At 72.9% G+C, this 55,567-nt stretch carries 49 protein-coding genes and 1 pseudogene (2 of these 50 only partly in view); 19 read left to right on the top strand and 31 right to left on the bottom strand.

Translation table 11 applies throughout. The features are described from left to right. Nucleotides 1-416, bottom strand: partial view of a sensor histidine kinase gene (locus QBL25_RS08065; RefSeq protein ID WP_409056332.1) — the start only. The gene continues 802 nt to the left of window position 1, outside the view; only the first 416 of its 1,218 coding nucleotides appear in the window; its start codon is at nt 414-416; the stop codon falls past the left edge of the window. Between the two features lie 107 nt (nt 417-523). Here QBL25_RS08065 and QBL25_RS08060 point away from each other — a divergent pair, with 107 nt between their 5' ends. The 3 genes from QBL25_RS08060 (at nt 524) to QBL25_RS08050 (ending at nt 2,752) form a co-directional block, all read left to right on the top strand. Then, the gene (locus tag QBL25_RS08060) at nt 524-1,456 is read left to right on the top strand and encodes an ATP-binding cassette domain-containing protein (protein WP_409056331.1); all 933 of its coding nucleotides are present in this window, start codon (nt 524-526) and stop codon (nt 1,454-1,456) included. A gap of 2 nt (nt 1,457-1,458) precedes the next feature. Next, on the top strand, nt 1,459-2,196 hold the full coding sequence (locus QBL25_RS08055; RefSeq protein ID WP_409056330.1) for an ABC transporter permease: 738 nt from the start codon (nt 1,459-1,461) through the stop codon (nt 2,194-2,196). A 76-nt stretch (nt 2,197-2,272) separates the two neighbouring features. Further along, nucleotides 2,273-2,752 carry a hypothetical protein gene (locus tag QBL25_RS08050; protein ID WP_409056329.1) on the top strand — a complete coding sequence of 160 codons (480 nt, stop codon included), beginning with the start codon at nt 2,273-2,275 and terminating at the stop codon, nt 2,750-2,752. Here the strand turns inward: QBL25_RS08050 and QBL25_RS08045 are convergent. The 7 genes from QBL25_RS08045 to QBL25_RS08015 form a co-directional block, all read right to left on the bottom strand. Continuing rightward, complete coding sequence (locus QBL25_RS08045) at nt 2,730-3,290, bottom strand: GNAT family N-acetyltransferase (RefSeq protein ID WP_409056328.1); 561 nt, start codon at nt 3,288-3,290, stop codon at nt 2,730-2,732. The genes QBL25_RS08050 and QBL25_RS08045 overlap by 23 nt on opposite strands. Further along, entirely contained in the window at nt 3,287-4,360 is a 1,074-nt protein-coding gene (locus tag QBL25_RS08040) for an enoyl-CoA hydratase/isomerase family protein (RefSeq protein ID WP_409056327.1), read from the bottom strand. Before QBL25_RS08040 ends, QBL25_RS08045 begins: the two co-directional genes overlap by 4 nt. A 119-nt stretch (nt 4,361-4,479) precedes the next feature. Further along, nucleotides 4,480-5,763: an alpha/beta hydrolase family protein gene (locus QBL25_RS08035; protein WP_409056326.1), complete on the bottom strand. Its 1,284-nt coding sequence runs from the start codon at nt 5,761-5,763 to the stop codon at nt 4,480-4,482. A gap of 192 nt (nt 5,764-5,955) precedes the next feature. After that, nucleotides 5,956-6,957, bottom strand: coding sequence for a methylmalonyl Co-A mutase-associated GTPase MeaB (gene meaB / locus QBL25_RS08030; RefSeq protein ID WP_409056325.1), 1,002 nt, complete (start codon nt 6,955-6,957; stop codon nt 5,956-5,958). 2 nt (nt 6,958-6,959) lie between these two features. Next, nucleotides 6,960-9,170 carry a methylmalonyl-CoA mutase gene (gene scpA / locus QBL25_RS08025; RefSeq protein ID WP_409056324.1) on the bottom strand — a complete coding sequence of 737 codons (2,211 nt, stop codon included), beginning with the start codon at nt 9,168-9,170 and terminating at the stop codon, nt 6,960-6,962. Continuing rightward, on the bottom strand, nt 9,170-11,020 hold the full coding sequence (mutA, locus tag QBL25_RS08020) for a methylmalonyl-CoA mutase small subunit (RefSeq protein WP_409056323.1): 1,851 nt from the start codon (nt 11,018-11,020) through the stop codon (nt 9,170-9,172). Before mutA ends, scpA begins: the two co-directional genes overlap by 1 nt. A 141-nt stretch (nt 11,021-11,161) precedes the next feature. Further along, nucleotides 11,162-11,734, bottom strand: a complete 573-nt coding sequence (locus tag QBL25_RS08015) for a hypothetical protein (protein ID WP_409056322.1) — start codon at nt 11,732-11,734, stop codon at nt 11,162-11,164. A 243-nt stretch (nt 11,735-11,977) separates the two neighbouring features. Here QBL25_RS08015 and QBL25_RS08010 point away from each other — a divergent pair, with 243 nt between their 5' ends. Further along, a complete protein-coding gene (locus QBL25_RS08010) occupies nt 11,978-12,382 on the top strand; it encodes an SAV_915 family protein (protein WP_409056321.1) in 405 nt (134 codons plus the stop codon). 66 nt (nt 12,383-12,448) lie between these two features. After that, nucleotides 12,449-13,786 (top strand): diaminopimelate decarboxylase, encoded by a 1,338-nt coding sequence (gene lysA / locus QBL25_RS08005; protein ID WP_409056320.1) that lies wholly within the window; start codon nt 12,449-12,451, stop codon nt 13,784-13,786. Between the two features lie 23 nt (nt 13,787-13,809). Here lysA and QBL25_RS08000 read toward each other — a convergent pair whose 3' ends face one another. After that, a complete protein-coding gene (locus QBL25_RS08000) occupies nt 13,810-14,445 on the bottom strand; it encodes a response regulator (protein WP_409062577.1) in 636 nt (211 codons plus the stop codon). Further along, nucleotides 14,445-15,581 (bottom strand): sensor histidine kinase, encoded by a 1,137-nt coding sequence (locus QBL25_RS07995; protein WP_409056319.1) that lies wholly within the window; start codon nt 15,579-15,581, stop codon nt 14,445-14,447. The genes QBL25_RS08000 and QBL25_RS07995 overlap by 1 nt, the downstream gene beginning before the upstream one ends. 135 nt (nt 15,582-15,716) lie before the next feature. Between QBL25_RS07995 and QBL25_RS07990 the strand changes: the two genes are divergently transcribed. Beyond that, a complete protein-coding gene (locus QBL25_RS07990; protein ID WP_409056318.1) occupies nt 15,717-16,394 on the top strand; it encodes a DedA family protein in 678 nt (225 codons plus the stop codon). Between the two features lie 34 nt (nt 16,395-16,428). On the opposite strand, the gene purB is transcribed toward QBL25_RS07990, so the two are convergent. Beyond that, on the bottom strand, nt 16,429-17,871 hold the full coding sequence (gene purB / locus QBL25_RS07985) for an adenylosuccinate lyase (protein ID WP_409056317.1): 1,443 nt from the start codon (nt 17,869-17,871) through the stop codon (nt 16,429-16,431). Nucleotides 17,872-18,077: 206 nt separating this feature from the next. Here purB and QBL25_RS07980 point away from each other — a divergent pair, with 206 nt between their 5' ends. Both QBL25_RS07980 and QBL25_RS07975 read left to right on the top strand, forming a co-directional pair. Further along, nucleotides 18,078-20,381 carry an ATP-binding protein gene (locus QBL25_RS07980; RefSeq protein ID WP_409056316.1) on the top strand — a complete coding sequence of 768 codons (2,304 nt, stop codon included), beginning with the start codon at nt 18,078-18,080 and terminating at the stop codon, nt 20,379-20,381. Nucleotides 20,382-20,670: 289 nt separating this feature from the next. Continuing rightward, nucleotides 20,671-21,645 carry a helix-turn-helix domain-containing protein gene (locus QBL25_RS07975; protein WP_409056315.1) on the top strand — a complete coding sequence of 325 codons (975 nt, stop codon included), beginning with the start codon at nt 20,671-20,673 and terminating at the stop codon, nt 21,643-21,645. Between the two features lie 58 nt (nt 21,646-21,703). Here the strand turns inward: QBL25_RS07975 and QBL25_RS07970 are convergent, their stop codons facing one another. The 3 genes from QBL25_RS07970 to QBL25_RS07960 all read right to left on the bottom strand — a co-directional run bounded on the left by QBL25_RS07970 (nt 21,704) and on the right by QBL25_RS07960 (nt 24,221). Continuing rightward, nucleotides 21,704-22,426, bottom strand: coding sequence for an alpha/beta fold hydrolase (locus tag QBL25_RS07970; protein ID WP_409056314.1), 723 nt, complete (start codon nt 22,424-22,426; stop codon nt 21,704-21,706). A 73-nt stretch (nt 22,427-22,499) separates the two neighbouring features. Beyond that, nucleotides 22,500-23,471, bottom strand: a complete 972-nt coding sequence (locus QBL25_RS07965; RefSeq protein ID WP_409056313.1) for an alpha/beta hydrolase — start codon at nt 23,469-23,471, stop codon at nt 22,500-22,502. Nucleotides 23,472-23,795: 324 nt separating this feature from the next. Further along, the gene (locus QBL25_RS07960; protein ID WP_409056312.1) at nt 23,796-24,221 is read right to left on the bottom strand and encodes an SsgA family sporulation/cell division regulator; all 426 of its coding nucleotides are present in this window, start codon (nt 24,219-24,221) and stop codon (nt 23,796-23,798) included. Between the two features lie 194 nt (nt 24,222-24,415). On the opposite strand from QBL25_RS07960, the gene QBL25_RS07955 reads away from it, so the two are divergent. From QBL25_RS07955 to QBL25_RS07940, 4 genes are all read left to right on the top strand, one after another. Next, nucleotides 24,416-25,420 carry a pirin family protein gene (locus QBL25_RS07955; RefSeq protein ID WP_409056311.1) on the top strand — a complete coding sequence of 335 codons (1,005 nt, stop codon included), beginning with the start codon at nt 24,416-24,418 and terminating at the stop codon, nt 25,418-25,420. Further along, a complete protein-coding gene (locus QBL25_RS07950; RefSeq protein WP_409056310.1) occupies nt 25,417-25,797 on the top strand; it encodes a GNAT family N-acetyltransferase in 381 nt (126 codons plus the stop codon). The genes QBL25_RS07955 and QBL25_RS07950 overlap by 4 nt, the downstream gene beginning before the upstream one ends. A 91-nt stretch (nt 25,798-25,888) precedes the next feature. Further along, nucleotides 25,889-26,242, top strand: a complete 354-nt coding sequence (locus tag QBL25_RS07945; protein WP_409056309.1) for a hypothetical protein — start codon at nt 25,889-25,891, stop codon at nt 26,240-26,242. Between the two features lie 139 nt (nt 26,243-26,381). Continuing rightward, nucleotides 26,382-26,882 carry a hypothetical protein gene (locus QBL25_RS07940; protein ID WP_409056308.1) on the top strand — a complete coding sequence of 167 codons (501 nt, stop codon included), beginning with the start codon at nt 26,382-26,384 and terminating at the stop codon, nt 26,880-26,882. A 34-nt stretch (nt 26,883-26,916) separates the two neighbouring features. On the opposite strand, the gene QBL25_RS07935 is transcribed toward QBL25_RS07940, so the two are convergent. Beyond that, entirely contained in the window at nt 26,917-27,696 is a 780-nt protein-coding gene (locus QBL25_RS07935; RefSeq protein ID WP_409056307.1) for an SGNH/GDSL hydrolase family protein, read from the bottom strand. Between the two features lie 17 nt (nt 27,697-27,713). Between QBL25_RS07935 and QBL25_RS07930 the strand changes: the two genes are divergently transcribed. Next, the gene (locus QBL25_RS07930) at nt 27,714-27,869 is read left to right on the top strand and encodes a hypothetical protein (RefSeq protein ID WP_409056306.1); all 156 of its coding nucleotides are present in this window, start codon (nt 27,714-27,716) and stop codon (nt 27,867-27,869) included. Between the two features lie 33 nt (nt 27,870-27,902). On the opposite strand, the gene QBL25_RS07925 is transcribed toward QBL25_RS07930, so the two are convergent. Next, nucleotides 27,903-28,349 (bottom strand): DNA-binding protein, encoded by a 447-nt coding sequence (locus QBL25_RS07925; protein ID WP_409056305.1) that lies wholly within the window; start codon nt 28,347-28,349, stop codon nt 27,903-27,905. A 339-nt stretch (nt 28,350-28,688) separates the two neighbouring features. Here QBL25_RS07925 and QBL25_RS07920 point away from each other — a divergent pair, with 339 nt between their 5' ends. Continuing rightward, nucleotides 28,689-29,297, top strand: coding sequence for a hypothetical protein (locus QBL25_RS07920; RefSeq protein WP_409056304.1), 609 nt, complete (start codon nt 28,689-28,691; stop codon nt 29,295-29,297). On the opposite strand, the gene QBL25_RS07915 is transcribed toward QBL25_RS07920, so the two are convergent. Beyond that, the gene (locus QBL25_RS07915) at nt 29,287-32,460 is read right to left on the bottom strand and encodes a carboxyl transferase domain-containing protein (protein WP_409056303.1); all 3,174 of its coding nucleotides are present in this window, start codon (nt 32,458-32,460) and stop codon (nt 29,287-29,289) included. The two genes, QBL25_RS07920 and QBL25_RS07915, sit on opposite strands and share 11 nt — an antisense overlap. Nucleotides 32,461-32,530: 70 nt before the next feature. Between QBL25_RS07915 and QBL25_RS07910 the strand changes: the two genes are divergently transcribed. After that, nucleotides 32,531-33,235: a TetR/AcrR family transcriptional regulator gene (locus QBL25_RS07910; protein ID WP_409056302.1), complete on the top strand. Its 705-nt coding sequence runs from the start codon at nt 32,531-32,533 to the stop codon at nt 33,233-33,235. Here QBL25_RS07910 and QBL25_RS07905 read toward each other — a convergent pair. From QBL25_RS07905 to malX, 5 genes are all read right to left on the bottom strand, one after another. Beyond that, nucleotides 33,186-33,875 (bottom strand): HAD family hydrolase, encoded by a 690-nt coding sequence (locus QBL25_RS07905; protein WP_409056301.1) that lies wholly within the window; start codon nt 33,873-33,875, stop codon nt 33,186-33,188. The genes QBL25_RS07910 and QBL25_RS07905 overlap by 50 nt on opposite strands. Nucleotides 33,876-33,901: 26 nt before the next feature. Next, nucleotides 33,902-34,390 (bottom strand): Lrp/AsnC family transcriptional regulator, encoded by a 489-nt coding sequence (locus QBL25_RS07900; protein WP_409056300.1) that lies wholly within the window; start codon nt 34,388-34,390, stop codon nt 33,902-33,904. Between the two features lie 145 nt (nt 34,391-34,535). Next, nucleotides 34,536-34,904, bottom strand: a complete 369-nt coding sequence (locus tag QBL25_RS07895; RefSeq protein WP_409056299.1) for a hypothetical protein — start codon at nt 34,902-34,904, stop codon at nt 34,536-34,538. Between the two features lie 129 nt (nt 34,905-35,033). After that, a complete protein-coding gene (locus QBL25_RS07890; RefSeq protein ID WP_409056298.1) occupies nt 35,034-36,266 on the bottom strand; it encodes a MalY/PatB family protein in 1,233 nt (410 codons plus the stop codon). A gap of 3 nt (nt 36,267-36,269) precedes the next feature. Next, entirely contained in the window at nt 36,270-37,892 is a 1,623-nt protein-coding gene (gene malX, locus QBL25_RS07885; RefSeq protein ID WP_409056297.1) for a maltose/glucose-specific PTS transporter subunit IIBC, read from the bottom strand. Nucleotides 37,893-38,428: 536 nt separating this feature from the next. Between malX and QBL25_RS07880 the strand changes: the two genes are divergently transcribed. The 3 genes and pseudogenes from QBL25_RS07880 to QBL25_RS07870 all read left to right on the top strand — a co-directional run bounded on the left by QBL25_RS07880 (nt 38,429) and on the right by QBL25_RS07870 (nt 40,695). Then, nucleotides 38,429-38,653, top strand: a complete 225-nt coding sequence (locus QBL25_RS07880) for a hypothetical protein (RefSeq protein WP_409056296.1) — start codon at nt 38,429-38,431, stop codon at nt 38,651-38,653. Continuing rightward, a pseudogene (locus QBL25_RS07875) lies at nt 38,620-38,748 on the top strand (DNA-binding response regulator); the annotation flags it as partial. The gene QBL25_RS07880 and the pseudogene QBL25_RS07875, both read left to right, overlap by 34 nt. Nucleotides 38,749-38,817: 69 nt before the next feature. Beyond that, nucleotides 38,818-40,695, top strand: a complete 1,878-nt coding sequence (locus QBL25_RS07870; protein ID WP_409056295.1) for a glycoside hydrolase family 15 protein — start codon at nt 38,818-38,820, stop codon at nt 40,693-40,695. Here the strand turns inward: QBL25_RS07870 and QBL25_RS07865 are convergent. From QBL25_RS07865 to QBL25_RS07835, 7 genes are all read right to left on the bottom strand, one after another. Beyond that, nucleotides 40,670-41,407, bottom strand: a complete 738-nt coding sequence (locus tag QBL25_RS07865) for a class I SAM-dependent methyltransferase (RefSeq protein ID WP_409056294.1) — start codon at nt 41,405-41,407, stop codon at nt 40,670-40,672. The two genes, QBL25_RS07870 and QBL25_RS07865, sit on opposite strands and share 26 nt — an antisense overlap. A 7-nt stretch (nt 41,408-41,414) precedes the next feature. Continuing rightward, a complete protein-coding gene (locus tag QBL25_RS07860; RefSeq protein ID WP_409056293.1) occupies nt 41,415-45,839 on the bottom strand; it encodes an aminotransferase class I/II-fold pyridoxal phosphate-dependent enzyme in 4,425 nt (1,474 codons plus the stop codon). Nucleotides 45,840-46,022: 183 nt separating this feature from the next. Then, on the bottom strand, nt 46,023-47,690 hold the full coding sequence (locus tag QBL25_RS07855; protein ID WP_409056292.1) for a right-handed parallel beta-helix repeat-containing protein: 1,668 nt from the start codon (nt 47,688-47,690) through the stop codon (nt 46,023-46,025). A gap of 5 nt (nt 47,691-47,695) precedes the next feature. Next, complete coding sequence (locus QBL25_RS07850) at nt 47,696-48,658, bottom strand: UDP-glucuronic acid decarboxylase family protein (RefSeq protein WP_409056291.1); 963 nt, start codon at nt 48,656-48,658, stop codon at nt 47,696-47,698. Then, entirely contained in the window at nt 48,655-50,031 is a 1,377-nt protein-coding gene (locus QBL25_RS07845) for a UDP-glucose dehydrogenase family protein (protein ID WP_409056290.1), read from the bottom strand. Before QBL25_RS07845 ends, QBL25_RS07850 begins: the two co-directional genes overlap by 4 nt. A 32-nt stretch (nt 50,032-50,063) precedes the next feature. Then, nucleotides 50,064-51,128 (bottom strand): UDP-glucose 4-epimerase GalE, encoded by a 1,065-nt coding sequence (gene galE, locus QBL25_RS07840; protein ID WP_409056289.1) that lies wholly within the window; start codon nt 51,126-51,128, stop codon nt 50,064-50,066. Between the two features lie 6 nt (nt 51,129-51,134). After that, nucleotides 51,135-52,964: a glycosyltransferase family 2 protein gene (locus QBL25_RS07835; RefSeq protein ID WP_409056288.1), complete on the bottom strand. Its 1,830-nt coding sequence runs from the start codon at nt 52,962-52,964 to the stop codon at nt 51,135-51,137. 122 nt (nt 52,965-53,086) lie between these two features. Between QBL25_RS07835 and QBL25_RS07830 the strand changes: the two genes are divergently transcribed. After that, a complete protein-coding gene (locus QBL25_RS07830; protein ID WP_409056287.1) occupies nt 53,087-53,842 on the top strand; it encodes a TetR/AcrR family transcriptional regulator in 756 nt (251 codons plus the stop codon). A gap of 26 nt (nt 53,843-53,868) precedes the next feature. Here the strand turns inward: QBL25_RS07830 and QBL25_RS07825 are convergent, their stop codons facing one another. Both QBL25_RS07825 and QBL25_RS07820 read right to left on the bottom strand, forming a co-directional pair. Then, nucleotides 53,869-55,212 (bottom strand): aldehyde dehydrogenase family protein, encoded by a 1,344-nt coding sequence (locus QBL25_RS07825; RefSeq protein ID WP_409056286.1) that lies wholly within the window; start codon nt 55,210-55,212, stop codon nt 53,869-53,871. Nucleotides 55,213-55,297: 85 nt separating this feature from the next. Continuing rightward, nucleotides 55,298-55,567: the end of a TetR/AcrR family transcriptional regulator gene (locus tag QBL25_RS07820; RefSeq protein ID WP_409056285.1), read on the bottom strand. It continues 303 nt past the right edge of the window; 270 of the gene's 573 nt are visible here — the last part of the coding sequence; its start codon lies off the right edge, out of view — the gene reads right to left on this strand; it ends in the stop codon at nt 55,298-55,300.

Below are 55,567 nucleotides of genomic sequence, written 5' to 3'. Positions count from 1 at the left end.
GCCCCCACCAGGGCCAGCGCGGTGCCCAGACACTGGACCGTCACGAAGGCCGCAGCGCAGCCGGCCTCCAGACGCAGCACCAGCCACACCGCCGTCCTGCCCCGGTCGTTCCAGGAGGCGGAAGGCGCGACGGAGACGCCGGGGTCCTCGTCGCCGCCCGGCACGCGCGCGTGCTGCCCCGGAAACAGCATCAGCCGGGCCTGGAGCCCTTCCGCCCGGCGCGCGGACGGCAGCAGCGCGGCCGCCGCCACCAGCGGGACCGGCTGGACGGCGATCCATACCCACTCGGCGAACCCCGGGTCACTGAGCCCGGGGGAGATGAACGCGAGCATCAGGGGAACGGCCGCTCCCATGAGCAGATGCAGCCAGCGCGTGTAGGTCACCGCGCGGGCGAGCGGCCTGAGGAAGCGGGACATCACGCCATCGTGCCAGCAGGCCCGGCCGCGCGGCTCCCCCGCGAGGGGGAGAGGCGGCCCCCGGGCGGGGGAAGACCCACCGCCCCGGTGCCCGCGAGGCTGTGCCCATGACCAGCATCGACGTCCAAGACCTCACCAAGGAGTTCGGCACCACCCGCGCGGTGGACGGCCTGACGTTCACCGTCCGCCCGGGGAAGGTCACCGGGTTCCTCGGGCCCAACGGCGCCGGGAAGTCCACCACCATGCGGCTCGTCCTCGGCCTCGACCGGCCCACGTCGGGAACGGCCACCGTGGACGGCCGCCCCTATGCGGACATCGACGAACCCCTGCACCACGTGGGAGCCCTCCTCGACGCCCAGGCGGCGCACGGATCGCGTACGGCCCGCAACCACCTCCTCGCCCTCGCCGCCGCCAACCGCATCCCCGCGCGGCGCGTCGGGGAAGTCCTCGAAGAGGCCGGGCTCGCCTCCGTGGCGGGGCGCAGGATCAAGACGTTCTCCCTCGGCATGCGCCAGCGCCTGGGCATCGCGGCGGCGCTCCTCGGCGACCCGCGCGTCGTCATGCTGGACGAACCGTCCAACGGCCTCGACCCCGAGGGCATCATCTGGATCCGTGAACTCCTGCGGCGCCTCGCCCGGGAGGGCCGCACGGTGCTCGTCTCCAGCCACCTCATGAACGAGACGGCCACCTTCGCCGACCACCTGGTGGTCCTCGGCCGGGGCAAGCTCCTCGCGGACACCTCGATGCCGGACTTCATCGCCGCGCACAGCAGCCCGCGGGTGCGCCTGCGCACACCGGAGGGCGACCGGCTGCGCGGCCTCCTGACGGACAAGGGGTACGCCATGACGGCCGGGGACGACGGCCGCTGGACGGTGGAGGGCGCCAAGGCCGAGGAGATCGGGTCCCTCGCCGCCGGTCACGGCATTCCCCTGCTGGAACTCTCCGACGAGCGGGCCTCCTTGGAGCAGGCCTACCTCGCCCTCACGGCCGGCGCCACCGAGTTCGCCGCCGCCCCCTCGACGCCCCGCCAGGAGGCCTGACCATGTCGACGACCGCCGTGCTCCACTCGGAGTGGATCAAGATCAAGTCGGTGCGCGCCAGCTTCGGTTCGCTCGTCGCCGTGTTCGCGGCCACCGTCGCCGTCACCGTGCTCGCGTTCGCCACGGTCGGCACCGCGGAGGCGGACAACCCCGGCCACGAGCCGCTCTTCGGCGCCTTCTACGCGCTCAACTTCGGCCAGATCGCCGCCATCAGCTTCGGCACGACGGCGATGTCCTGCGAGCATCTGAACGGCGCGCTGCGGATCTCGCTCTCCGCCGTGCCGCGCAGAGGGCTCTTCTACGGGGCCAAGGTCGCCGTGGTGGGGGCCCTGGCCCTCGGCGTGGGCGTCCTCACCAGCTTCGCCGGCTTCCTGACCGGCCAGGCCTTCCTGGGGGATCACGCCATCGGCCTCGGCCATGACGGCGCCCTGCGGGCCTGCTTCGGCGGGGGCGTCTACCTCGCGCTGATGGCCTTGCTCGCCGCGGGGCTGACCATGCTGCTGCGCAGCGGGGTGGCCGTCCTGAGCATCCTGATCCCGTTCACGCTGATCGTGTCCTTCGTGGTCGGCGACATGGCGAGCGGTGTCGCCCAGTTCCTGCCGGACCAGGCAGGACAGCAGGTGCTCCACGAGAACCCGGCGGGAACCCTGGGCCCCTGGACGGGACTTGCCGTCACGGCGGCCTGGGCGGCCGCCGCGCTGCTCGCGGGCTGGTGGGCGGTGCGGCGCAGGGACGCGTGAGGCGGGTTGTCCGGATGGTGACGCCGGGGGCACGGCCGCGGGCCGGTTGTCAGTGGCGGCCGCTTTACTGGGTGTCATGAGTACCGCAGAGCATCTCGCCGCGATCGACCTGCTGCGCTCACGGGAGTTCCCCGCGGAGCACGGCAGGTCGCCGTACGGCGTCGGTGGTCCCGGCTATCACATCGCGGAGTTACTGACGAGCGGTGACTTCTGGGAGGACGACGGCACGGAGTGGGAGACGACCTCCGATCAGTACGACGCCGAGCGCGACGGCCTGACGGTCCTCCTCGCCGAGCGCTGGGGAGAGCCCCAGAAGTTCAGCCTGGCGAGCGTGTTCGAGCGGGCGCAGGGCGATGACTTCGCGGATGAGCGCGAGGACGGGGACGAGCACGGGGGCGAGGACATACCGGAGCCGTGGAGCTCGCTGAGCTCCTCGGTGCCGGACCTTCACCTGTGGCGGGTCGAGGGGCGGTGGATCGCGCTCGGCGTCTCCCAGTGGGACACGGAGCTGCCGTTCCAACTGCTGGCCGTCGTCACGGAGATAGACCCGCCCTAGCGGACGCCTCCACGGCATGGCCGTCGACGGCATGGATGCGCAGAGGACGGCCGCAGTGCGGATCGACGGAGCCGCGTTCCACGCGCAGGCCGAGCTTGTTCATGACCCGCTCCGACGCGTGATTGCCCACCTGGACGACGCTGATGATCCGCTCCAGGCCGCGGTCGCTGAGACCGAAGTCCAGGGCGGCCCGCGCCGCCTCGGTGGCCAGGCCCTGCCCCCAGAAGGAGCGTCCGAGCCGCCAGCCGATCTCCACCGCGGGCAGCACCTCGGGAAGATAGTGCGGCACCGACAGACCGGTGAAACCGGCGAGTTCACCGGTGGCGCGCACCTCCACGGCGAAGAGCCCGAACCCCTCGGTCCGCCATTCGTGCTCCCACATCGCCATGACGGACCGCGTCCACTCCTCTTCCGCGTGGACGGAACCGTCGCCGATCCAGCGCATCACCTCGGGGTCGGCGTGGATGGCGGTCATGGGGGCGACGTCCGCCTCGCGCCAGCGGCGCAGCACCAGGCGGGGCGTCCGGACCACCGTCATCGCGGGCCCGTCCCGGGGGCGAGGCCGAGCTCGTCGCCGGCGCGGGGCGCGAAGTGGCGGGCCACCTCCGCTTCGGTCACCTGCGCGAGTTCGGCGGGGGACCAGTGCGGGGTGCGGTCCTTGTCGACGACCTGGGCGCGGATGCCCTCGACCATGTCCGATGCAAAGATCGCGGTGGCCGAGACGCGGTACTCCTGGTCCAGGACCTGCTCCAGGGAGGCCAGCTCACGGGCGCGGCGCAGGGCGGCGAGGGTGACCTTCAGGGAGGTCGGGGACTTGGCGAGCAGGGTCTCGGCCGCCTCCTTCGCCGCGCGGTCGCCGTAGGCGTACAGCCGGTCGACGATCTCCTCCACGGAGTCGGCGGAGTAGCAGGCGTCGATCCACTCGCGCCGGTCGGCGAGTACGCCCTCGGGCGCGGCGGTGGCGTACTCGGCGACGACCTCGCTCACTTCGCGGTCGGCCAGGGCGGCCGTGAACTCCGCCAGCCGCTCCGACGGGACGTGGTGGTCGGCGAGACCGCACAGGAGGGCGTCGCCCGCGCCCACCGCCGATCCGGTCAGCGCGAGGTGGGTGCCGAGTTCACCGGGCGTCCGCGTCAGCAGGTATGTGCCGCCGACGTCCGGCACGAAGCCGATCCCGGTCTCCGGCATGGCGATCCGGGAGCGCTCGGTGACGACCCGCACGCTGCCGTGCGCCGACACGCCGACCCCGCCGCCCATCACGATGCCGTCCATGACGGCGACGTACGGCTTCGGGAAGCGGGCGATGCGGGCGTTGAGCCGGTACTCGTCCCGCCAGAAGGCCACGGACGCGGCGCCGCCGCCGGCGCGGATGTCGTCGTGGATGGACCGGATGTCGCCCCCGGCGCACAGCCCCCGCTCACCGGCCCCGGTGAGCACGACCGTGGCGACGGCGTCGTCCCGCTCCCAGGCGCCGAGCGCGTCGTCCATCAGCCGGACCATGGCGTGGTTGAGGGCGTTGATGGCACGGGGCCGGTTGAGCACGATGTGCCCCGCGCGGCCGTCGGTGCGCAGGAGAACGGGAGCGTCGGCGGAGTCGGCTGTGGACATGGGGCGGGTGGCTCCTTCGAAGACGGTGATGCGCTCGTCGGGCACGTGGCGCCCGAGCCCGCACGGATCGAATCTACGGCGTGGGACCGGTGGGCGGCGGCGGGGGCCCCGCGGACGGGTCAGGGGGCGTGGAAGGCGACCTCCGGGTTGGCCTCCGAGGGACCGTCCAGCAACGGCCGGTGCCGGCCCTCGAGGTGCCGGTCGAAGAAGGCGGTGACATACGACGTGGTGATCTGCCCCGAGCGCTCTCCGGAGAGCGGGGCCGTCGGATCGGTCCGGCCGAGCTGCCCGCCGAGGACCGGCAGGTCGGTGAAGGTGAGGTGCCCGGAGTCCGCGACGGTGAGCCAGCGCTTCCAGCCGTCGAGACGGTGCCACTGACGCGGCCACGAGGCGTCCTCGGCCCGGGGGTTGTGCCCCTTGCGGGTGCCGAGCATGAACACGGGGCGGCCGGTGCCGGCGGCCGGGACCGGGGCGAAGAAGGTGCCGTCCAGATTGCCGGCGGCCCGGATCCGGGGGTCGGTGCCGGCGGCCACCGCCGCCGCGTTCCCGCCGAGCGAGTGGCCCGCGGCGCCGATCCGCCGGGTGTCGACGAGCGCCGCGTAGTCGGGGCGGCGCCCCTCACCGGACCGGGAACGCCCGGTCAGCTCGTCCACCACGAACGAGATGTCCGCCGCCCGGTTCCGCGCGGCCTTGGCGAGCATCCGCCTTTCCCCGGCGTCACCGCCGGGCGCCTGCTCGACCTTCTCGCACGCGACGCAGGTGCGGATCGATGAGGCGTCCTCCGCACTCGCCTCACCCTTCGCGCTCGGCTTGCCCGGATCGCTCGGGAAGCGTGTGCCGAAGGACTCGTAGGCGTGGTCCACCAGGGCGACGACGTAACCATGGGAGGCCAGGGACTCCGCGAGGGTGCTGAGGGTGGCGCGGTGCAGGGTGAAGCCAGGGGAGAGGACGACGAGCGGGTGCTTGCCCGCCGCGGGGTCGGCGGCGGTACGGGCGTTCGTACGGACGGAGGTCAGCTGCTCGGCGTCGTACAGCGTGTCCAGCTTCAGCCCCTTCAGGAGCGCTTTCGCCTCCTCCGCCCCGAGGTACGGGGCACGGTCGCCGGTGTTGTCGCCGTCGCCGTGCCGGGTGGGGTAGAAGACGGACACCATCAGCTCCCGGGCCCCGGCCGAGGGCACCCACGGGTCACGGCGGGCGTCGTCCACCAGGTGAAGGGTGTCCCGCCCGACGCCGTAGGACCCGGTGGGGCGCGGAAGGGAGAGCGCGGTCTCCGTCGCCGAAGGGGAGGCGCGGCGCGCCGGTGCCGGGCCGTCGTTCTCGGCGCAGGCCGCGACGGTCGGGGTGAGGAGGGAGAGGGCCAGCAGGGCGGTGACGGCGTTGCGCCGGGTGCGGATTGTGTTCATGCCCAGGAGACTAGGAAGCGCGCGAGCCGCCCGGCACCGACGAAGGTGCGGAGCAACCCTCTACTTTCGTCAGGGGTTTCGGGCCTCGGCCCGGGCCAGAGGCACCCGCCGTGCCCCGTGCCCCGTGACCCGTGCCCCATGCCCTGTGCCCCGAGCCCGAACCGCACCTGGCGCCGCCCGCCGGTCCCGGCCTCAGGCCCCCGGCTCCTCCCCCTGAAACGCCCCCAGAATCCGCTCGGCCGCCATCGTCGCCGTCAACGTGCCCTCCCGCACCCGCTGTTCGAGGTCGGGTGCCAGGTCCCGGACCGCGGCGTGCCCCCGCAGCCGGTCGAGGAGTTCGTCGCGCACCATCGTCCACGTCCAGTCGACCTGCTGGTCGCGCCGCTTGGCGGCGAGGCGGCCCGTGGAGTCCAGAAGCGTGCGGTGCTGTTCCAGGCGGTCCCAGACCTCGTCGAGGCCGCTGGACTCCCGCGCGCTGCAACTGAGCACCGGCGGCGTCCACGCGGCGTCCGCGGGGTGCATGAGCCTCAGGGCGCCCGCCAGTTCACGCGCCGCCGAGCGCGCGTCCCGTTCGTGCGGGCCGTCCGCCTTGTTGATGGCCAGGACGTCCGCCAGTTCGAGGACGCCCTTCTTGATGCCCTGGAGCTGGTCGCCGGTGCGGGCGAGGCTGAGCAGCAGGAACGAGTCGACCATGTTCGCGACCGCCGTCTCCGACTGGCCCACGCCCACCGTCTCCACGAGGACCACGTCGTGGCCCGCCGCCTCCATCACCACGATCGACTCGCGCGTCGCCTTCGCGACCCCGCCGAGCGTCCCGGCGGTGGGCGAGGGACGTACGAACGCGGCCGGATCCACCGCGAGGCGCTCCATCCGCGTCTTGTCGCCGAGGATCGAACCGCCCGTCCGGGTCGACGACGGGTCGACGGCGAGCACCGCGACCCGGTGGCCCAGACCGGTCAGCATCGTGCCGAGCGCGTCGATGAACGTCGACTTGCCGACACCGGGCACCCCGCTGATGCCGATCCGCCGCGCCCGGCCGCTGTGCGGGAGCAGCTGGGTCAGCAACTCCTGCGCCAGGGCCCGGTGCTGCGGCCGGGTCGACTCGACGAGCGTGATGGCGCGCGCGATCTGCGCCCGCTTCCCGTCGAGCACGCCCTTGACGTACGCGTCGATGTCGATCCGCGGCGCCGCCATGCTCACAGCTCGTGGCCGAGGTCGGCCGCCAGCCGCTTCACCAGGTCGTACGCGGCGTCCGGGATCACGGTGCCGGGCGGGAAGACGGCCGCGGCGCCCATCTCCAGGAGCGTGGGCACGTCCTGCGGCGGGATCACGCCCCCCACGACGATCATGATGTCCTCGCGGCCCTCGGCGGCGAGCTCCGCACGCAGCGCCGGTACGAGCGTGAGGTGCCCGGCGGCCAGCGACGAGACGCCGACGATGTGCACGTCAGCCTCGACGGCCTGGCGCGCGACCTCCGCCGGGGTCTGGAAGAGCGGGCCGACGTCCACGTCGAAGCCCAGGTCGGCGAAGGCGGTCGCGATGACCTTCTGGCCGCGGTCGTGGCCGTCCTGGCCCATCTTGGCGACCAGGATGCGCGGCCTGCGCCCCTCGGCCTCCTCGAAGGAGGACACGAGCGTGCGGGTGCGTTCCACGGACGGGGACGAGCCTGCTTCGGTGCGGTACACACCCGAGATCGTACGGATCTGCCCCGCGTGCCGCCCGTACGAGGTCTCCAGGGCGTCGGAGATCTCGCCGACCGTCGCCTTCGCGCGGGCCGCGTCGACCGCCAGGGCCAGCAGATTGCCTTCGAGCCCGGGACCGGGATCCCGCTCGGCCGCCGCGGTCAGCGCCCGCAGCGCGTCCTGGCAGGCCGCCTCGTCGCGCTCCTCGCGCAACCGCTTCAGCTTGGCGATCTGCTGGCTGCGGACGGACGAGTTGTCGACCTTCAGGACGTCGATCTGCTCGTCGGTCTCCACGCGGTACTTGTTGACGCCGATGACCGGCTGGCGGCCCGAGTCGATGCGTGCCTGCGTCCGCGCCGCGGCCTCCTCGACGCGCAGCTTCGGGATGCCCGCGTCGATGGCCTGCGCCATGCCGCCCGCCGCCTCGACCTCCTCGATGTGCTGCCAGGCGCGCCGCGCCAGGTCGTGCGTCAGCTTCTCGACGTACGCGCTGCCGCCCCACGGGTCGATCGTGCGCGTCGTGCCCGACTCCTGCTGGATGAGCAGCTGGGTGTTGCGGGCGATGCGCGCGGAGAAGTCGGTGGGCAGGGCGAGCGCCTCGTCGAGGGCGTTCGTGTGCAGCGACTGGGTGTGGCCCTGCGTCGCCGCCATCGCCTCGACGCACGTGCGCGTGACGTTGTTGAACACGTCCTGCGCGGTCAGCGACCAGCCCGAGGTCTGCGAATGGGTGCGCAGCGAGAGCGACTTGGGGTTCTTCGGGTCGAACTGCTTGACCAGCTTCGCCCACAGCAGGCGCGCCGCGCGGAGCTTGGCTACCTCCATGAAGAAGTTCATGCCGATCGCCCAGAAGAAGGAGAGCCGCGGGGCGAACGCGTCGACGTCCAGGCCCGCCTCCTGGCCGGCGCGCAGGTACTCCACGCCGTCCGCCAGGGTGTAGGCCAGCTCCAGGTCGGCCGTCGCGCCCGCCTCCTGGATGTGGTACCCGGAGATCGAGATGGAGTTGTAGCGCGGCATCTTCTGCGAGGTGTACGCGAAGATGTCGGAGATGATCCGCATCGAGGGCTTGGGCGGATAGATGTAGGTGTTGCGGACCATGAACTCTTTGAGGATGTCGTTCTGGATGGTCCCGGCCAGCTTCTCGGGCGGTACGCCCTGCTCCTCGGCGGCCACGATGTACAGCGCGAGCACGGGCAGCACGGCGCCGTTCATCGTCATCGACACGGTCATCTTGTCCAGCGGAATGCCGTCGAAGAGCTGACGCATGTCATAGATCGAGTCGATCGCCACACCGGCCATGCCGACGTCGCCCGTCACGCGCGGGTGGTCGCTGTCGTACCCGCGGTGCGTGGGCAGGTCGAAGGCGACCGAGAGGCCCTTCTGGCCGGCCGCGAGGTTGCGGCGGTAGAAGGCGTTGGACTCCTCGGCGGTGGAGAATCCCGCGTACTGCCGGATCGTCCAGGGCTGGTTGACGTACATCGTCGGGTAGGGGCCGCGCAGATAGGGCGCGACACCGGGGTACGTCTCCAGGAAGTCGAGGCCTTCGAGGTCGGCGCCCGTGTACAGCGGTTTGACCGCGATGCCTTCGGGCGTCTCCCACAGGAGGTCGTCGTCGGCCTTGCCGGTGGACTCCTCGACGGCGCCGCGCCACTGGTCGTGGGAGACCTTCGAGGACTCGGCGGAGGCGTCCGGGGTCAGGCCGACACCGGAGAAGTCGGGGATCGCCATTACGCCACTCCCATGTGGTCGAGGGTGGAGGAGAGCACGGACACGGCGTCGCAGCCCGCGAAGACGTAGCTGTCGACGCCGGTGAACTCCGCGGGGCGGCCCGCGAGGAACACGCGCCGCGCGCCCGCCGACGTGAGGGCCGCGGCGACCGCCTCGGCCTGCTCCGCGTAGAGCGGGTCGCTGGAGCAGAGGCACGCCACCGTGGCACCGCTGGCCGCGAACGCCTCGGCAGCCGTCGTCGCGTCCACCGTCACCGGGTCGTGGACGGCCTCGATGCCGCCCGCCTGGAAGAGGTTGGAGGCGAACGAGGCCCGCGCGGTGTGCGCGGCGGCCGGGCCGAGCGCGGCGAGGAACACCCGGGGGCGGGCGCCCGTGGCGGCGAGGTGCGCGTCCGAGCGGGAGCGCAGGGCCTCGTACGCCTCGTCGCGGCGCACGCGCGGCAGGCCGCCCGTCGGTCCGGCTGGCGGGGCCTCGCGCTCGACCGGACGCTCCGTCAGGTTCGGGAACTCGCTGACTCCGGTGATCGGTTCCCGGCGCCTGGCCAGCTTCTTGCCGCGCTCGGCCCAGGTGGCGGCGAGCCGCTCGCCGATCAGGCCGGCGCGCAGGGCCGCGGCCTGGCCGCCCGCGCGCTCGATCTCCTGGAAGAACTCCCAGCCCGCGTGGGCCAGTTCGTCGGTGAGCCGCTCCACGTACCAGGAGCCGCCCGCCGGGTCGATCACCCGGGCGAGGTGCGACTCCTCCAGGAGGATCGTCGAGGTGTTGCGGGCGATGCGGCGCGCGAACGCGTCCGGCAGGCCCAGCGAGTGGTCGAAGGGCAGGACGGTCACGGAGTCGGCGCCGCCGACCCCCGCGCCCAGGCAGGCCACCGTCGTCCGCAGCATGTTCACCCACGGGTCGCGGCGCGACATCATCACCGGCGAGGTCACGGCGTGCTGGCGCTGCGCCCCCGCCTCCGGCGCGCCGCAGACCTCGGCCACGCGGGCCCAGAGCCGCCGGGCCGCCCGCAGCTTGGCGATGGTCAGGAACTGGTCGGCGGTGGCCGCGTAGCGGAACTCCAGCTGGGCGCAGGCCGCATCGACCGGGATGCCGGCGTCGGTCAGCTCGCGCAGGTAGGCGACCGCCGTGGCGAGCGAGGCGCCGAGCTCCTGCCCGGCCGAGCCGCCCGCCTCGTGGTAGGGCAGGGCGTCGACGGTCAGCGCGCGGAGGTGGGGGTACTCCTGCCCGCACAGCCGGGCCAGTTCGACCGCGGCGGCGGGGTCGAGCCGCTCGCCGGTGCGGGCCTCGTGGCCCAGGGGGTCCGCGCCGAGGGTGCCGCGCGCGGCGTCCTTCGGGATGCCCCGCTCCTCGTACAGGCGGAACAACTCGCGGGCCGCGGGCTCGAATTCGGCGCCCGCGTCCATCGCCACCGGTGCCAGGTCGAGGAAGACGCCCTCCAGGGCGCGCTCGATGCCGGAGACCGGGAGCGCGCCGGGGCCGACGCCGAGCCACAGCGAGGTGACGCCGTTCTCCAGGTCCGCGAGCACGGTCGCGTTCGACCCCGCGGGATCCGTGGCCGCGTGCCGCTGTCGCACGTCCCAGCCGGCCGCGGCACTGCCCGCGGCGGTGCCGCCCCTGACAAAGGGGGCGAAACCCGGGTAACCGGCGTCGGGCGCGGCGTCGCGGGCGGTGTACAGGGGGCGGGTGCTGAGCCCGTCCTCGAGTGCGGTGGACAGCGCTTCCTCTGCGGCCGGTCCCGATACGTCCTTACCCGCTTTGCGCAGCACGCCTTCCACCAGGCGCTGCCACTGCTCATGGGTCGCATCAGGGAACTCGGCGGCCAGGGAGAGCCCGTCGTCAGGCAGGACCGTCATGGGCATGATGCTAGGGCGGAACCCCTGGCACTCGGTGCCGTGGAGGGCTGTGACCTTGGCCTCTCCCGGACGCTCTTGATCTCAAACGAGCGGGCGGCTACGGCGGGGCGGGGTCCGGGCCCCTCCGCGCCCGCTCCGGTGTCATTCCAGGCCAGAGGCCCGGAAGACCCCTTCGGCGGTCTCGCGGTCGATGCGGTCGGCGAGCCGGCGCAGCGCGGTCGCGCCGCAGAGAAGCGAGCCGGTGGCGACAGATGTGCGGGCGCCTTCGGCCACGAGACGCCAGATCGCCGGATTGACGACGAGCACCTCGGGGTCGAGCAGGACCTCGCCGCCGTCCGCGTCCCGCAGGACGAGCCGCGGCGCGATGCCGTCGCGACGGCGCACCGCCACGAGCCGGTCGAGGCGCACCGACCGGACGCGGACCGGGCCGCGCGAGACCAGGGTCGTGCCGTGCGCCGCCACGCGCGGCGGCGTCAGCGCGGCGAACAGCGCGACGCCGAGGGCGAGCCAGAGCAGCGCCCGCCAGCCGCCGAGCCTGCCGGTCGCCGCGTCCAGCGCCAGCAGCAGCCCGCAGAGCAGCGCGGCGCAGCAGGCGGCGGAGCGGGCGTCCCCGGTCCAGGTGCGGTCATGTGTCCACGGATCGCGCTCCGTGGACCCGGACGGCGCGGGGACGCCGGGAGTGCGCCGTGCGGGGCGCGTCGTACGTCGGGCCATGGGGTGACGTTAGGCGCGCGCTCCGGGGGGACGTGCCGCTGCCGCGCCACCCTTGACGCACCGCTGACGCGCCCGGCCACGGCCCGTCAAGCGCGCGTCAACGCGGGCCTCCGGCCCGTCAACGTCCCGTCATGGAGGGTCGGACGGCACCTGGTGCCGGGCATAGCGTCCTTCCAGGCCCCGGGTTCCTGCCCGGCCCCCGGGGCCCTCGTTCACCGAACAGGATCCTCAAGGAGGAACCCCATGGCAGAGCTCCAGTGCGGCGAGGACCCCGAGCCCTCCGAACCCGGCCCGGCCGGACCGCTCTTCGTCCCCGTCCGGCCGGGACCCGCGGGCTGCGTGGCCCGCCTGTTCCGCACGCCCGTCGGCGGCCGTACCGCCGTCGCCTTCACCACTCCCCGGCGGCTGAGCGCCGCCCTCGGCGAGCGCCAGGCCTGGATCAGGCTCTCGGAGCCTGCGCTGCGGGCCCTCACCGAGCCGCTGGGCGTCCGCGAGGTCACCGTCGACCCCCGGCTCGCCGCGCACCCGGTCGGCGTGCCCGAGCGGCCCGCGCCCGTCTGGCGCGAGTGGGACCCGCGATCCGTCGGCGCGCTGCGCGTCACCGGGGCCGCCGCGCTGGTCGGCGCCCTGACCGCGTGGATCGGCTGAGGACGCGCGAGCGCAGCGGACGCGCAAGAACACGAGGACGAGGACGAGGCGAAGAGAGAACCTGCCATGACCACCCTGTACGAACCCCTGACCCCGGACGCCACCGCCGACGACCTGTCCGTCTGGCCCGCGTCCACCGCACGGCTGCCGCACGGCGACCTCGCCGTCGGCGGCGTACCGCTCACCGAGATCGCCGGGCGCTTCGGCACCCCGGCCTACCTCATCGACGAAGCCGACGTACGCACCCGCTGCCGCACCTATCTGCACGCCTTCCCCGGCGCCGAAGTGCACTACGCCGCCAAGGCGTTCCTGTGCCGGGCCATGGCCCACTGGGTGGCGGAGGAGGGGCTCGGGCTCGACGTCTGCTCCGCCGGGGAGCTGGAACTCGCCGTGACCACGGGCTTCCCCGCCGAGCGCATCGTGCTGCACGGCAACGCCAAGAGCCCGCACGACCTGGAGGCCGCGCTGCGGCTCGGCGTGGGGCGCATCGTCATCGACAGCGCCTCGGAGATCGCGCGCCTCGCCGCCGCCGTGCCGCCGGGCAGCCGCCAGAAGGTGATGGTCCGGGTGGTGCCGGGCATCGCCGCGGGCGGCCACGCCAAGATCCGTACCGGGACCGACGACCAGAAGTTCGGCCTGTCGATCACGGACGGGTCCGCGCAGCACGCCATCGCCCGCATCATCGGCCAGCCCGGACTCGAACTGACCGGCCTGCACTGCCACTTGGGCTCACAGATCACCACCGACAAGCCGTTCCTCGCCGCCGTGCGCCGCCTGGTCGGCTTGATGGCCCGCGTCAAGGACCAGCACGGCGTCACCCTGCCCGAACTGGACCTCGGCGGCGGCCACGGCATCGCCTACCGCCCGGGAGAAGCGGCCCTCGACATCACCGCCCTCGCCCGCAAGGTGCGCGCCGCGCTGCACGAGAGCTGCGCGGCGGCCGGCCTCGCCGTGCCCAAGCTGCTCATCGAACCGGGGCGCGCCATCGCGGGGCCCGCCGGAGCGGTCCTCTACCGCGTGCTCGCCGTCAAACGGACCGGCGCGAGCACCTTCGTCGCCGTGGACGGCGGGATGAGCGACAACCCGCGGCCCGCGCTGTACGGCGTGCGGTACGCGCCGCGGCTCATCGGCAGGCACTCCACGGCCGCGCCCGCGCCGGTGACCGTCGTCGGGCGGCACTGCGAGGCCGGGGACGTGCTCGCCTCCGGCATCGAACTGCCCGGTGACGTCAGGCCGGGAGACATCCTGGGCGTGCCGGTGGCCGGGGCCTACCACCTGTCCATGGCCTCGGGCTACAACCTCGTCGGGCGCCCGCCGGTGGTGGCCGTCGCCGACGGGCACGCGCGGCTCCTGGTGCGGCGCGAGTCCCTGGACGACTTCCGCAGCAGGGACGTGGGCCTGTAGCGCGGCCGGTTCCGAAGCCGGGTTCAGGAGCCGAGATAGCGCAGGACGGCGAGCACACGGCGGCTGTACCCGGTCGTGCCGGTCAGCTCCAGCTTGTCGAAGATCGCGTTGATGTACTTCTCGACGGCGCTCTGCGACACGTGCAACCGCGCGGCGATCGCCGCGTTCGTGTGGCCCTGCGCCATCGCGGCGAGCACCTCGCGCTCCCGCGGCGTCAGACGCTGGAGCGGGTCGGTGTGGCTGCTGAGGGTCAGCAGCTGCCGTACGACCTCCGGGTCGAAGGCGGTCTGGCCCGACGCGACCCGCTCCAGGGCGTCCAGGAACTCGTCGACCTGGACTACCCGGTCCTTCAGGAGGTAGCCGACGCCTTCGGTGGCGGTGGTCAACAGCTCGGTGGCGTAGCGCCGTTCGACGTACTGCGACAGGACGAGGACGCTGGTGGCGGGCCACTTCGCGCGGATCTCCAGCGCGGCCCGCAGCCCCTCGTCGGTGTGCGTGGGCGGCATCCGGACGTCGATCACCGCCGCGTCGGGCGGATCCTGCGCCACGGCGGCGAGCAGCGCCCGCGCGTCACCGACCGAGGCCGTGACGGTGTGCCCCTCGTCCGCGAGGAGCCGGGCCAGGCCCTCCCGCAGCAGCGTCGAGTCGTCGGCGAGCATTACGCGCATGGGAGCTCCGCGGTGATGAGGGTGGGCCCTCCGGCGGGGCTGTCCACGGTGAGGGTTCCGTCCAGTGCGGCCACGCGCCGGGCGAGCCCGAGCAGACCGCTGCCCGACGGGTCGGCGCCGCCGCGTCCGTCGTCCTGGACGCGCAGGTGCAGCACGGCGTTCCGCTGTTCGGCGCGGACGGTGACGAGGGTGGCGCCCGAGTGCTTGACGGCGTTCGTGACGGCTTCGGCGGCGACGAAGTAGGCCACGGCCTGCGCGGTCGGCGGCGGGGTCTCGTGCAGGGCGCAGTCCAGGCGTACGGGGATGGCGGCCCGCTCGGCGACCGACTCCAGGGCCGCGGCGAGCCCGCCCTCGTCCAGGGACGCGGGGTAGACGCGCCAGGCGACCTCGCGCAGCTCGACCAGGGCCTGCTGGGTCTCCTCGTGCGCCTGGGCGAGGAGCCGGGCCGACTTCTCCGGCTCGGCGGCGCGGCGGGCTCGGCCCAGCAGCATGCCGAGGGCGACGATGCGCTGCTGCACGCCGTCGTGCAGATCGCGTTCGATGCGGCGCCGCTCGTCGTGCACGGCCTCCACGACCCCGGCCCGGCTCGCGACGAGTTCGCCGATCCGGCGCTCCATGAGCTGCCCGTCGTTCGGGCCGAGGTAGCGGCGCGCGTGCCGCTCGTCCGCGAGCGCGACGCCGTACGTCCCCTGCACGCACAGGTAGAGCAAAAAGAGACCGCCGACGGAGGAGAGCACCAGGGTGCCGGGGGAGTCGATGTCGGCGACGAACCAGCCCCACACCGCCAGTGAGGCGTAGCCCGCCCCGAGCAGCCCGCAGGCCAGCACGACCCCGCCGAGCAGCCCGAAGGCCCAGCGCGAGGCGATGTAGTTCACGGCGGGCAGGCCGGTCGGCGGGGTGGCGAGGTCGCTGCGGAAGAAGACCGTCATGCGCCGTCGCTCCACCTCGGCCAGCCGTCGGGCGCCGTCCACGATCCGGGCCTCGGCGCCGCGTCCGGTGCGCCGGCCGAGCGTGGCCAGCAGCCACAGCCCCGCGGCCAGCGCGAAGGCCAGCTCGACGAGCCCGGTGAGGGCGCCGACGAGGACGCCGGCCGTCACCCTGAGCCAGCGCTGGAGATGCGTACGCATGATCGGTCACGCTAGCCCAGCGGCGTAGGCGCGGGGACTGCGGAAAACCACAAACCTGCCCTGCGGTCCACCCCACCCGATCTGTGCGGCCGCCCTCATACCGCCGCGCGCGGCAGGGTCCCTACCGTCGGACGCATGATCCCGAATGCCGCGCACGAAGTCTCCGCCGCCGCGAACGAAGCCCCCGCGGGCGGGGTCGCGGGCTGGGCCGCCGACCTCATGGACTCGTTCGGTGCCGTCGGCGCCGGAGCGGCCATCGCCCTGGAGAACCTGTTCCCGCCGCTGCCCAGCGAGGTGATCCTGCCGCTGGCCGGGTTCGCCGCGAGCCAGGGCAAGTTCGGCCTCCCGGCGGTCCTGTTCTGGACCACGGCGGGCTCCGTCATCGGGGCGCTCGCGCTCTACGCGATCGGCGCGCTGCTCGGCCGGGACAGGACCGTGGCGCTCGCGGCGCGCCTTCCGCTGGTGAAGGCGTCCGACATCCACCGCACGGAGGAGTGGTTCGCCCGGCACGGGACCAAGGCGGTCTTCTTCGGCCGGATGATCCCGGTCTTCCGCAGCATGGTCTCGGTCCCCGCGGGCGTCGAGCGGATGCGCCTGCCCGTCTTCCTGGCCCTGACGACCGCGGGCAGCCTCATCTGGAACGCGGTCTTCGTCCTGATCGGCCACGCGCTGGGCAGCCGCTGGCACCAGGTCACCGATCTGGTCGGCCTGTACTCCAAGGGCGTCCTCGCCGTGGCCGCCCTCGCGGTGCTCGCCTTCGTCGCCCTGCGGATGGGCAGGGCGGGCAAGGGCGAGCACCGATCGACCCGTTAGGCGAGGCATCCCGCCGGGGCCCAGGGCCAGAGGCTCAGAGAATGGCGCCCGGGGTGTAGGCGGCGGCCTCGGGGTGCTCCTTGAGCACGGCCTCGATCTGCGCGACGACGACGGCGACCTGGTCGCTCGCCGCGCCCGTGAACGACAGCTTGTCGGCCATCAGGGCGTCCAGCTCGGCGCGGTCCAGCGGAATGCGGGAGTCGGCGGCGAGCTTGTCGAGGAGTTCGTTGCGCTCGGCGCCCTGCTCGCGCATGGCGAGCGCGGAGGCGACGGCGTTCTCCTTGATGGCCTCGTGGGCCTCCTCGCGGCCGACGCCCGCACGCACCGAGGCCATCAGGACCTTGGTCGTGGCGAGGAAGGGGAGGTAGCGGTCCAGCTCGCGCGCGACCACGGCCGGGAAGGCGCCGAACTCGTCGAGCACGGTCAGGAAGGTCTCCAGGAGCCCGTCGAGCGCGAAGAACGCGTCCGGCAGGGCGACGCGGCGCACGACCGAGCAGGAGACGTCGCCCTCGTTCCACTGGTCGCCCGCCAGCTCGCCGGTCATCGACGCGTAGCCGCGCAGGATGACCGTGAGGCCGTTGACGCGCTCGCAGGAGCGGGTGTTCATCTTGTGCGGCATCGCCGACGAGCCGACCTGGCCCGGCTTGAAGCCCTCGGTGACGAGCTCGTGCCCGGCCATCAGGCGGATCGTCTTGGCCAGCGAGGAGGGACCGGAGGCGAGCTGCACCAGGGCGGTGACGACCTCGTAGTCCAAGGAGCGCGGGTAGACCTGGCCGACCGAGGTGAAGGCGCGGTCGAAGCCGAGGTGCCCGGCGATCCGCTGCTCCAGCTCGGTGAGCTTGTCGGCGTCGCCGCCCAGCAGGTCGAGCATGTCCTGGGCCGTGCCGACGGGGCCCTTGATGCCACGCAGCGGGTAGCGACGCAGCAGGTCGTCGACGCGGCGGTAGGCCACGAGCAGCTCGTCGGCGGTGGTCGCGAAGCGCTTGCCCAGCGTCGTCGCCTGCGCGGCCACGTTGTGCGAGCGGCCCGCCATGACCAGCTCCGCGTACTCGCCCGACAGCTTGCCGAGGCGCGCGAGCACCGCGACGGTGCGGTCGCGCACCAGCTCCAGGGAGAGGCGGACCTGCAACTGCTCCACGTTCTCGGTCAGGTCGCGGGACGTCATGCCCTTGTGGACCTGCTCGTGCCCGGCGAGGGCGTTGAACTCCTCGATGCGGGCCTTCACGTCGTGGCGCGTGACCTTCTCGCGCTCGGCGATCGAGGCGAGGTCGACGTCGTCGACGACCCGCTCGTAGTCGGCGAGGGCGGCGTCCGGCACCTCGATCCCCAGGTCCTTCTGCGCCCGCAGAACGGCGAGCCAGAGCTGACGCTCCAGCTTGACCTTCTGCTCGGGCGACCAGAGGGTGGCGAGTTCGGCGGAGGCGTAACGCCCGGCGAGGACGTTCGGGATACGGGGCTTTGCAGGCGCGACAGTCACGTGGACGGAGTTTACCGGGCGTCCCTACAGGCTCCGAACCATCAGGGTGCTGGAGGAACCTCCAGGTCAGAGCCGATCCGTGGGGTGCGCGACGCCCGGCCGGCACCGCCCCGCCGTGGACGGCGGGGCCACGAAGCTCTCATATGATCACAAGGGTCACGTCGGGGGACATGGGGCGTGACGCGATCGAGGGGATCAGGTGAGCGGTGAGTGGTGAGCGCGGGGCGTTCGGGGCCGCGCTGCGGGAACTGCGGCTGGCGGCGTCGCTGACCCTGGAGGGTCTCGCGGAGGCGTCGGGGGTCAGCGTCCGGGGCATCGGGGATCTGGAACGGGGCCGACGGGCCGCTCCGCAGCGGCGCACGGTGGCCGCCCTCGCGGACGGCCTCGGACTGAGCGACGCGGACCGGGAGCGGCTCCTCGCCGTCGCCCGCAGCGGCCGCAGCAGGGGGTACAGCCCCGCCGGGGTCAGGACCTTCCCGCGCGGCATCGACGACTTCGTCGGGCGGGAGCAGGAGATCGCGGAGCTCCTGGAACTCGCGGACCGGGCCGAGGCCCGGGGCGCCGCCGGGACGGACGGCGGGACACCGGGCCCTGACGCCCGACCGGTGACGGTCGCGGTCTCCGGACCGCCCGGCACCGGCAAGACCACGCTGGCGCTGCACGCCGCCCGGATGCTCGCGGACCGCTTCCCCGACGGGCAGCTGGTCCTCGACCTGCGGGGCATGGACGACGAGCCGCCCGGCCCCGCCGAACTCATGCTCGGCGTGCTCAAGGCGTTCGAGGTGGCCGACCGCGACCTCGCGAAGGCAGGACCGCAGGGGCACCCGGCGCTGTACCGGCGGACACTGGCCGACCGCAGGTTCCTGCTGGTCCTGGACAACGCCCACGACGAGGCCCAGGTGCGCCCGCTCCTGCCGGGCTCCGGCGCGGGCATGGTCGTGGTGACCAGCCGGCGCATGCTCACGGGCCTGGAGAGCGTGCACCGCCTCCCGCTGGGCGAACTGAGCCCGGAGGAGGCCGCCGCGTTCCTGACCCCCCTGGTCGGGGCGGAACGCGCCGCCGCCGATCCGGACGCCCTCGCCGAGGTCGCGCGGCGCTGCGGTCATCTCCCGCTGGCCCTGCGGGTGGCGGGCAACTGGCTGGCCACCCGCACCGGCTGGACCCTCCGGCGGCTCGCCGACCGCCTCGCGCTCGACGAGCGCCGCCTGGACACCCTGGCCGCCGGTGACCTGCGCGTCTCCGCCGCCTTCGACCTGTCCTACCGCCAGCTCACGCCCACCGCCGCCCGCCTCTTCCGGCGCCTCTCGCTCGTGCCGGGCACGGACACCGGCGCCGCCGCCGCGGCCCGGCTCACCGGACAGCGGCCGTACGACGCGGAGGACACCCTGGAGGAGCTGGTGGAGGTCGGGCTCCTGGGCACCGACCGGGACCGCTACCGCCTGCACGACCTGCTGTGCCTGTTCGCCCGGACCCGTCTCGACGCCGAGGAGAGCGCCGCGGACATCCACCGGGCCCGCGCGGACCTGTACCGCTGGCTCCTGGAGACCACCGTGGTGGCGGGCCGCTGGTTCGAACCCGGCCACGGCGCGCCGCCCGCCGACTGGCAGGGCATGGTCGACCTGTCCTCCGCCGACAAGGCGCTCCAGTGGCTGAAGGCCGAGGGCGTCAACTGGCTGGCCGCCCTGCGCGCCGCCGCGGCGGACGGCGAACACGCCACGGTGGTCGAGGTGGCCGAGGCGCTGCACTGGTTCTCCGACCAGTGGATCTTCTGGGGCTACTGGCCCGAGGTCTTCGGCACCGCCGTACGCGCCGCGCGGGCCCTGGACGACCCGCTCCTCGAAGCGACCCAGCTCAACTACCACGCCTGGGCCCTGCTCCTGTGCGAGGGCCGCTTCCGCGAGAGCCTCGACCGGTCCGCCGAGGCGCTGGCCGCCGCCGGGCGCGCGGGCGATGCCGCCCAGGAGGCGTGGTCCCACTTCTACAGCGCCTGGGCGCTGCGCAAACTGGAGGATTACGCCGCGGCCGCCAGCCACATGGAACGGGCCGTCCGGCTCTTCGAGGCCGCCGGGGATCTGCACGGCAGCCTCAACGCCCGGCACGGCCACGACCTCATCCTGGCCGAGGACGGCCGCGCCGAAGCCGCTTTGGCGTCCTTCCGGAAAACGCTCGCCTTCCTGAACGAGGCGGGCGACCGCATCGCCCCGCACATCGCCGGTTTCGTCCGGCCGGGGGTGCACTCGGGCATGGCCCACAGCCTCGCCCAGCTGGAGCGGTGGCAGGAGGCCGTCCAGGAGCGCCGGACCGCGGTGGGCCTCTGGCACGACGCGGGCAACACCACGCAGGAGAGCAGCGAACTCGTCCGCCTCGGCCTCCTCCTGGCGGACGCCGGGCGCGAGGCGGAGGCGCGGGAGGCCTTTGCCCGGACCCTCGCCCTGGGACCGGACGCGGCCCCGCAGGCGGTCGAGGACGCCCGGCGCCATCTCGCGGAGGCGGCTGCTCGGGCCGAGTAGGTCCGTGCTGGTCCCTGCTGGTGTCTGCTGGTGTCTGCTGGTCCGATCAGGTCCGTACACGTCGGCGCTGGTCCGCGAGGGGCGGCGCACTTCCGCCGGGTGGTTTCTGCCTGCTTTCTGCCTGGAGAACGGCATACCCCGCTGATTGTCTGGACATGGCGGAGAAACCGGGCGGCGGCGTTGCCCCCGGGACATCCGTGCAGGACCAGGTGCCGGCTCCCGGCCCGGATCCCTGTGCGCTGCGGATCCGAGCTCTCCGCCTTGAGGCGTGTACGGAGAGGAGAGCCGGATGAACCCGGTGCTGACCATGGACGCGGTGTCCGGCCACGACCGGCTGGGCCGCTGGCGCGACACGATGGCCGAAGGCCGGGTGCCCGTGGCCGTGACGTCGGCCGGCGAAGGCCCGTTCGACGGCCGGATCACCACGGCACAGGTGGGATTCCTCGGTGTCTCGGCCGTGGAGGCGGACGCACACCGGGTGAGCCGGACGGCGGCGCACGTCGCACGCTCCGCCGAGCAGTTCGTGGTGATCGGCGTACAGCTGTCGGGCCGTACCGCCCTCGCCCAGGACGGGCGACGGGCCGAGGCGGGCCCGGGCGACCTCTTCGTGCACGACACCGCACGCCCGTACTTCCTCGACCACCCCGAGCGGTTCGCCACCCGTGCCGTGCACGTCCCCCGCCGCGCGCTGGGTCTGCCCGACGGCGACCTGCGGCGCGTCACGGGCACCGCGATCGGCACCGGTCACGGATGCGCGGCGGTCCTGAAGCCCTTCCTGGCGACGCTGGTCGACGCCGCCGAGTCGTACGCGCCGTCCTCCGCGAGCAGGCTTGCCTCCAGCGTCGTCGACCTCTTCGCCGTCCTGGTCGCCGAGCAGGCCCGGGACGCGGGAGGCGGGACGGACGGTTCGGGGGGCCATCTGGTGGCCCGCATCCGCGACCACATCGACCGAAGGCTGGGGGACCCCGCCCTCTGCCCGGAGGACATCGCGAAGGCGCACCACATCTCCGTGCGCTACCTCCACCGCCTCTTCGAGGACGAGGGCGTCACCGTCGGCCGGCTGATCCAGCGCCGCCGCCTCGAGGAGTGCGCCCGCGAACTGGCCCGCGGCGGACGGGACATGCCGTCGGTGTCGTCCGTGGCGCAGCGCTGGGGGTTCGTCAACCCCGCCCATTTCAGCCGGGTGTTCCGCGGCGCGTACGGCAGCTCCCCACGGGAGTGGCGCACTCTGCGTACGGGACCGCACGGCAGCCCTCTCGCTTGAGGACCGGCCGCGCGGACCGCCCGGGGGAGGCGGGCCGCGCGGCCGGGGCAGGTGGGGGTCAGGCGGTGGCGCGGACGGCGTCGAGGATGAGGGCGGCGACGTCCTTGGGTCGGGAGACGGCGACCGCGTGGGAGGCGCCGTCGAGTTCGACGACGGTGGCTCCCGCGCGCCGGGCGCCGAAGCGTTCGACGTCGGGGTTGATGGCCTGGTCGGCTCCGGCGATCAGGGCCCAGGAGGGCTTGGTGTGCCAGGCGGCGGCCGTGGCCTTCTCCTCGAACGCGGCCGCCGCCAGCGGCCGCTGGGCCACCGCGAGCACCTGGGTCACGGCGGCGGGCACGTCCGCCGCGAAGATCTGGGGGAACGCATCGGCGGCGATGGTGACCTCGGTCGCGGGCGCCGCACCGGCGACGGGGTACGTCGCCTCCTTCAGATTGCTGACCAGCGGCGAGAGCGGGTAGCGGCCCTGGAGCTCGCCGAGGCTCTCGCCCTCCTCCAGGGCGTAGGCGGCGACGTAGACGAGACCGACGACGTTCTCCGTGGTGCCCGCGACGGTGATCAGCGCGCCGCCGTAGGAGTGGCCCACCAGGACGACGGGTCCGTCGATCTGGGCGGCCACGGAGGCGATGTACGCGGCGTCCGACGCCAGACCGCGCAGCGGGTTCGGCGGGGCGACCACGGGAACGCCGTGGGTCTGGAGTTCCGTGATGACGCCGGACCAGCTGGCGGCGTCGGCGAAGGCACCGTGCACGAGGACGACGGTGGGAGTGGCTTCGGTGGCCATGAGGGGTGGTCTCCTGGGAGTCGGGAGTGAGGGTGAGGGGAGTCGGGAGGGCGAGGCGGCGCGGCGCGGCGCGTCAGCGCGCGTCGAGCGTCGTCCGCAGCGTGCTGACGGCCAGGGCGATGGCCGTCTCCGCGGCGTGGGTGTCGCGCAGGGCGTTGAGCATCACGAAGTCGTGGATGACGCCCTGGAAGCGGACCGCGGTGACCGGGACACCGGCCTGGCGCAGCTTGTTCGCGTACGCCTCGCCCTCGTCCCGCAGCACGTCGGCCTCACCGGTGATGACCAGGGCCGGCGGCAGCCCGGCCAGCTGCTCGGTGGTGGCCCGCAGCGGCGACGCGGTGATCTGCGCGCGCTCGCTCGCGTCGGTCGTGTACTGGTCCCAGAACCACCGCATGCCGTCGCGGCGCAGGAAGTAGCCCTCCGCGAACTGACGGTAGGAGCCGGTGTCGAAGCTCGCGTCGGTGACCGGGTAGAACAGCACCTGCCCGAGCAGCGGGACGTCGCCGCGCTCCTTGGCCATGAGCGTCAGGGCGGCGCTCATGTTGCCGCCCACCGAGTCGCCGGCCACCGCGAGGCGTGCCGCGTCCAGACCGTGCGAGGCGCCCTGGGCGACGATCCAGCGGGCCACCGCGTAGTTCTGCTCGATGGCCACCGGGTAGCGCGCCTCCGGAGAGAGGTCGTACTCCGGGAACACCACGGCGGCGCCCACGCCCACGGCCAGCTCGCGCACCAGCCGGTCATGGGTGTGCGCGTTGCCGAACACCCAGCCCGCGCCGTGGATGTAGAGGATGACCGGCAGCGGTCCGGAGACTCCGGCGGGGCGCACGATCCGCGCCCGTACCGTGCCGGTCGGGCCGCCCTCGACGGTCACCCACTCCTCGTCCACCTCCGGCAGTTCCACCGGCCCTGACTGCACCTCGTCGACCGCCTTGCGCCCCTCCTCGGGCGCCAGGTCGAACAGGAACGGGGGACGCGCCGTCGCCTCGGCGAACGCGGCCGCCGCCGGCTCAAGCACCGGCACGACCGGCTCCACGACATCCGACATGAAAAGCTCCTCAAGCCTTGGCCGCCCACCGGACTTCCCGGTGGGCGGACCCCGCAGGGCACGCGGCCCCGGGGGTTGATGCCGCAAAGCTAAAGGCGAAAGAGCGGGACGAATTGCCCGTCGGCGCACCAAAAGTGACCTGAGAGCGCACTGCTCGTGCGGAACGGCCGGGAGCCCGACGGATTTATCCCTGGAGCGCACCGTTCTTTTCTCGCAGCGCACGATGCGGGGCCGTGCACAATGCGCGGCCCCGAACAATGCGGGGCGTGGCCCACGGGCCGTGGCGGGAATTCCTCAGCCGGGGCGTGCGGCGCCGGGTCCGCGTCAGGCGCTGCGGCCCATCACCTCGGCGACGGCGCGGTCGAGGTCGATGTGCGCGCTCTCGGCTCCCGGGGGCACCAGGGCGAAGGACTGCCGCAGGAACTCCTCCGTCTCGGCGGCGTCGACGTCGACCACCGCCGCCCCGGCGGCGGACCTGAGGGTGATGCGGACGCGGCGCGTGTGATCCGTGATCAGGGGGCTGACCAGGACGTCCCCGACTCCGGCCGGCAGCCGCAGGCCTTCGGTGAGCAGGTCCCGGGCGAACACCCAGTCGACGGGACTCGTCAGCGGGGCGCCGAGGGAGAGGCGTACGGCGCAGGGGTCGGTCAGGTCGTAGTGCAGCTGTGCGGGGACCGGCGTGGAGACGTGCTGAGGGGTGCCGACCCGGGCGTCGACCGTGCACCTGACCGAGGTGAGGGGCTGGTTCATTTCATCCACCAACTTGTTCGCTGCTTGTTCGCTGAAACGGCTTCTCCACGGGGGACGTTAAAGCCGTACGGCGGCCGCGTAGGGTCGGGAAACGCGCGGAGCGTGGTCCGCGGGGGAACCACTCGTCGGTGGTGGCGGGGCGTAGGATCGGAAGCATTTGTTGAACATAAAACCACATGGGTGAGGGGTGTGCGATGAGCGGCACAGAGGTGGGCACGGAGGTGGGTCCCGTGGAGGCGCGGCACCCGGCCTCCGAGGGCGGCGGACACGCGCCGTACGTCGAGGTGTTGACGGCGCGGGACGTCCCCTTGGGGGGACCCCGGGCGATGACCGTACGGCGCACGCTGCCCCAGCGGTCCCGGACGCTGATCGGGGCCTGGTGCTTCGTCGACCACTACGGCCCCGACGACGTGGCCGTCTCGGGCGGCATGGACGTGGCCCCGCACCCGCACACCGGCCTGCAGACGGTGAGCTGGCTGTTCAGCGGCGAGATCGAGCACCGCGACAGCATGGGAAGCCACGCCATGGTGCGGCCCGGCGAACTGAACCTGATGACCGGCGGTTCCGGCATCAGCCACACGGAGGTCTCGACCCCGGAGACGACCGTCCTGCACGGCGTCCAGCTCTGGGTGGCGCTCCCCGACGCGCACCGGCACGCGGCCCGCGACTTCCGGCACCACGTCCCGGCGGCGGTCCGGGTCGGCGGGGCCGACGTCCGGGTCTTCCTCGGCTCCCTCGCCGGCCAGACCTCCCCGGTGCCGACCTTCACGCCCCTGCTCGGCGCCGAACTCGTCCTCGACCCCGGGGCGACGGCGACCCTTGCGACCGACGCCGGCTTCGAGCACGGCCTGCTCGTCGACCGGGGGGCGGTCCGCATGGCCGGAACGCTCCTGAACGCCGCGGAGCTGGGCTTCCTCGGCCTGGGCCACGACACCCTGACGCTCACGAACGAGACGGACGCGCCCGCCCGGGTGGTCCTGCTCGGCGGGGCCCCGTTCGAGGAGCGGATCGTCATGTGGTGGAACTTCGTCGGCCGCACCCACGAGGACATCGTCGAAGCCCGCGAGGCGTGGCAGAACGCCTCCGACCGCTTCGGTCACGTCGAGGGCTACGACGGGGAACGCATCCCCGCCCCCGCCCTGCCCAACGCCACGATCGCCCCGCGCGGAAACCCGCCCCACCCGAAAGGCACCCGATGACCTCCCCCGACTCCACTCCCACCCCCTCCACCACCCCCGCGACCGCTCCCGGTGCTCCCACCGTGCGGCGCGCGGATCCCAGGCACCGCTACGAGGTCCTGGTCGACGAGAAGACCGCGGGCTTCACCGCGTACCGCGACCGCGAGCAGCAGCGCGTCTTCTTCCACACCGAGATCGACGACGCGTTCGCCGGTCAGGGCCTGGCCTCGATCCTCGTGCGGGAGGCGCTGACGGACGTCCGCGCCGCGGGGCTGCGGCTCGTGCCCATCTGCCCGTACGTGGCCAAGTTCCTCCAGAAGCACCGGGAGTTCGACGACATCACCGACCCGGTCACCGACGAGATCCGGACCTGGCTCGACGCCACCCTCGCGCGCTGAGCCGCTCGCCGTCGCCATGACGTCGTCGTCGCTCCCGTCGTCCCGGCTGTGCCGCGGGTTCCGATGATCCGCTTACGTCTAGGCTTCATGCATGGAGCAGCGCGAGATCATCCAAAGAGTCGTCGGCATTCTGACCGAGGCGATCGAGATGCGCAGACAGGTACGGGAGAACCCGGACGGCGAGGTCGAACCCAGCGGGGCGGTCGGCGCGATGCTCGAGGAGATGCTGCCGCGCATCGAGATCCCGGCCGACGCCACGGCCATCGAGGTGGCCGAGGTGGTGGGCCGGGAGCTGAGTCCGGTGATCGAGCAGATCACGTCGGCCTTCGCCTTCTCCTTCGCGCAGTTGGCCGAGACGCATGACGAGGGCCGCACCGACGTGACGTCGGCGGACGTCCTCCAGTCCATCGCCCTGCACTTCGAGGACGAGGTGGAAGAGGAGTAGGGCGGCGCACGACCCGACGGCGCGGGTGGACCACCCCGGAGGTGGACCACCCGCGCCGACCTATGCTGTGACGCCTGTCGCGGGGGAGCCGGGGCAGGAGGGGCAGTCAGGGCAGTCAGGGCAGTCGGGGGAGCGGTACGTGGACCAAGGACTGGCGGCGATACTCGGCGCGGCCGTGGGGGCTCTCGCCACCGGCACGGCGGCGCTGGTCACGGCGATGTCGGCGACGCGCCTGCACAGGAAAAAGGCACGGCAGGAGGCCTTCTTGGCCTACCTCACCCTGGTGGCACAGATCCGCATGGCCCTGGCCGACGTCAGCAGGCACTTCCGCCCTGACCTGGCGGACCTCCACGCACCGCTCGACACGGCGACGGCCCGCGCCCGCGCCGCGGACATCGACGCCCAGTACCGCGACCTGATCACGAAGCACGCGGTCCTGATGCTGGCCGGCCCGCGCCGCGTCTACCGCCAGGCGGTACGGACGACGGACCTGATCGCGGAACCCCTGACCCTCGTCACCCGCTGGACCACGACCCCGTCCCCGGCCCCCGCCGACCAACTGCACACCTTCGACCGCGCCATGGAAGCCCTGTCCCAGGGCCTGGCCCGGTTCGCGGACACGGCGAGGGAGAGCGCCTAGACCGGGCGAAGCCGGGCCCGGCGCCCGGTCGCGCCTACGGTCGCGGGTCCTCGTACGGGAGGAGGTCCGGGCGTTTGGGCGGGAGGCCGTCGCCGGAGGAGCGGCCCGTGAGGCGGCGGATGATCCAGGGGACGAGGTGCTGCTTGGTGAAGCGGACGTCGGCCACGCGGCGTGCCGCCCAGTTCGGGGGGACAAAGTCCGGGAGCTTGGCCTGCCAGTCGTCCTGCGCGTCATAGCCGAGGGACTGCCACACCGCCTCGGCGACCCTGCGGTGGCCCTCGGCGGTCAGGTGGAGGCGGTCCACGTCCCACATGCGCTGGTCGCTGAGCACGGTCGACCCGTACAGGTCCACGACCGTGGCACCGTGCCGTGCCGCCAAGTCGTCGATGTGGACGAAGAGTTCTTCCATGCGGGGGCGGAAACGCTGCTGCACGGGTCCGCTCCGGCCCGGGCTGCGCATCAGGACCAGCTGCTTGCAGGCGGGGGCGAGGCGCTCGACCGCCTCCTCCAGGAGGTCGCGCACCCGGACCATGTCGCACTTGGGGCGCAGCGTGTCGTTGAGGCCGCCCACCAGGGTGATCACATCGGGCTGCATGGCGGCCGCGACGTCCACCTGCTCGGCCACGATCTGGCCGATGAGTTTTCCGCGCACCGCGAGGTTCGCGTACCGGAAACCGGGGGAGGCGGCAGCCATCCGTGCGGCGAGCAGATCCGCCCAGCCGCGGTAGCTGCCGTCGGGCAGGAGGTCCGACATGCCCTCGGTGAAGGAGTCGCCGACCGCGACGAGACTGGTGTAATTGGCATTCATCTGCATGGCGGGAGCGATCGTACATGGAGCTTCGACCGTTCGCCGTGGCGGATGCGGCCACGGTGGCGCGCTGGCCCGCGTCGCCCGCCGAAGTGACCTGGTGGTGCGACCTGCGCGACTGCCCCGTGGCGGCGCGGACGGTCACCGGGTGGCAGCGGGACGCGGGCCCGGAGCGGTAGCCGCCGGGCCCGCGCACCGGAAATCGCGGAGGCTCACTTGCCCGGAGGGGTGATCTCCGGGTCGAGGGGAGCCGTACGGCCGACCAGCCGCTCATAGCGCTGCCGGGCCGCCTGCGGGGTGCCGAGCCCGAGGCCGAAGGCGATCTGCGGCCAGGTCATCCCGCGCCCGCGCGCCATCTGGAGGAGCGCGGACTCCACGTCGTCCATCTCGCTGCGGGCCGACGGTACGAGCGTCAGCGCCGCGGTGATGTCCGCCTGGTCCACTTCCGGCTCGCCCTCCGCGGGCTGGGCGATCCCGGTCATCAGGAACGTCACGACGCGTACGGCCTCGTGCGGGCTGATGATCCTGGAGTTCACCTGCCGCCACCGCTGGTCGTCGGTGGCCGCGTGGCGCTCGGCGATGCGGAACAGGGAGGCGGGGGCGCGGCCCGCGCGGACCTGGTCGGGGTGCGTGGGGCTGAAGGGATCGGTCTCGTCCATGAGATCAGCATGCGAGGCACACGCGATGCTGTCAACGCTTTAATGTGAACACTTCGTTTGCATGCGAGCCATACTCGGGGTGAGGCGTGAGGTCGCCGGGTCAGGTGCTGTGTGAAACGGTGGAAAATGTCCCGAATGCCACCCGTGGCGAGGCCCGACGAGAGGGGAATGCCATGTCATCGAAGCGACGCCGCAAGAAGAAGGCACGCCGCAAGCACGCGGCCAACCACGGCAGCCGTCCCCAATCCTGACCGGCGCCCGCCGGCGGCGGCGCAACCGGTTTCTGCGTGATCTCGTCAACAGCCTTGCCACCTGGTTCAACGGGTGAACAATGGTGCAATGTTGGAGTTGTTGCGAGAAGTCGGCGTGGAACTGCCGGGCGGCGCTGGGCTGTTGAAGTTCGGGATGACTCCCGGCGAGGTCCTCGAACTGCTGCCGCCCGAAAAGGTCACCCGCCACCGGCAGTGCATGGGACTGACCCTGGACCAGTACGCGGAGCTCCGGCACGCGCACGACGCCTGGCTCGGCGGCCTGCTCTTCGAGCCCGAGTGGAGCTTCGACGCCGATCTCGACGGCGTCGTCCTCGGGTTCGGCGGCGGCGGGCCCGGGGTCACGGACCGGCTCGCCCGCCTGGAGATCCAGGCGCGGGCCCGGGCGGACCGCCCCGAGCCGACCCCGGTGGCCTGGGAGGACATCGACCTGTTCGGCTATCCCGCCGCCGAGATCGTCGCCGTGCTGCCCGGCGCGGGCCCGGCGCCCGGCGGCCCGCCGCCGGCCGAGGTGGCCGTGGACGAACTCGGCCTGCGCCTCTCGCGGGCCAGGCCCACGGCGGAGCACTGGGAGCGGGTCACCCTCTTCGGTCCCGGCTCCGGCAGCTGGGGTGCCTGCTGCGCGGGCGGCCTCGTCTGCGCCGAACAGGGGGACGGCCTCGTCGGGATCATGTACTGACCGGGCCGTTCAGCGCCGCCACGATCCATTGCCGCGACTCCGCGGGGTCGATCACCGCATCGATCTCCAGCGCGGCCGCGGCGTTCACCGCCTTGCCGTGCTCGTACAGCTCCGCGACCCGGGCGTCGAACACCCGCTGCCGCTCGGCCGGATCGACGATCGCGGCCAGCTCCTTGCGGTAGCCCAGGCGGACGGCGCCTTCGAGCCCCATGCCACCGAACTCGCCGCTGGGCCACGCCGCCGTGGCCACGGGCGCGCGCGTGGAGCCGCCCATCATCGCCATCGCGCCGAGCCCGTACGCCTTGCGCAGCACCAGGCTCACCAGCGGTACGCGCAGCTGGGCGCCCGTCACGAAGAGCCGCGAGAAGTGCCGTACCGTCGCGGTCCGTTCCGCGTCCGGGCCCACCATGAAACCCGGCGTGTCGCAGAGCGAGACGACCGGAAGCCCGAACGCGTCGCACAGCCGCAGGAAGCGCTCCGCCTTGTCCGCCGCGTCCCGGTCGATCGCCCCGCCCAGGTGGCCCGGATTGTTGGCGAGCAGCCCCATCGGCCGCCCCTCGACACGGACGAGGGCGGTGACGATGCCGGCCCCGAAGCCTGCCCGCAGTTCCAGGACCGAGTCCGTGTCGGCCAGGCCCGCGATCGCCGCCCGGACGTCGTAGGCCCGGCGCCGGTTCTCCGGTACGGCGTGCCGCAGCAGCCGCGGGTCCGGAGCGTCCCAGCTTCCGGCTGCCCCGGGGTCGTACGTGAAGTAGGCGAGGTACGTCCGTGCCACCCGCACCGCCTCGGCCTCGTCGGCCACCGCGACGTCCACCACGCCGTTCGGCACCTGGACGGAGAGAGGGCCGACCTCCTCGGGGCGGTACACGCCGAGGCCGCCGCCCTCGATCATCGCGGGGCCGCCCATCCCGATGCTCGCCTCCGGCGTCGCGATCACCACGTCGCAGCAGCCCAGCAGGGCCGCGTTGCCCGCGAAGCAGCGCCCCGACGCGACGCCCACCAGCGGGACACAGCCGCTGAGCCGCCCCATCCGGTGGAACGTCGTCACGTCGAGACCGGCGACGGACGTCGTGTCGGTGTCCCCGGGGCGCCCGCCGCCGCCCTCGGCGAACAGCACCACGGGCAGCCGCCGTTCCTCGGCGAGCTGGAGCATCCGGTCGGTCTTGCGGTGGTTCTGCAGCCCCTGGGTCCCGGCGAGCACGGTGTAGTCGTACGACATCGCCACGCACCGCACGCCGTCGATCCGCCCCGTGCCGGTGACCATGCCGTCGGCGGGCGTCGAGGCGATCAGGTCGTCGAGGGAGCGGCGGCGGCGCTGGGCGGCGATCGCGAGCGCGCCGTACTCCGTGAACGTGCCCTCGTCACACAGGTCTTCGATGTTCTCGCGGGCCGTGCGGCGCCCGATGCGGTGGCGTTTGGCGACGGCTTCGGGGCGCTGTGCGTCCAGGCCGATCGCGTGCCGGGCCAGGGCTTCGGCCAGGTCGGGGCGGACGGCGTCCGGGTCCGCGGCCTCCTCGGCGCGTGCCGTGGCCGCCTCGCCCGCCGCCGACCCGTCGACCGTCACCAAGGGCCGGCCCTCCGCGGCGGTGTCGCCCACGCACGCGTGCAGGGCCGTCACCGTTCCCGCGGTGTCCGCGCGCACCACGTGCTCCATCTTCATCGCTTCGAGCACGAGCAACTGCTGCCCCGCCGCGACCTGTTCGCCCACCGCCACGTCCACGGCGACGACCGTCCCCGTCATGGGCGCGGTGACGGCCGAGCCGTCGCCCGCGCGCACGCGCGGTGCGTCGTCGGGCACCAGTTCCGCCATGTGCCCGGCCACGAAGTCCGTGGGGGCGCCGCCCGCCGTGAACCCCGGATGGGCCAGCAGCGCCCGCAGCAGGGGAATCCCGGTCCGTACGCCTTCGACGGCGAAGTCCGCCAGGGCGCGGGATGCCCGGTCGCAGACCGCCGCGAAGTCGCCGTGCGGGGTGTGCGCGACGACCTTCGCGAGCAGCGAGTCGTACCGCGCCCCGATCTCCGTGCCGGTGCGCGCCGCGGTGTCCACGCGCACACCCGGCCCCGTCGGCACGTCGAAGCGGGTGAGCGTGCCCGTGGAGGGGAGCGCGGTGCCGTCGGGCGCCGGGGACTCGGCGTTGACACGGGCCTGGAGCGCGTGGCCGCGCGGCTCGGGCGGCGGGCCCGCGAGGCCGATTGCCGCCAGGGAATCGCCCGCCGCCAGGCGCAGTTGGGTCACGACCAGGTCGACGCCGGTCACCTCCTCGGTGACCGTGTGCTCGACCTGGAGGCGCGGGTTGGCCTCGATGAAGTGGAACTCCTCGCCCTGGACCAGGAATTCGAAGGTGCCGAGGCCGGTGTAGGCGCACGCGCGGGCCATCCGGAGGGACGCGGACACCAGCTCGTCCCGCACGGCCGGGTCGAGGCCCGGGGCGGGAGCGATCTCGACGAGCTTCTGGTGGCGGCGCTGGGCGCTGCAGTCGCGCTCCCAGAGGTGGGTGACCTCACCGGTCGTGTCGGCCAGGATCTGGACCTCGATGTGGCGGGCACCGGTGCGCAGTTCCTCCACGTACAAGTCGGCGCGTCCGAAGCCCTGGAGGGCCTCCGAGCGGCAGCGCTCCCAGGCGTCCGGCAGCTCGTCCGGGTGGCGTACGGCCCGCATGCCGCGCCCGCCGCCGCCACCGATGGCCTTCACCATCACCGCGCCCGAAGGGCCGAGCCCGGCGAGGAAATCGGTGGCCTCGGCCAGGCTCGTCGGCCCCTGTGTGCCCGTCAGGACGGGTACGCCCGACCGCTCGGCGAGCGCACGCGCCCGTGCCTTGTCCCCGAACAGGCCGAGCACCTCGGGGGAGGGCCCCACGAACCGCAGCCCGGCCTGCGCGCACCGCTCCGCGAAGTCCGCGTCCTCGCTCAGGAATCCGTAGCCGGGGTGCACGAACGCGCACCCGGAGCGGCGGGCCGCGGCGAGCACCGCCTCCGCGTCCAGATAGGCGGCCGGGCCGCTGCCGCCCAACGGCTGTGCTTCGTCGGCCAGTTGGACGTGCCGTGCGGCGGCGTCGTCCTCGGCGTACACGGCGACCGTACGCAGTCCGGCCTCGGCGGCGGCCCGCACGACACGGACGGCGATCTCCCCGCGGTTGGCGACGAGCACGGCGGCAGAACCCATGGAGCCCTCCTGAAGTTTGCGGCGCCGCCATGCTCATTGACACTGGCGTCAACGTCAATATGCTCGCCGCGTGGCACGAAACCAGCAGCCCTGGGCGACCCGCACCGCCCGCGACCGCAGCGAGGCCCCGGCCCGCGGGCGGCTGCTCGACGCCGCCGAGACGGTGTTCGCGCGGCGCGGTTACGGACCGACGACCATCGCCGGCATCACGGCGGAGGCGGAGGTCTCGCGGGCGGGTTTCTATGTGTACTTCGCGTCCAAGGAGGAGATCTTCCGCGTCCTCGCGGTGCGCGTGCGGGACGCGTTCCTCGCCGCGCAGGACGTGCCGGGCGTCGACCGCGACGACGCCCGCGAGGTCGTCGCGGCCTCCACCGCCGCCTTCATCGCCGCGTACGCCCGGCATCTGCCGCTGCTGCGGCTCCTCGAACAGCAGGCGCAGGTGGACGAGGACGTGCGCGCCCTGTGGGAGGAGACCCAGGAGCGCCCGGTCCACCGCTCCGCCCGCTACATCCGGCGGCTCGCGGCCGAGGGCAGGGCCACACCCGTCGCCGACCCGCTCGCCGTGGCCCGCGCGGTCGGCGGCATGAGCATCCAGTTCGCCCGGCTCACGGCGGCGGCTCCCGAGTCGCCGGAGACGTACGACGCGGCCGTTCGCGACGTGACCGCCATGTTCCTGCACCTGCTCGGAGTCGATCCCTCCGGCTCCGGCCCCCGGTCGTCCTCGGCTACGGGCGCTTCGGGGCCGACAGGTGGTCCCACGCGGCCTGGGCCGTGAACTCGGCCTGTCCGCCCCGCAGCAGCAGCTCCGCCGAGGCGAACGCCGGGGCGTCGGCGTGGGCGGTGACGTAGGGGATCGCGATGCAGCGCATGCCCGCCGCGTGCGCCGCCGTCGCGCCCGGAGCGGCGTCCTCCAGGACCACGCAGTCGGCCGGGTCGGCGCCCAGGAGCGCGGCGGCGGCCAGGAAGACGTCGGGGGCGGGCTTGCCGTGCGCGACCTCGTCCGCCGAGACGACCGTGGTCAGGAGCGTGTCGAGGCCCGTACCCGAGAGGATCGCCTCGATGGCGGCACGGGACGACCCGGAGGCGACGGCCATCGGCACCCCGGCGCCGTGCAGCATCTCCACGAACTTCCGCATCTCCGGGAAGACGTGCGTGTCGGCGCGGGCGAGCGCGAGATAGCGGCGGTCGAGCTCGGCGAGCAGTTCGGCGACGGGTACGCCGATGCCGTACCGGTCCTTCCACGTGGCGAGGGTCTCCTGGGTGCCGATGCCCACGTACCGCTCGTTGTCGGCCCAGGTGTAGGCGACACCGTGCTCGGCGAGCAGCTCGCGCGACGCCTCGTAGTAGTTGGGCTCGCTGTCCACGAGGGTGCCGTCGAGATCGAAGATGACCGAGGTGTCGCCGAAGGTGCTCATGTACTCCAGCATGCCAAAGCCGCAGTTCAACGCTGCTCGGTGGCCGTCGCCGCCCGGCCGATCGACTCGACGAGCGGCAGCAGGCGGTGCGGCACGCGCTCGCGCAGGGCCATCTCGGTCCGGGTGCGGACCACGCCCGGCATCTGGATCAGCTGCTGGACCACGTCCTCCAGGTGGCCGTTGTCCCGGGCGACCACGCGCGTCAGGAGATCGCCGCCACCGGTGATCGAGAACGCCTCGACGATCTCCGGCACGGCGGCGAGCGCGTCCCCCACCTCGTCCAGATGCCCCTGGGTGACCTCGATGTGCACGAAGGCGAGCACGGGATGCCCCAGCGCGGCGGGCGACAGGGAAGGCCCCGTCCCGGTGATCACCCCGTCCCGCTCCAGCCGGTCGAGCCGGGCCTGAAGGGTGCCACGGGCGACACCGAGCACACGCGCGTACTCACGGACGCTGGTACGCGGCTGCTCCAGGAGGAGCCGCAGAATACGGGTGTCGAGCGCGTCGACGGCCATGAACCGGATCTCCCGACTACGAGGAACGAACCCCGCGACTGTACCAACGGACCACTGCCGGGGGCCGACGGGGCATCTTTGGCCCGAAGCTCAGCCTCGCGAGGCGCACAGCGGTCTTTCCGGATTCGCCCGGTCCGGCTGTCCTTCACGGGCGGCGGGCTATCCGGATGACCGCATAGGTGATGCCGAGGATGATGTCGACCAGTGCCCAGAGGACGATGACGAGTCCCACGCCGAGCGCCGTACCGGCGCTTTCGGCATCGTTGCAGGTCTGGGCGTCAAGGGTGCCGCAATCGTCGGGACTGCCGGTTCCGGAGCTTATGCCCATGATCACCCAGACCAGAAAGAGCAGCTGCACCGCGAGAAAGGCCCACATGAACCATCGCGAACGCTTTCGCCGCGAGGCGATCGGTTGCGCCGGGAAAGCCATGTGAGGGTTCTGCGGCGGCGGTGGAGCGGAAGCGTTCCACTGAGGGGCGTTCCAGGGAGTGTGGGGCTTGTCTTGCTTGTTCATGGCGACGCTGCCTTGGCCGGGGTGCTGCGCGCACGCTGTCCGCGGGGTCCGCGGACAGGGCTCACCACGTATGTCTCTGTCTCCATGGTCACTCGAATGCGCCGCGCCTGCATGCGCGGGACCGGCGAGTCAGAGGCCGATGCCGCCCGCCCGCCGCACCGCCCGTACCGCCTCCACCAGGGCCGTCACTCCCCGTTCGAGTTTTGAGCGGGGGCAGCCGGTGTTCAGGCGGAGGTGGGCGGGGGAGCCGTAGGTCGTGCCGGGCATGATGGCGACCTTCTGGGTGTCGATCAGTTCGCGTTGCAGGGCGTCGTCGGCCACGCCCAGCGGACCGACGTCGATCCAGGCGAGGTAGCCGGCCTCGGGCGGGGTCCACTCCAGTTCGGGGAAGGCCGTGTTCAGGCGGCCGGCGAGGTAGTGGAGGTTGCAGCGGACGTAGGTGTTCAGGGCGTCGAGCCAGGGCGCTCCCTCGCGGTACGCGGCGATGTGTCCCACCAGCGAGAGCACCGCGGGGGACGACAGACCGTCGGCCTCCTTGAGCCGCCCGAGGTACGCCTCGCGTGTCGCCGGGTCGGCGATGATGCCGTAACTCCCGGTCAGCGCGGGGATGTTGAACGACTTCGAGGCCGACGTCACCACCGCCCACCGGCCATCGCGCGTGCCGTGCAGGGCCCAGGGGCGGTGCACGTGCGGCGGATGGGCGAGGTCCGAGTGGATCTCGTCGCTGATCACCGCAACGCCGTACCGCGCGCACAGCTCCGCCATGCGGTCCAGCTCGTCCGCCGTCCACACGTGCCCCGTGGGGTTGTGGGGCGAGCACAGCAGCAGGACGGACGTGTCGGGCAGGGCGAGGAGCCGCTCCAGTGCGGTCCAGTCGCCGAGCGGACAGCCCAGCAGCCGCCGCTCGTGCGCGGCCACCGTCTTGGGGAACGCGTCGTACGTCGGCGTGTGGGCGACGACGCCGTCCCCGGGCCTCGACCACAGGCGCAGGAGCTGCCCGACCTGGTAGATCACGGAAGGGCCGTAGACGATCGACTCCGGGTCCACCTCGGTCGCGTGGCGACCGGCGTACCAGTCCACGATCGCGGAGAGGAAGTCGTCCTGGCGCCAGCGGGAGTAGCCGAGGACGCCGTGGTCGAGCCGGCCCCGCAGCGCGGACAGGACCGCGGGCGCCGTCTCGAAGTCCATGTCCGAGATGGTGAAGGGCAGCAGATCCGGGACGCCGAAGCGGTCCTCGACGTAGTCCCACTGCGTGCACCACGTGCCGTGCCGGTCGACGGGCGTGTCGAAGTCGAAGGACGGGTCGAAGCCGCCGGGGGGCACGAAGTCGACGGGCGGTCCGAAACCGAGGGGGCGCTCCATCGCTCAGCCCACCCGCACCATCGACGCGATCGCGTCCTTCACCGACTGCACCTGCGGGCCGATGATGACCTGCACGTTGTGCGCGTCGAGCTTGATGACACCCACCGCGCCGAGCTTCTTCAGACGGGCCTCGTCGACCTGCTCGGCGTCCGCGACCGTCATGCGCAGGCGCGTGATGCAGTTGTCGAGGGTCTGGATGTTCTCGGCGCCGCCGATCGCGTCCAGGATCGCCACGGCGTCGTACTTCCCGGCGATCAGCTCTCGCGGAGCCGCGGCCTCGTCCCGCGCGGCCGGCTCCTTGCCGGTCTCGTCCCCGGCACCCTCCCCGGCCTCGTCAGCCGGCACGTCACGGCCCGGCGTCTTGAGGTCGAAGCGCGTGATGGCCCAGCGGAAGAGGAAGTAGTAACCGGCGAACCACACCGCGGCGATGACCGGAATCAAGTACCACTTCGTGGTCGTGCCCTGGAGCACGCCGAAGACGAGCCAGTCGATGACATTGCCGTCGGTGTTGCCGATGAACACCCCGAGCACGGCCGCCGTCAGGAATCCGAGGCCGACCAGCACGGCGTGGATCAGGTAGAGCCAGGGCGCGATGAACAGGAACAGGAACTCAAGGGGCTCGGTGATGCCGCCGACGACGCACGCGACGACTCCGGAGACGAGGAGCGCCTTGATCTCGGGGCGCATCTTCTTGTTCGCGCAGTGGTACATCGCCAGGGCCGCGCCCGGCAGCCCGCCGAGGTAGACCGCCATCTTGCCCTGGGACAGGAAGTGGGTGGCGTCGGTGACCGCCTCACCGGGCGCGTTCGAGCAGTTGAGCTGGGCGTAGAAGAGGTTCAGCGCACCGGAGACGTGGTCGCCGCAGACCGCGCCCGAGCCGCCGACGTCGGTGAAGCGGAACATGGCGACCAGGATGTGGTGCAGGCCGATCGGGCGGAGCAGCACCTCGCCCATGCCGAAGAAGAAGGGCCCGAAGACGCCCGCGTGACCGATCGCGCGCCCCAGATCGGTGATCCAGCCGTTGAACGTCGGCCACACCAGCGGGATCAGCAGACCGAGCAGGCTCAGGACGAGCGTCGAGATGATCGGCACGAACCGCAGACCGCCGAAAAAGGCGAGCGCGTCGGGCATCCGCTGAGCACGAAACCGCTGGTGAAGGATGCTGACAACGATGCCAACAGCGACGGCGCCGAGTAGTCCCGTATCGATGGACTGGATGCCGATCACGTCGGCGATGCCGTAGTGCGAGATGACCTTCTCGTCCTCGAGGTCCACGCCCTTGGCGGTGAGGTAGAAGTTCACCGCCAGGTTCATCGCGGCGAAGCCGACGAAACCGGAGAACGCCGCGACGCCCTTGTCCTCGCGGGCCAGGCCCAGCGGAATGGCCACCGCGAACATCACGGGGAGGAACTTGAAGGCGACGAGCCCGGTGCTCGCCATCCACGTGAAGACGAGGTGGAAGCCCTCGCCCTGGAGGAAGGTCAGGTTGTCGGTGACGGCTTCGCTGGAGAGCGACGAGCCGATGCCCAGCATGATGCCGCAGAACGCGAGCAGGGCCACCGGGAGCATGAACGTCTTGCCGAGGCCCTGGAGGAATTCCCAGAGCGCGGACTTGGTCTTCTGCATGTGTGGGGGTCTTTCGGGCCTGAGCGGGAGGCGGGCAAGGACCGGCCCGCAGTCGCGGGCCAGGACGGTGGCCGGTCGCCCGCCGCTCAGAGGGATCGCCTGCTGGCCGGCCGGTGATCGGCGTGGAAGGTCCATCGATCCACGCCGCAGGTCGATCGATCCGCCCGCACGGATGAGATCACAGCAGCTCGGGAGCTGTCCATGGCCTTAGGTCCCGGCCGCGCCCCGGTCCGTGTGTGATGCACACGCCGTACGGTCCTCGGCTCGGCCGCCCCCCGCCGTACGCGCCCTCAGGCGTCCCGCAGCCCCAGCACCGCCCCACCGGCGACGAGCGCCGCCCCCGCGTACGCGGCGAGCACCCCGATGCCCGCCCACGGCCCCGACCGGCAGCCGGTCCAGGCCGACGGTCACCGGGACCGCGAGCCCGGCCGTCGCGGGAGCCGCCCGCCGGGCGAGCCCCAGCACCGAGGTCACGGCGGTCGCCGTGCCGCGCGGCGCGGTGGCCGCACCAGGCCGATCAGGGCGGCGAGCATGAGGTGGAGGAGAGCACGCCGCATGTACACCCCAAGGGCCCCGGCCTCTGCGGGCACGCCCGGCTCCCCAACGCCTCCGCCCTGCGCATCGTCGTCGCCGACCACCACGAGGTCGTCCGCGCCGGATACGCCGGACTCCTCGCCACCCGGCCCGACTTCACGGTGGTCGGGAGGGCCGCCGATGGCGCCCGGGCGGTCGAACTCCGCCGCGAGCTGAGATCCACGTGAGCCGGATCCTCGGCCAACTCGGCCTGCGCGACCGTACCCAGGCGGTGGTGACCGCGTACGAGTCGGGCCTCGTGATCCCCGGGTCGGGCGCCTGAACCGGGCCCGGCGGGCGCTGCCGCCGTACAATGGGAGGACGGCACAGTGCACGACGGCGTGACTCGATCATGAACGCTCGTATCGAGGACTACGCCCTCATCGGAGACCTGGAAACCGCTGCCATGGTCGGCAGGGACGGGTCGATCGACTGGCTCTGCCTCCCGCGCTTCGACTCCCCGGCCTGCTTCGCCGCGCTGCTCGGCACGGCGGACAACGGATTTTGGCGGCTGGCCCCCCTCGGCGCCGGGGCGTGCGCGCGGCGGGCCTACCGCCAGGACACGCTGATCGTGGACACCCACTGGGACTGCCCGGCCGGTTCCGTGCGCGTCACGGACTTCATGCCGCCCCGTGCGGGCCTGCCCTGCGTCGTACGGATCGTCGAGGGCCTGTCCGGCGCGGTGCCCCTGCGCAGCGACCTGCGGCCCCGATTCAACCAGGGGCGCGTCATGCCGTGGGTGCGCGCCGAGGAGCACTGCACGGTCGCCGTCGCCGGACCCGACTCCCTCTGGCTGAGCGCCGACGGCCCGATGGAGATACGCCCCACCGCCCCCGCTCCCGTCCCCGAAGCCCGCGGTTCCGGTTCGGGTTCCCTGGACTTCACCGTCGCGGCGGGCCGGCGCCTGACGCTCCAGCTCGTGTGGGCGCCCTCGCACCTGACCGAACCGCCCGAGCCCCTGCGGGTCCCGGCGGAGACGGCGCTGAAGGCCACCGGCGACTTCTGGCGGCGCTGGGCGGCCCGGTGCCGCTACCAGGGCCCCTGGCGGGAGGCCGTCACCCGCTCGCTGATCACGCTGAAGGCCCTCACCTACGCGCCCACGGGCGGCATCGTCGCCGCCCCGACCACCTCCCTCCCCGAGTGCGTCGGAGGCGCACGCAACTGGGACCACCGCTACTGCTGGCTGCGCGATTCCACGCTCACCCTGTCCGCCCTGTTGCGCGGCGGCTATCGCGACGAGGCGACCGCCTGGCTCGACTGGCTGGTGCGCGCCGTGGCGGGTGACCCCGCCGACCTTCAGGCGGTGTACGGGGTGGAGGGGCAGCGGCGGCTGCCGGAGACCGAGGCCCCCTGGCTGGCCGGCTACGAGGGCTCGCGACCCGTCCGGTTCGGGAACGCGGCGGCCCACCAGCTCCAGCTCGACGTCTACGGCGAGGTGCTCGACACGCTCTGGCTGTCCCTGCGGGCGGGCATCCCGCTGCCTCCCCGGCTGTGGAGCCTGGTGGAATCCCTGCTGCGCCACCTGTGTGACCATTGGCGCGAACCGGACCAGGGGCTGTGGGAAGTCCGGGGCGCCGGGCGGCAGTTCGTCCACTCCAAGGTCATGGTCTGGGTCGCCGCGGACCGCGCCCTGCGGATGGGCGAGATGCTCGGCAGGAACGGCTCGGCGGCGCAGTGGCGCGCGCTGCGGGACGCGGTGCACCGGGAGGTGTGCCGTGCGGGGTGGGACGCCGGGCGGCGGACGTTCGTGCGGTCCTACGGGTCACCCGCGCTCGACGCGTCGGCCCTGCTGATCCCCAAGGTCGGCTTCCTGCCCGCCGCCGACGCGCGCGTACGCGACACGGTCCGGGCGATGCGGGACCTGGACCACCACGGATTCCTGCGGAGGTACGCCCACGACGTCGACGGCACGTGCGGCGCGGACGGCATGCCGGGCCCCGAGGGCACGGTCGTGGCGTGCTCGCTCTGGTACGCCGACGCGCTGGCGGCGACCGGCCGGCTCGGGCAAGCGCGGGAGACCTTCGCGCGCGTCCTGGACATCCGCAACGACGTGGGCCTGCTGGCCGAGCAGTGGGACCCCGAAAGCCGTCGCCAACTGGGCAACGCACCCGCGGCTTTCAGCCACATCGCCCTGGTGGAGACGGCGTTCGCGCTCCAAGAGGCGGGCGGCCGGGCGGCCTTCCCGCGGGACGTGAGCCCGGTCCTCACGCCCCGCGCCGGACCGCCGTGAGCAGCACCATCCCGGAGTCCCCGTAGTCCGGCAGGGTCGGATCCGCGTCGATCCGGGTGACCGCCAGGCGCTCGGTGAGCGGGGCGAACACCTCGGTGACGACGTCCGGGTCCACCGGGCAGCCGGGCCACCGTGAGGCGGGCCCGATGCGGTACGTCGGCATGTTCTCCATGAACGCCGCGACGAGATGGCCGCCCGGGGCCACGGAGCGGACGAAGCGGTGGCAGAAGTCCGTGAACTCCGCGAAGTCCTCGGTGACGCCCTCGGCGACGAAGTTCATCGACGCCACGTCGTACGTGCCGGGCGTCAGCGCCCGGATGTCGCCGTGGACCACCCGCACGCCCGCGAGCGCCTGCGGAAGCGTCGGCGGCAGGTCGGGGTTGAGCCGGCGGCACAGCGCGTGGAAGGGTGCCCAGCTGGCATCGGGGGCCTGTTCGAGCTGCCGGGTCAGATAGGCGACGCCCGCGGCGCTCGCCTCGACGGCGTCGATACGGCGGCTCGCGGCGGCGGCGAGGATCAGCGGATAGAGGTTCGGGCCGGCACCGAACTCCAGGGAGCGCGCGACGCTGCCCCGGGCGAAGCGCCGGTAGAACGCGGAATGGTGGGCGATGACGGCGGCATCGGACGGATGCAGCTCCCGGTAGTTCTCGCCGAGGTAGTCCTGGACGGGCCAGCTGTCCCAGTCGACGTCGTCGTTGCGGGTCGGCGCCATGGCGGTGTCAGCTCCCCGGGCTTTCCCGCCGCAGCGGGAAGCGCTCGGACAGGCACGTCAGCGTGGCGTTGAGGCGGTCGATGTCGGCGTCGGAGTTCAGGGCCGTGAGCTGTACGCGGAACCCCACGCGCTCGCGCGGCACGAGCGGATAGGCGGCCAGGGTCACATAGATGCCCTGCTCCCACAGGAACGCGGCCACCGCGTCCAGGTCCGAGGCGTCGGCCAGCGGGATCTCCACGATCGGCAGCCGGTCGGCGTTCAGCGTCTGCACGCCGAGCCCGGCCACGTGGTCGAGCACCCGGACCGTCTTGCGGTGCAGATCGGCGCGGATGGCGTCGCCGCGCCGATCGTTGACCTCCAGACCGGCGAGCGCGGTCGCCAGCGAGGCCGTGGGCGAGGGCCCTGAGTACAGATAGGGGGCGGCGGCGACCTTCAGATGGTCCTTGAGCCAGGTCGGCAGCGCGAGGAAGGCGAGGAGCGACGAGTAGGCCTTGGAGAAGCCGCCGACCAGGACGACGTTGTCGTACGTCTCGCCCGTGTGCCGGACGACGCTGTTGCCGCGTGAGCCGTAGGGGCATGCTTCGCCCGGGCCGCGCTCCCCGATGACGCCGAAGCCATGGGTGTCGTCGACGTACAGGGTGGCGTCCAGGTCGCGGCAGATCCCGGCCAGTTCGGGCACGTCGGTGATGTTGCCGCTCATGCTGTTCACGCCGTCGAGGCAGACCAGGCGGGCCGCGCCCTTGGGAACCGCCCGCAGCAGGGCGGCCAGTTCGTCGGGGCGGTCGGCGTGGAAGCGCCGCAGCGTCGCGCCCTGCCCGCGGGCCGAGACGCAGCCGTCGTACACCGTGCGGTGGGCCGCGGCCTCGACGAAGACATGTCCCTTGTCGGCGAGTACGGGGATGACCGAGGCGTGGATCAGGGTGGCCGTCGGGAGCAGCAGGGTGTCCGGCGCCCCGAGGAGCGCGGCGAGCCGTTCCTCGATCTCGGTGCAGAGCCGGGGGCTGCCCAGGAGCCGGGACCAGCTGGGGTGCGTGCCCCAGCGGCGCACGGCGGGTCCGATGGCGTCGATGATCTCGGGATCACGGTCGAAGCCGAGGTAGTTGCAGGAGGCGAAGTCGATGAGCCAGTGGTCCCCGCTGCGGATGTGCCGGCCGCGCACCTCGTCCAGGACGCAGTCGCTCATCGGGCTGGTGCGCCGCAGATGGTCGAGATCGCTCCAGCGCGGATCGCGCCGAGCGCCCACGAGTCCGGTGTCCGATTCGCTCATGGTGCTCTCCCTCTCCGCGGGGGTGGGGGCGGTCGGGGTGACCGCGGCGGGCGTGGTCCCGCGGACCCGCCCAGGTCGGCGGCCCGGCGCGACGCCGTCGTGCCCCCGGGGTCGGCGCAGGAGCCGCTCTCCCTGCTCGGCGGTGAGCGGCCGGGCGAAGAGGTAGCCCTGCCCGAATCCGCAGCCCATCCCGGTCAGCAGGTCCCGCTGGGCGGACTCCTCGATGCCTTCGGCGATGACCTGGAGGCCCATGGTGTCGGCGAGGTGCACGATGCCCTCGACGAGGGCGAGCTGCCGGGTGTCGGCGGCGATGTCGTCGATGAACGACTTGTCGATCTTCAGTACGTCGACGGGGAACTCGCGGAGGTAGCGCAGCGAGGAGAAGCCCGTGCCGAAGTCGTCGACCGCGATCCGCACCCCGAGATCCTTCAACGCCCCCATCACCGCCTGGATCTGCTCGTCGCGCCGCATCAGGACGGATTCGGTGAGCTCCAGCTGCAAGGACCCGGGGGCGAGCCCGGGAGTCTCCAGGGCGCTGCGCACCTCGCCGAGGAAGCCCGGGTCACGGAACTGCCGTGCCGAGACGTTGACGCTGATGTAAGGGTGCCGGCCCGAGGCGGCGCCCACGCTCTGCAACCCGGCGATGTCCGCGGCGGCGCTGCCGAGCACCCAGGCGCCCAGCGGCGTGATGTGCCCGGTCTCCTCGGCGATCGGGATGAACCGGTGCGGCGGCACCAGACCGCGCCGGGGGTGCGGCCAGCGGGCCAGCGCCTCGAACCCGACGATCTCGGCGGTGTGCGGCGCCCCGCCCTTCCCGCCCCCGTTCGCCCTGATGTCCACGACGGGCTGATAACGCAGGGCGAACTCCTCGTCGGCGATCGCCCGGTCCAGGCTCGCCTGGAGGTCGTGCCGCTCCAGCATCCGTACGTGCAGCCGCTGCTGGAAGCGGCGCCACTGGCGTTTGCCCGCGGCCTTGGCCGCGTACAGCGCGAGATCGGCGTGGGACAGGAGCTCCTCGGCGCCCGCACTGTCCGCGGCCGTGGCCACACCCACGCTCGCCGAGACGCTCACGCAGTGGCCGGCCAGCGCGAAGGGCCTGCTGAGCGCCTGCACCACCTGCGCGGCCAGGATCTCGGCGTCCACGGGCTCCTTCGCGTCCTCCATCAGGACGGCGAACTCGTCGCCGCCCAGCCGGGCCGCGGTGTCGCTGCGGCGCAGCGTCTCCGAGAGGCGGGCACCGACGGCGGTCAGGAGCCGGTCGCCGACCGAGTGCCCCATCGTGTCGTTGACCATCTTGAAGTCGTCGAGGTCGATGAAGAGCACGCAAGGCAGCAGCGACTCGTCGCGACGGCCGCGCAGCAGCGCGCGCTCGATGCGCTCCAGGAGCAGCGTCCGGTTGGGCAGGCCGGTCAGCGCGTCGTGGAAGGCCCGCCGGGTGAGCTCGTGCTCCATCTGACGCTGCTCGGTCACGTCCCGCAGGGTGACGACGAGCCCCCGCACGGTCGGGTCGTGGCGCAGGTCGCTGCACCGCACCTCCACCTCGGTGCGCCCGTCCTCGCGCGGGACCCACCAGTAGTCGTGGGGCTCCTGCCGCTCTCCGGTCCGCATGGCCGCGAGCACCCGCGCGGCGCGCTCGCCGTCCCGCGGTTCCACCAGCTCCGGCAGCTGCGCCCCGACCAGCGGCACGGCGTCGAAGACGGCCTGTGCGGAAGGGCTCGCGTACCGGACGGAGTTGTCGTCGTCGACGATGAGGATGACGTCGAAGGCGTTGCTCACCAGGGTGCGGAAGTAGGCCTCGCTCTCCCGCCGGATGATCTCCTTGCGCAAAGCGACGCGCTCCTTCGCCAAGCCCGCGTGCGAGGCGAGGATCTCCAGGGAGCCCCAGATCTCGGTGAGCTGCCGCTCGGAACCGGCCGCGATCAGGACCCCCGGCGGTTCGTCTCCGGCGGGCCGGTCGCGCTGGATCATCGGGCACACCAGCACGCTCTGCGACGCCCCGAAACGGCCGGCGACCGCCGGGCCGAGCTCGGCCGCCCGCATCAGCCGCGTGCGGCGCAGGTCCAGGGCGGCGGAGGACCCGGGCCGGGCGTCGTCCGCCTCAAGGAGCAGGGTTCCGGGCCGGCCCTCGGGCCCGGTCAGCGTGGCGACCGTGGTCTCGCAGGTCGCGGTGATCTCCTCCGTCGTGATCGCCGCCACCAGGGAGGCAGCAGCCCCGCGCAGGGCCAGCTCGCGGTCCACCGCCTTGCGGTGCGCCACGACCATGCCGGCCAGGCGCAGGATCACCAGGAGGAACAGGGTGCCGGAGAACGCGGCGATCACCGCCGCGTCATGGGCGCTGTCGAAGATGCCCTCCACGAACAGGATCGCCGGGGCGATGAGGGTGGCCGCGGCGAGCAGCACGAGCCGGCGCGGCGGCGGGAGCAGCGGCTGGCTCTGATGCGTGTAGGCGGTCAGCTCCGCCATCGAGGGGTGCAGCGCGGCCAGGCCCCACGCGGTGTAGAAGACGATCCAGCCCGTGTCCAGGAGCGTGCCCGCCTGCCACAACCCGTTGAGCTGGAGAATCCCGTACGCGATGTCGAAGGCGAGCAGCGTGGACGTGCCGAGCACGAGCAGCCGCACGGCGGGATTGTGGCCGGTGACGAAGCCGGGGGTGAGCAGCCGGGCGAGGAGGGCGAGGACCAGGACGTCGCCCAGCGGGTAGGCGATGCTGATGGCGCGCTGCGTCCAGGTCAGGCCCTCGACCTCGGTGAGTGGCTGGACGAGGTAGACCCAGACGGGCAGCGCGAGCCCGGCGGTGATGATCAGCGCGTCGAGGAGGCTCGGCAGGTCGCGGCCCGCCCAGCGGTAGCGGACAAGCCCGAAGAGCCCCGCCGCGAGCAGCGGGTACACCACGAGGTACGAGGCGTCGGCGGGGGACGGGAAGGGATTGGACGCCTGGAAGTACTGCTCGACCACGTTGTAGTACGTGTCGCCCGCGGCGAACGCGAGGAGTCCGCCCGCGAGGACCCACCACGGCCAGCGGTGGGCGGGGCGGTGGACGTGCACACCTGTGAGGACGGCCGCGACGCCGCCGAGGCCGATGAGCGCCCACAGCGGGGCGCGCAGGCCCGGCAGGGTCATGTAGAGGGCGGTGAGGGCGGTGACCAGGACGAGGTAGGCGGCCATGAGCCGGTACGCCCGTGGCTGATCCCGGAAAAATGCCCGAAGCAATGGCAAAGCGCCTCCCTGCGTGGCGGGGGCACCGGCCGCGACACACGCGTTCACCTGGGGTCTCGCTGTAATGATCGTAGGCCCGTGCGGCGGGCGCCTGCATCTTCAGCCCGCCCCGGTCCTGCCCGGTCCGTGGCCTCAGTCCGGCTCGGGCAGCGCGGCCCCGACCGGCGGGGGCGTGCCGACGGACCGGCCGAAGTAGTCGACGGAGCCAGGATCGACGCCGAACAGCTCATGCAGGTCGAGGCCCTTGTCCGCGAGGGCGTCGCAGGCCGGGGCGAACCGGCGGACATCGGCGGGGGAGCCGATGGGGGGCAGTTCGCCCCCGGCGAAGCACGGATCGAGGGTCAGGCCGGACGGCCGCCCCTCGACGCGCTCCTGCCCGGTGGCCTTCCGCCAGGCGTCGAGGCCGGTGAAGGCGTGGTCGCCCCACTGCAGGGCCCACTGTCCCTGCGGCGCCCGGTAGTTGTTGCCCTGGAGCAGGACGTTCCGGGCGTCGAGCCCGCCGTCCACCAGGGCGAGCGGGGAGCCGTCGGTGACGAAGGTGTTGTTGCGGACGGTGACACCCCTCTCGCCGTCCATCAGGCGCAGGGCGGGGCCGCTCCTGCCGTCCTTCAGGGCCGTCATCACCACGGTGTTCTGGTGGATCCGCAGGTTGCGCACGTCGTGGCCGTAGACGGCGAGCCCGCCGAAGCGCGGCAGTCTGCGGCCGTCGTCGGCGGTGATGTTGAAGCGGATCGTGTTGTCGGTGTGCGCGCCGTTGGTCTCGCGGGTGTACGCGTAGAAGCCGGGGCCGTCGTTGTGGAACGCCAGGTTGTACTGGATCGTCGAGTCCGAGACGTTCTCGTCGAATCCGAACCCGGCGCCGTCCACCTTCGAGCCGGTGTGGTTGCGGTAGGCGGTGTTGTGCTCCAGGAGCACGTTCTTGGCGTCGTAGGCCCAGATGCCCACCGGCCCCGACGGCGCGTCGCGGGACGACGTGGAGCCGTTGTCGTGGGCGCTGGAGTCGCGCACCGTGGCGTGGCGCACGGCACCGAGGATGATGCCGTCGCCGGTGTGGCGGTCGTCCGCTTCGGGGTCACCGGAGTTGCGGTACGCGCGCACGTCCGAGATCTCGATGTCCTCGTGCGCGTAGGCCGGTCGGCCGGCGTCGAACGAGGGACCGTATGTCAGGAGGCCGGCGTCCTTGTTGTCGTGCAGCTGCGCCCGGCGGACCGACACGTTCGTGAAACCGTTGCCCTTCTCGATCCCGCCGACCGCGACACCCACCTGGAAGCGGGAGACCGTGACGCCGGAGACGAGGACGCGGTCCAGCTTCCCGTCGCCCGGCTTGTCGGCGTAGAGGTTGATGCCGCCTTCGCGGCCGTAGGCGGCGCGGTCCCCGGTGAGGGTGAGATCGCGGATCTCCACTCCCGCGGTGTTGTGCACGGAGACACCGGGCGAGCCCGTGGCCTCGACCGTCGCCCGGCCCTCGCCGTACGAGCCGATCACCACGGGCCGGTCGGCGCTGCCCGCCTCGCCGGCGCCCAGGGTGATGGTGCCGGTGAACCGCGCGCCGCCCTCCAGGAGCAGCCGGTCGCCGGGTTCGAGCGCCACGCGTTCGGCGCGGGCCAGGGAGCGCCAGGCCTGCCCGGGCGAGGAACCGTCGTTCCCGTCGTCGCCCTGGGCGCTCACGTAGTACGTGGCGGCCTCGGGCGCGTAGTGGGGCGTGGCCGCACAGCCGCTCGCGCCGAGCAGCACGAGCGCGGCGGTGAGCACGCCGGGGGCGCCGCGGCGCCCGACGGCGGTCGGCACGGCTCTGGACATGGGGATCAGGCCTCCACGGCTATCGGGGTGCTCCGCGGCGCGGACTGCCCGGTGAACCACGCCACCGTCTGCCGCAGGCCCTCGTCGAGCGGCACGCGCGGCATCCAGCCGAGCTGCTGCACGGCCCGGTCGATCACCGGGCGGCGGCGCGTCGGGTCGTCGACGGGCAGCGGGCGGCGGGTGATCCGCGAGGGCGACCCGGTGACGCGCAGGACGAGCTCCGCCAGTTCGCGGACGGTGCGCTCACCGGGGTTGCCCAGGTTCACCGGACCGGGGCAATCGCTGTCCAGCATGGCCAGGAGGCCCCGGACGAGATCGTCGACGTAGCAGAAACTGCGCGTCTGGCTGCCGTCGCCGAAGAGGGTCAGCGGCTTGCCCGCCAGGGCCTGGCGGACGAACGTGGAGACCACGCGTCCGTCGTGCGGCCGCATCCGCGGCCCGTACGTGTTGAAGATCCGCACGATGCCCACGTCGACGGCGTGGCTGCGCCGGTAGGCCATGGAGAGCGCCTCCGCGAACCGCTTGGCCTCGTCGTAGACGCTGCGCGGGCCGACCGGATTGACGTGGCCCCAGTACTCCTCGGGCTGCGGGTGGACCTCCGGGTCGCCGTAGACCTCGCTGGTGGAGGTGAGCAGGAAGCGGGCGGCGTGCCGCTGGGCCAGGCGCAGGGCGTTCTCCGTGCCGCGGCTGCCGACGGCCAGGGTCTCCACGGCGAGCCGGTGGTAGTCCGGCGGCGACGCGGGGCTCGCGAGATGCGCGACCGCGTCCACCGGGCCCGGCACGTGGAACGGCGCGGTCACGTCGGCGCGGATCAGCCGGAAGCCGGGCACACCGAGCAGGTGCGCGACGTTCCGCGGATCTCCGGTGCAGAAGTTGTCCAGGCAGCAGACCGTGTCGCCCCTGCGCAGCAGCGCCTCGCACAGATGGGAGCCGACGAAGCCGCCGCCGCCCGTCACGACGACCCTCATGACGCACCTCCGGTGAGCGCGGCGGCCTCAGCGCGTGCGGGCGCCGGTGCGGGGGCGGTGGTGGCGAGCTGCGGGCGGCCCGGGGCGTGCACGGCCCAGCCCGCCGCCGACCAGGACAGCGGGTCGAGGCTGTTGCGGGCGTCCAGGAGGACGGGCGAGCGCACGAGGCCGGCGAGCGCCGCGGGGTCGATGTCCCGGTACTCGGGCCAGTCGGTCAGGTGCAGGACCAGGTCGGCGCCCTCGCACGCCTTGTCGACGTCCAGGGCGTAGGTCAGCTCGGGGCGGGCCTCGCGCGCGTTGTCGAGGGCCTGGGGGTCGTGCACGCGGACCGTGGCGCCCTGTTGCCGCAAGGCCGCGGCCACGACCAGCGCGGGCGAGTCGCGCACGTCGTCGCTGCCCGGCTTGAACGCCGCGCCGAGCACCCCGACCCTGCGGCCGGTGAACGAGCCGCCCAGGAGCCGGCGCGCGTGGTCGACGGTGCGCGAGCGCTGCCGGGTGTTGATCCGGTCGACCTCGTGCAGGAACACCACCGCCTCACCGGCGCCGATTTCCTCGGCGCGGGCGGCGAAGGCCCGGATGTCCTTGGGGAAGCAGCTGCCGCCGAAGCCGAGCCCGGGTTCGAGGAAGCGCGGCCCGATCCGCGAGTCCGCGCCGATGGCCCGGGCCAGGACGGTGGCGTCGGCGCCCGCGGCGTCGCACACCTCGGCCATGGCGTTGATGAAGGAGATCTTGGTGGCGAGGAAGGAGTTGGCCGCCACCTTGACCAGCTCGGCGGTGGCCGGATCGGTGCCGAAGAACGGCACGCCGGCCAGCACCATCGGCAGGTAGATCGCCCGCAGCACCTCTTCGGCGTGCCGTGACGTCACGCCCACGACGAGCCGTTCGGGCCGCATGGTGTCCTGGACCGCCGAGCCCTCGCGCAGGAACTCGGGGTTCCAGGCGACCTCCGTGCCCGGGGCCGTCCGCGCGAGGCGCCGGGCGAGCCGGGCCGCCGTGCCCACCGGAACGGTCGACTTGCCCACGATCAGGCTGCCGGGCCGCAGATGCGGGGCCAGACCGTCCGCGACGGCGTCCACGTACCGCAGGTCGGCGGCGTGGCCGTCGGGCCGTTGCGGGGTGCCCACGCACACGAAGTGCGTCCTCGCGAACGCGGCGCCCTCGGCGAGCGAGGTGGAGAAACGCAGCCTGCCCGACGCGACGGTCCTGGCGAGCAGTTCGTCCAGGCCCCGCTCGTGGATGGGGGCCCGTCCCGCGGACAGGGCGGCGATCCGCTCGGGGTCGACGTCGATGCCGAGGACCTGGTGGCCGATGTCGGCCATGCACGCGGCGTGCACCGTCCCCACGTATCCGGTGCCGATCACTGTCATCCGCATGACGTCGCTCCTAACCGTGGTGAGGCCGTGCCTCAGGGGGCTTCGTACTGGTGGTGGGGGTGCCGGCCGGGGCCGGCGTAGCCGTGGGGGTTGAGCTGCTGGAAGCGCCAGGCGTCCCGGCACATCTCGGGCAGCCCCCGGGTGGGCCGCCAGCCCCAGGCGCGCGCCACCGCGCCCGCGTCCGCGACGAGTTCGGTCACGTCACCGGGGCGGCGGGGCATGATCTGGTACGGGATGGCCCGGCCGCAGGCCGCGCCGAACGCCGTGATGACGTCGAGGACCGAACGGCCCGCGCCGACACCGAGGTTGAACACCCGCATGCCCGGTCCGTCGGCGAGGTGGTCCAGGGCGACGCGGTGGGCCTCGGCGGTGTCCATGACGTGGAGGTAGTCGCGGACCGCCGTGCCGTCGGGGGTGGCGTAGTCGTCGCCGAACACCGGCAGCCGCTCACGCCGTCCGACGGCGACCTGCGCCACGTACGGCATCAGATTGTCGGGCACTCCGCCCGGGTCTTCGCCGAGGAGGCCGCTGGGATGGGCGCCGACGGGGTTGAAGTAGCGCAGGGCGAGCACGGTGAACTCCGGGCGTCGGGCGCACACGTCGGCGAGCATCTGCTCGCAGATCCACTTGGAGGACGCGTACGGATTGGTCGGCCTGGCGGGCGTCGCCTCGTCCAGCGGGCCGCGTCCCGCGTCGCCGTAGATCGAGCAGGAGGAGGAGAACACCAGCTGGTGCACGCCGTGGCTCTGCATGACCCCGAGCAGTGCGGTCGTCCCTCCGACGTTGGTGTCGTAATAGTCGACGGGCATCCGTGTCGACTCGCCCACGGCCTTGTGCGCGGCAAAGTGCACGACGGCGTCCACGGAGTGGCGGTCGAAGACGGCCGACAGGGCGCGCCGATCACGGATGTCCAGCTCATAGACGGCGCAGACGTAGCGGTCGGCGATCCGCTCCACGCGCGTGAAGACCTGCGGGGTGCTGTGGGAGTAGTCGTCCACGACGATCAACTCGTAGCCGTGGTCGAGGAGTTCGACGCAGGTGTGGCTTCCGAGGAAGCCCGCACCGCCGGTGACGAGGATGGTGGAAGGTGCGCTCATGGCCATTCACCGGCTCAGGACGGCGGCGGCGTACGCCGGGTAGAAGACGATGCCGGTGGTGACCGGCAGGGACACCAGAAGGCCGAAGGTGATCGGGAGCCGGGCGGTCGACAGGGCGTGGGGGAAGGAGACGCCCGCTGCCCGGGCCGCCTCCCGCACATGGAGCAGCGGGACGGCGAGGGCGACGACCGCGTACGTCGTGGCGGCGAGGAGGCAGAGGAAGACATAACCGGCGGACGGGCCGGTCAGCTCGCCCACCAGGGCGACGGAGGACAGCGCGGCGGCGAGCACGGCGAACGGCAGGGTGAGCCGGGCGGGCAGCGGACGCGGTCCGCCGGTGTCCTTGGGCGTGACCTTGAAGGTCACCGGCCGCGGGCGCAGCTTCTGCGCGACGGCGCCGAACAGGCCGAGGACGACGAACGGCCAGCGCGCGAGCGCGAACAGCCACGTCTCCCAGCTGATCACCGGGGCGGTGCGCGGGCGCAGCAGGCCGCGGTGGCGCAGCAGGCACAGGGTCAGGAGCAGCCACACGGGCATGGTCCAGAGGTGGAGCAGGAAGTCCAGGTAGTTGACGTTCATCCACGGCAGACCGGTGAGGACGGCGATCGGCGGGAGCGCGAGGCCCGCGGTGATCATCAGGCCGAGCAGCGGGTAGTAGGCCAGGGCGTAGGCGAAGCGCAGCCGCAGCAGGAGGGGCAGCCGCCGCAGATGGCGCGGCAGCAGACCGAGGAGCATCGTGGTCAGGCTCCGCGACCACTGGTACTCCTGCGTGATCATGTCCGCGAAGGTGAGCGGCCCGTCTCCGTGCGCCTCGGCGTCGATGGCGAACGCGCCGTGCCAGCCCGCCGAGTTGAGCAGGTACGTGGTGGAGAAGTCCTCGGCGAGCTCGGGGCCGAGGCCCCCGATGTCCCGCAGCGCGCGGGTGCGCACGGCGTAGTGCGAGCCGATGCACATCGGCGCGAGGCCGTCGCTGTGCCCCAGCTGCACCGCGCCGTGCCAGACCGCCTCGCGGTGCAGCCGCCCCCGGGCGGACCAGGAGACGGCGCCGTTGGCGTCGCACATGCTGGGCGCGGCGACATAGCCGATGGCCGGGTCGTCGAAGGGGCGGACCATCTCGGCGAGGTAGGTCGCCGCGGGCACGTGGTCGCAGTCGAGCTGCGCGACCACGTCGTAGCGGTGGTAGCCCCAACTGTCGTAGAAGTAGGCGAGATTGCCTTCCTTGCAGCGGGTGCGGCGCGGCCAGTCGCCGCGGTGGTACGGGGTGACGCCACGGCGGCAGGACATCCGCACCCGGTGCGTGCGGCACCAGGTGATGATCTCGTCGGTCGGGTCCTCGTCGCACAGCCACACGTCGTAGGGGTGCGGGAAGTCCTGGGCCAGCATCGCCTCCAGCGTCCGCCGGGCGGTGGACCAGGGCTCGGAGGGTGCGCGGGTCACGGCGAAGGCGACCGGGAGCGCGGGGACCGGCAGCTCCGGATCGACGCGGCGCAGGCGCAGGGCGGTGACGAAGAAGTAGCAGGGGAGGCCGGTGAGGTAGAGCAGGAGGGCGCTGTTGACGACCAGGCCCGCCCAGCCCACGCGGTGCTCCGGCTGGAGCCACCAGGTCCAGAACCACAGGAAGCTCACGGTCCAGCACAGGGCGATCGCCAGGAGGGCGGCCCGGTCACGTCGGGGGAGGGCGGGCACGAAGGTGGTCGGCCGGACGGCACGCGCCGGCGGCGGCTGCCCGAAGACCGGGCCACCGGCGGTGACGCGGACGACGTTGCCGTCCGACATCCGGGCGAGATCGCGCTCCACCTGGACCAGATCCGCCGACATCGGCTCGCTGTGCGTCATGGCGCGACGCTCCTGAGAGGTACGGACGCTGTACGCTGACTACGTACGTTTACGTCGTATATGTACGACTTTGCACCCGATGCTCTCTGCGGTCAAGGGGGCCAGTGAGGCGGAGGCAGGACATGGCGAACGGCAAGGAGCCGGAGCCGGCCGAGGGGCGACGCGCCGGCGACCGCGGGCGCTACGGGCGGCTCAGCAGGGAGCGCGTCCTGGCCACGGCCCTGGAGGTCGTCGACCGCGACGGGCTCTCCGGTCTGAGCATGCGCAAGCTCGGCGCGGAGCTGGGCGTGGAGGCGATGGCCCTCTACCGGTACGCGGCCGGCAAGGGTGCCCTCCTCGACGGCCTTGTCGAGGCGTTCTGCCAGGAACTGGAAGGCGACCTGGCCGCCACGCCCCGGACCGCCGCCGAGGAGGCTTCTCAAGTCGGCGACTGGCGGGCGCAGTTGCACCGCATCGCGCTCGCCACGTACACGGTCGCCCTGCGGCACCCGAACATGGTCCCGCTGCTCGCCACGCGCCTGCTGTCGACGCCGCTTGCCCGCCGTCCCGCCGCCGTGCTCCGCAGCGACGAGCGCGTCCTTGCCCTGCTCCACGACGCCGGGCTGGGGGACCGCCGCACGGTGGTGGTCCACCGGGCGTTCACGGCATGGCTGCTCGGCTACCTCCTCGTCGAACTGCGGGCCATGGACGACGAGCCGGGGGAGCCGGACCCCGCCTTCCGGCTCGGCCTGCACCGCATGCCCGCGCAGGACTTCCCGCGCCTGCGGGCCACCGCCGTCTCCCTGGACGGGCGGGGCGGCCGCGAGCAACTGGCGGCGGGGCTCGACGCGCTGCTCGGATCAGTGGACCCCGGACGGTCGGCCGAGCCCGCTCCATGAGGCGGCCCGGTGAGGCCGCCGGGTCGTCAGCCCAGGGGCACGTCGAGCCGGGCCTTGCGGTGGCTGAACGTGGCGATGGAGTGCGGGCCGTGGTAGTTCCCGACGCCGCTCTCGCCGACACCGCCGAACGGCAGCTCGGGCACGCGCAGATGAGCCATCGGGAGACCGAAGCCCAGACCGCCCGACGACGTCTCGGCGGCCAGACGCCGACGGGTCGTCTCGCTCTCGGTGAAGCCGTAGAGGGCGAGCGGCTTGTCGCGGTCGTTGATGAACGCGATGGCCTCGTCGAGCCCGTCGACGTTCACGATCGGCAGGACGGGACCGAAGATCTCCTCCCGCATGACCGGCTCGTCGGGCTTCACGTCGGTGAGCACGGTCGGCGCGATGTAGACGTCGTCGCGGTCGTTCTCCCCGCCGAACGCGGTCGTCCCGGAGCCGAGGAGGGCCGAGACCCGGTCGAAGTGCCGCTCGTTCACCATGCGGCCGTACGTCTCCGAGGACTTGGGGTCCGCGCCGAACACCCGCTCCACGGCCGTGCGCAGCTCCCTGGCCAGCACGGGCGCGGTGTCCGGGTCGGTCAGGACGTAGTCGGGGGCGACGCAGGTCTGGCCGGCGTTGCGGAACTTGGACTCGGCCAGCCGGGTCGCCACGGCGGCCAGGTCGACGTCGCGGTCCACGAACACCGGTGACTTGCCGCCGAGTTCGAGGGTGACCGGGGTGAGGTGCTCGGCGGCGGCACGCATCACGATGCGGCCGACGGCGCCGTTGCCGGTGTAGAAGATGTGGTCGTACCGCTGGGCGAGCAGCGCGGTGGTCTCCGGCACGCCGCCCTCGACGACGGCGACCGCCTCGGTGTCCAGGTACTCGGGGACGAGCCGCGCGATCAGCGCCGAGGTGGCCGGGGTGACCTCGCTGGGCTTCAGGACGGCGGTGTTGCCCGCCGCCAGGGCGCCCACCAGCGGGACCAGCAGCAGCTGCACGGGGTAGTTCCACGGCGCGATGATCAGGACGGTGCCGAGCGGTTCGTACTGCGTGCCGGCGGTGGTCCCCTCGGGCAGCCCGGCGAGGGCGCCGGACGCGAGCGGTTGCGGGCTCAGCCACTCCTCCAGATGGGCCAGCGTGTGGTCGATCTCGCGTACGGGGAAGTCGACTTCGGCGGTGTACGCCTCGGTGCGCGGCTTGTGCAGATCGGCGTGCAGGGCGTCCGCGATGTCCTCGCGGTGCTCCGTGAACAGGGAGCGCAGCCGGGTGAGCTGCTCCTCGCGCCAGGCCAGGGGGCGGGTGCGGCCGGTGGCGAACGTGGCACGGAGGCGGGCCACCAGGGCCGCGGGGTCGGGCGTTTTGGCGGCGGGCGCTTCGGGGTGGTGCATGAGGGGTCTCCTCGGGAGGTGGGGATGAGCCGGGCGAGCCGGTGCGTGGGGGGAGATGGAGTGGGGGTGAGGTGTGGGGGATCGGTCAGGTCGTCGTCGGCGTCGTGGTGACCTGCGATCCGAGCAGCCCGGTCAGGAGCGCGTCCGTGGCGGGCCCGAAGAGCAGGCGGCCGTCGGGCGCGGACTCCAGGCCCATGACCAGGGCGATACAGATGTCGGCGGCCTCGGCCGGCTCCACGGCGGCCGGGGTCCCCGCCTCGGTGAACAGCTCGACGAGCAGTTCCCGCAGCGAGCCCGTGAAGCCGTGGCAGATGTCGCCGAAGAGGCGCCCCTTGGCGTCGAGGAGTTCGGCGGA

The organism is Streptomyces sp. SYP-A7185 (assembly GCF_046103685.1).
Lineage (GTDB): Bacteria > Actinomycetota > Actinomycetes > Streptomycetales > Streptomycetaceae > Streptomyces.
This window is presented reverse-complemented; position numbering and strand designations above follow the sequence as displayed.

Coding starts and splice junctions, on each gene's coding strand:
- QBL25_RS07870 (WP_409056295.1), top strand. CDS start 38,818: ATGAACGCTCGTATCGAGGACTACGCCCTCATCGGAGACCTGGAAACC.
- QBL25_RS07915 (WP_409056303.1), bottom strand. CDS start 32,460: ATGGGTTCTGCCGCCGTGCTCGTCGCCAACCGCGGGGAGATCGCCGTC.
- QBL25_RS07955 (WP_409056311.1), top strand. CDS start 24,416: ATGAGCGGCACAGAGGTGGGCACGGAGGTGGGTCCCGTGGAGGCGCGG.
- QBL25_RS07890 (WP_409056298.1), bottom strand. CDS start 36,266: ATGGAGCGCCCCCTCGGTTTCGGACCGCCCGTCGACTTCGTGCCCCCC.
- meaB (WP_409056325.1), bottom strand. CDS start 6,957: ATGGCGGCGCCGCGGATCGACATCGACGCGTACGTCAAGGGCGTGCTC.
- QBL25_RS07895 (WP_409056299.1), bottom strand. CDS start 34,904: ATGAACAAGCAAGACAAGCCCCACACTCCCTGGAACGCCCCTCAGTGG.
- QBL25_RS08040 (WP_409056327.1), bottom strand. CDS start 4,360: ATGTCCACAGCCGACTCCGCCGACGCTCCCGTTCTCCTGCGCACCGAC.
- QBL25_RS07905 (WP_409056301.1), bottom strand. CDS start 33,875: ATGAGCACCTTCGGCGACACCTCGGTCATCTTCGATCTCGACGGCACC.
- QBL25_RS07965 (WP_409056313.1), bottom strand. CDS start 23,471: ATGTCGGATGTCGTGGAGCCGGTCGTGCCGGTGCTTGAGCCGGCGGCG.
- QBL25_RS07975 (WP_409056315.1), top strand. CDS start 20,671: ATGAACCCGGTGCTGACCATGGACGCGGTGTCCGGCCACGACCGGCTG.
- QBL25_RS07825 (WP_409056286.1), bottom strand. CDS start 55,212: ATGCACCACCCCGAAGCGCCCGCCGCCAAAACGCCCGACCCCGCGGCC.
- QBL25_RS07935 (WP_409056307.1), bottom strand. CDS start 27,696: ATGCAGATGAATGCCAATTACACCAGTCTCGTCGCGGTCGGCGACTCC.
- QBL25_RS07920 (WP_409056304.1), top strand. CDS start 28,689: ATGTTGGAGTTGTTGCGAGAAGTCGGCGTGGAACTGCCGGGCGGCGCT.
- QBL25_RS08050 (WP_409056329.1), top strand. CDS start 2,273: ATGAGTACCGCAGAGCATCTCGCCGCGATCGACCTGCTGCGCTCACGG.
- QBL25_RS08015 (WP_409056322.1), bottom strand. CDS start 11,734: ATGGCCCGACGTACGACGCGCCCCGCACGGCGCACTCCCGGCGTCCCC.
- QBL25_RS07830 (WP_409056287.1), top strand. CDS start 53,087: ATGGCGAACGGCAAGGAGCCGGAGCCGGCCGAGGGGCGACGCGCCGGC.
- QBL25_RS07970 (WP_409056314.1), bottom strand. CDS start 22,426: ATGGCCACCGAAGCCACTCCCACCGTCGTCCTCGTGCACGGTGCCTTC.
- QBL25_RS08000 (WP_409062577.1), bottom strand. CDS start 14,445: ATGCTCGCCGACGACTCGACGCTGCTGCGGGAGGGCCTGGCCCGGCTC.
- QBL25_RS08010 (WP_409056321.1), top strand. CDS start 11,978: ATGGCAGAGCTCCAGTGCGGCGAGGACCCCGAGCCCTCCGAACCCGGC.
- QBL25_RS07845 (WP_409056290.1), bottom strand. CDS start 50,031: ATGCGGATGACAGTGATCGGCACCGGATACGTGGGGACGGTGCACGCC.
- QBL25_RS07925 (WP_409056305.1), bottom strand. CDS start 28,349: ATGGACGAGACCGATCCCTTCAGCCCCACGCACCCCGACCAGGTCCGC.
- galE (WP_409056289.1), bottom strand. CDS start 51,128: ATGAGCGCACCTTCCACCATCCTCGTCACCGGCGGTGCGGGCTTCCTC.
- QBL25_RS07855 (WP_409056292.1), bottom strand. CDS start 47,690: ATGTCCAGAGCCGTGCCGACCGCCGTCGGGCGCCGCGGCGCCCCCGGC.
- QBL25_RS07900 (WP_409056300.1), bottom strand. CDS start 34,390: ATGGCCGTCGACGCGCTCGACACCCGTATTCTGCGGCTCCTCCTGGAG.
- QBL25_RS08060 (WP_409056331.1), top strand. CDS start 524: ATGACCAGCATCGACGTCCAAGACCTCACCAAGGAGTTCGGCACCACC.
- QBL25_RS07990 (WP_409056318.1), top strand. CDS start 15,717: ATGATCCCGAATGCCGCGCACGAAGTCTCCGCCGCCGCGAACGAAGCC.
- malX (WP_409056297.1), bottom strand. CDS start 37,892: ATGCAGAAGACCAAGTCCGCGCTCTGGGAATTCCTCCAGGGCCTCGGC.
- QBL25_RS07860 (WP_409056293.1), bottom strand. CDS start 45,839: ATGGCCGCCTACCTCGTCCTGGTCACCGCCCTCACCGCCCTCTACATG.
- QBL25_RS08035 (WP_409056326.1), bottom strand. CDS start 5,763: ATGAACACAATCCGCACCCGGCGCAACGCCGTCACCGCCCTGCTGGCC.
- QBL25_RS07850 (WP_409056291.1), bottom strand. CDS start 48,658: ATGAGGGTCGTCGTGACGGGCGGCGGCGGCTTCGTCGGCTCCCATCTG.
- QBL25_RS07960 (WP_409056312.1), bottom strand. CDS start 24,221: ATGAACCAGCCCCTCACCTCGGTCAGGTGCACGGTCGACGCCCGGGTC.
- QBL25_RS08045 (WP_409056328.1), bottom strand. CDS start 3,290: ATGACGGTGGTCCGGACGCCCCGCCTGGTGCTGCGCCGCTGGCGCGAG.
- QBL25_RS07945 (WP_409056309.1), top strand. CDS start 25,889: ATGGAGCAGCGCGAGATCATCCAAAGAGTCGTCGGCATTCTGACCGAG.
- QBL25_RS07995 (WP_409056319.1), bottom strand. CDS start 15,581: ATGCGTACGCATCTCCAGCGCTGGCTCAGGGTGACGGCCGGCGTCCTC.
- mutA (WP_409056323.1), bottom strand. CDS start 11,020: ATGACGGTCCTGCCTGACGACGGGCTCTCCCTGGCCGCCGAGTTCCCT.
- QBL25_RS08055 (WP_409056330.1), top strand. CDS start 1,459: ATGTCGACGACCGCCGTGCTCCACTCGGAGTGGATCAAGATCAAGTCG.
- lysA (WP_409056320.1), top strand. CDS start 12,449: ATGACCACCCTGTACGAACCCCTGACCCCGGACGCCACCGCCGACGAC.
- QBL25_RS07950 (WP_409056310.1), top strand. CDS start 25,417: ATGACCTCCCCCGACTCCACTCCCACCCCCTCCACCACCCCCGCGACC.
- scpA (WP_409056324.1), bottom strand. CDS start 9,170: ATGGCGATCCCCGACTTCTCCGGTGTCGGCCTGACCCCGGACGCCTCC.
- QBL25_RS07865 (WP_409056294.1), bottom strand. CDS start 41,407: ATGGCGCCGACCCGCAACGACGACGTCGACTGGGACAGCTGGCCCGTC.
- QBL25_RS07835 (WP_409056288.1), bottom strand. CDS start 52,964: ATGACGCACAGCGAGCCGATGTCGGCGGATCTGGTCCAGGTGGAGCGC.
- QBL25_RS07930 (WP_409056306.1), top strand. CDS start 27,714: ATGGAGCTTCGACCGTTCGCCGTGGCGGATGCGGCCACGGTGGCGCGC.